The sequence below is a fragment of the Streptomyces tropicalis genome (assembly GCF_029269835.1).
Lineage (GTDB): Bacteria > Actinomycetota > Actinomycetes > Streptomycetales > Streptomycetaceae > Streptomyces > Streptomyces tropicalis.
In genome coordinates this window covers 459,142-515,945 of record NZ_JARJBB010000003.1, presented here as the reverse complement: position 1 = coordinate 515,945, position 56,804 = coordinate 459,142, and the positions used below count along the sequence as shown (strand labels likewise).

45 protein-coding genes and 3 pseudogenes (1 of these 48 running past the window's edge) are annotated in these 56,804 nt (G+C 75.3%); 20 read left to right on the top strand and 28 right to left on the bottom strand.

Annotation, left to right across the window (positions count from 1 at the left end; all coding sequences use genetic code 11):
- The 3 genes from P3H78_RS08840 to P3H78_RS08830 form a co-directional block, all read left to right on the top strand.
- On the top strand, positions 1-566 hold the end of the coding sequence (locus P3H78_RS08840; protein WP_276108277.1) for an AMP-dependent synthetase/ligase. It extends 1,261 nt beyond the left edge of the window; the window shows 566 of its 1,827 coding nt (coding positions 1,262-1,827); its start codon lies beyond the left edge, outside the window; its stop codon occupies positions 564-566.
- 174 nt (positions 567-740) lie between these two features.
- Positions 741-1,577, top strand: a complete 837-nt coding sequence (locus P3H78_RS08835; RefSeq protein WP_276108276.1) for an aldo/keto reductase — start codon at positions 741-743, stop codon at positions 1,575-1,577.
- A 317-nt stretch (positions 1,578-1,894) separates the two neighbouring features.
- Positions 1,895-2,584: a glycoside hydrolase family 75 protein gene (locus P3H78_RS08830; RefSeq protein ID WP_276108275.1), complete on the top strand. Its 690-nt coding sequence runs from the start codon at positions 1,895-1,897 to the stop codon at positions 2,582-2,584.
- A gap of 22 nt (positions 2,585-2,606) precedes the next feature.
- Here the strand turns inward: P3H78_RS08830 and P3H78_RS08825 are convergent, their stop codons facing one another.
- From P3H78_RS08825 to P3H78_RS08805, 4 genes are all read right to left on the bottom strand, one after another.
- Entirely contained in the window at positions 2,607-3,533 is a 927-nt protein-coding gene (locus tag P3H78_RS08825) for a class I SAM-dependent methyltransferase (protein WP_276108274.1), read from the bottom strand.
- 257 nt (positions 3,534-3,790) lie between these two features.
- Positions 3,791-4,537 carry a class I SAM-dependent methyltransferase gene (locus tag P3H78_RS08815; RefSeq protein WP_276108273.1) on the bottom strand — a complete coding sequence of 249 codons (747 nt, stop codon included), beginning with the start codon at positions 4,535-4,537 and terminating at the stop codon, positions 3,791-3,793.
- A gap of 47 nt (positions 4,538-4,584) precedes the next feature.
- A complete protein-coding gene (locus P3H78_RS08810) occupies positions 4,585-4,890 on the bottom strand; it encodes a 4a-hydroxytetrahydrobiopterin dehydratase (RefSeq protein ID WP_276108272.1) in 306 nt (101 codons plus the stop codon).
- 87 nt (positions 4,891-4,977) lie between these two features.
- Positions 4,978-6,081 carry an ADP-ribosylglycohydrolase family protein gene (locus tag P3H78_RS08805; RefSeq protein WP_276108271.1) on the bottom strand — a complete coding sequence of 368 codons (1,104 nt, stop codon included), beginning with the start codon at positions 6,079-6,081 and terminating at the stop codon, positions 4,978-4,980.
- Between the two features lie 50 nt (positions 6,082-6,131).
- Here P3H78_RS08805 and P3H78_RS08800 point away from each other — a divergent pair, with 50 nt between their 5' ends.
- The 3 genes from P3H78_RS08800 (at position 6,132) to P3H78_RS08790 (ending at position 8,632) form a co-directional block, all read left to right on the top strand.
- The gene (locus P3H78_RS08800; RefSeq protein ID WP_276108270.1) at positions 6,132-6,965 is read left to right on the top strand and encodes a helix-turn-helix domain-containing protein; all 834 of its coding nucleotides are present in this window, start codon (positions 6,132-6,134) and stop codon (positions 6,963-6,965) included.
- 131 nt (positions 6,966-7,096) lie between these two features.
- Positions 7,097-7,960 carry a Sco1979 family transcriptional regulator gene (locus P3H78_RS08795; RefSeq protein WP_276108269.1) on the top strand — a complete coding sequence of 288 codons (864 nt, stop codon included), beginning with the start codon at positions 7,097-7,099 and terminating at the stop codon, positions 7,958-7,960.
- Between the two features lie 183 nt (positions 7,961-8,143).
- Positions 8,144-8,632, top strand: a complete 489-nt coding sequence (locus P3H78_RS08790) for a nitrate reductase molybdenum cofactor assembly chaperone (RefSeq protein WP_276108268.1) — start codon at positions 8,144-8,146, stop codon at positions 8,630-8,632.
- A gap of 93 nt (positions 8,633-8,725) precedes the next feature.
- Here the strand turns inward: P3H78_RS08790 and P3H78_RS08785 are convergent.
- Positions 8,726-8,935 (bottom strand): annotated as a pseudogene (locus tag P3H78_RS08785) (hypothetical protein); the annotation flags it as partial.
- 397 nt (positions 8,936-9,332) lie between these two features.
- On the opposite strand from P3H78_RS08785, the gene P3H78_RS08780 reads away from it, so the two are divergent.
- A complete protein-coding gene (locus tag P3H78_RS08780) occupies positions 9,333-10,994 on the top strand; it encodes a sigma-70 family RNA polymerase sigma factor (protein WP_276108267.1) in 1,662 nt (553 codons plus the stop codon).
- A gap of 96 nt (positions 10,995-11,090) precedes the next feature.
- Here the strand turns inward: P3H78_RS08780 and dnaK are convergent, their stop codons facing one another.
- The 4 genes from dnaK to P3H78_RS08760 all read right to left on the bottom strand — a co-directional run bounded on the left by dnaK (position 11,091) and on the right by P3H78_RS08760 (position 16,639).
- On the bottom strand, positions 11,091-12,980 hold the full coding sequence (dnaK, locus tag P3H78_RS08775) for a molecular chaperone DnaK (RefSeq protein ID WP_276108266.1): 1,890 nt from the start codon (positions 12,978-12,980) through the stop codon (positions 11,091-11,093).
- A 152-nt stretch (positions 12,981-13,132) separates the two neighbouring features.
- Entirely contained in the window at positions 13,133-13,558 is a 426-nt protein-coding gene (locus P3H78_RS08770; RefSeq protein ID WP_276108265.1) for an OsmC family protein, read from the bottom strand.
- 204 nt (positions 13,559-13,762) lie between these two features.
- Positions 13,763-15,877 carry a phage holin family protein gene (locus P3H78_RS08765; RefSeq protein ID WP_276108264.1) on the bottom strand — a complete coding sequence of 705 codons (2,115 nt, stop codon included), beginning with the start codon at positions 15,875-15,877 and terminating at the stop codon, positions 13,763-13,765.
- A gap of 327 nt (positions 15,878-16,204) precedes the next feature.
- Positions 16,205-16,639, bottom strand: a complete 435-nt coding sequence (locus tag P3H78_RS08760; protein ID WP_276108263.1) for a hypothetical protein — start codon at positions 16,637-16,639, stop codon at positions 16,205-16,207.
- Positions 16,640-16,725: 86 nt separating this feature from the next.
- Here P3H78_RS08760 and P3H78_RS08755 point away from each other — a divergent pair, with 86 nt between their 5' ends.
- Both P3H78_RS08755 and P3H78_RS08750 read left to right on the top strand, forming a co-directional pair.
- The gene (locus tag P3H78_RS08755; RefSeq protein ID WP_276108262.1) at positions 16,726-17,502 is read left to right on the top strand and encodes an MBL fold metallo-hydrolase; all 777 of its coding nucleotides are present in this window, start codon (positions 16,726-16,728) and stop codon (positions 17,500-17,502) included.
- The gene (locus P3H78_RS08750; protein WP_276108261.1) at positions 17,502-18,158 is read left to right on the top strand and encodes a DedA family protein; all 657 of its coding nucleotides are present in this window, start codon (positions 17,502-17,504) and stop codon (positions 18,156-18,158) included. Before P3H78_RS08755 ends, P3H78_RS08750 begins: the two co-directional genes overlap by 1 nt.
- A gap of 19 nt (positions 18,159-18,177) precedes the next feature.
- Here P3H78_RS08750 and P3H78_RS08745 read toward each other — a convergent pair whose 3' ends face one another.
- From P3H78_RS08745 to P3H78_RS08735, 3 genes are all read right to left on the bottom strand, one after another.
- Positions 18,178-19,239 carry an MBL fold metallo-hydrolase gene (locus P3H78_RS08745; protein ID WP_276108260.1) on the bottom strand — a complete coding sequence of 354 codons (1,062 nt, stop codon included), beginning with the start codon at positions 19,237-19,239 and terminating at the stop codon, positions 18,178-18,180.
- A complete protein-coding gene (locus P3H78_RS08740) occupies positions 19,236-20,480 on the bottom strand; it encodes an aminotransferase class I/II-fold pyridoxal phosphate-dependent enzyme (RefSeq protein WP_276108259.1) in 1,245 nt (414 codons plus the stop codon). Before P3H78_RS08740 ends, P3H78_RS08745 begins: the two co-directional genes overlap by 4 nt.
- A gap of 471 nt (positions 20,481-20,951) precedes the next feature.
- Positions 20,952-21,608 (bottom strand): hypothetical protein, encoded by a 657-nt coding sequence (locus P3H78_RS08735; RefSeq protein WP_276108258.1) that lies wholly within the window; start codon positions 21,606-21,608, stop codon positions 20,952-20,954.
- A gap of 676 nt (positions 21,609-22,284) precedes the next feature.
- Here P3H78_RS08735 and P3H78_RS08730 point away from each other — a divergent pair.
- Both P3H78_RS08730 and P3H78_RS08725 read left to right on the top strand, forming a co-directional pair.
- Positions 22,285-22,698, top strand: a pseudogene (locus P3H78_RS08730) (CBS domain-containing protein); the annotation flags it as partial.
- A 190-nt stretch (positions 22,699-22,888) separates the two neighbouring features.
- Entirely contained in the window at positions 22,889-23,428 is a 540-nt protein-coding gene (locus P3H78_RS08725) for a type 1 glutamine amidotransferase domain-containing protein (protein ID WP_276108257.1), read from the top strand.
- A 75-nt stretch (positions 23,429-23,503) separates the two neighbouring features.
- On the opposite strand, the gene P3H78_RS08720 is transcribed toward P3H78_RS08725, so the two are convergent.
- Positions 23,504-23,752, bottom strand: a complete 249-nt coding sequence (locus tag P3H78_RS08720) for a DUF6158 family protein (protein WP_276108329.1) — start codon at positions 23,750-23,752, stop codon at positions 23,504-23,506.
- A 106-nt stretch (positions 23,753-23,858) separates the two neighbouring features.
- On the opposite strand from P3H78_RS08720, the gene P3H78_RS08715 reads away from it, so the two are divergent.
- A complete protein-coding gene (locus P3H78_RS08715) occupies positions 23,859-24,977 on the top strand; it encodes a baeRF2 domain-containing protein (protein WP_276108256.1) in 1,119 nt (372 codons plus the stop codon).
- Positions 24,978-25,029: 52 nt separating this feature from the next.
- Here the strand turns inward: P3H78_RS08715 and P3H78_RS08710 are convergent, their stop codons facing one another.
- Positions 25,030-26,649: an ATP-binding cassette domain-containing protein gene (locus P3H78_RS08710; RefSeq protein WP_276108255.1), complete on the bottom strand. Its 1,620-nt coding sequence runs from the start codon at positions 26,647-26,649 to the stop codon at positions 25,030-25,032.
- Positions 26,650-26,787: 138 nt separating this feature from the next.
- Here P3H78_RS08710 and P3H78_RS08705 point away from each other — a divergent pair, with 138 nt between their 5' ends.
- Positions 26,788-28,281 carry a bifunctional phosphatase PAP2/diacylglycerol kinase family protein gene (locus P3H78_RS08705; protein ID WP_276108254.1) on the top strand — a complete coding sequence of 498 codons (1,494 nt, stop codon included), beginning with the start codon at positions 26,788-26,790 and terminating at the stop codon, positions 28,279-28,281.
- Positions 28,282-28,395: 114 nt separating this feature from the next.
- Positions 28,396-29,313: a class I SAM-dependent methyltransferase gene (locus P3H78_RS08700; RefSeq protein ID WP_276108253.1), complete on the top strand. Its 918-nt coding sequence runs from the start codon at positions 28,396-28,398 to the stop codon at positions 29,311-29,313.
- Between the two features lie 40 nt (positions 29,314-29,353).
- Here P3H78_RS08700 and P3H78_RS08695 read toward each other — a convergent pair whose 3' ends face one another.
- Positions 29,354-30,046, bottom strand: a complete 693-nt coding sequence (locus tag P3H78_RS08695; protein WP_276108252.1) for a GvpL/GvpF family gas vesicle protein — start codon at positions 30,044-30,046, stop codon at positions 29,354-29,356.
- 232 nt (positions 30,047-30,278) lie between these two features.
- Positions 30,279-32,126 (bottom strand): transketolase, encoded by a 1,848-nt coding sequence (locus P3H78_RS08690; protein WP_276108251.1) that lies wholly within the window; start codon positions 32,124-32,126, stop codon positions 30,279-30,281.
- Positions 32,127-32,314: 188 nt separating this feature from the next.
- Between P3H78_RS08690 and P3H78_RS08685 the strand changes: the two genes are divergently transcribed.
- On the top strand, positions 32,315-32,662 hold the full coding sequence (locus P3H78_RS08685; RefSeq protein WP_276108250.1) for a VOC family protein: 348 nt from the start codon (positions 32,315-32,317) through the stop codon (positions 32,660-32,662).
- A gap of 241 nt (positions 32,663-32,903) precedes the next feature.
- On the opposite strand, the gene P3H78_RS08680 is transcribed toward P3H78_RS08685, so the two are convergent.
- Positions 32,904-34,874 (bottom strand): DUF5107 domain-containing protein, encoded by a 1,971-nt coding sequence (locus P3H78_RS08680; RefSeq protein WP_276108249.1) that lies wholly within the window; start codon positions 34,872-34,874, stop codon positions 32,904-32,906.
- A 233-nt stretch (positions 34,875-35,107) separates the two neighbouring features.
- Between P3H78_RS08680 and P3H78_RS08675 the strand changes: the two are divergent.
- Positions 35,108-35,444: pseudogene (locus P3H78_RS08675) on the top strand (DUF6204 family protein).
- On the opposite strand, the gene P3H78_RS08670 reads toward P3H78_RS08675, so the two are convergent.
- The 10 genes from P3H78_RS08670 to P3H78_RS08625 form a co-directional block, all read right to left on the bottom strand.
- A complete protein-coding gene (locus P3H78_RS08670; RefSeq protein ID WP_276108248.1) occupies positions 35,416-35,970 on the bottom strand; it encodes a GNAT family N-acetyltransferase in 555 nt (184 codons plus the stop codon). The pseudogene P3H78_RS08675 and the gene P3H78_RS08670 overlap by 29 nt on opposite strands.
- 42 nt (positions 35,971-36,012) lie before the next feature.
- Positions 36,013-36,936: a S66 peptidase family protein gene (locus tag P3H78_RS08665; RefSeq protein ID WP_276108247.1), complete on the bottom strand. Its 924-nt coding sequence runs from the start codon at positions 36,934-36,936 to the stop codon at positions 36,013-36,015.
- Positions 36,933-38,963 carry a prolyl oligopeptidase family serine peptidase gene (locus P3H78_RS08660; protein WP_276108246.1) on the bottom strand — a complete coding sequence of 677 codons (2,031 nt, stop codon included), beginning with the start codon at positions 38,961-38,963 and terminating at the stop codon, positions 36,933-36,935. Before P3H78_RS08660 ends, P3H78_RS08665 begins: the two co-directional genes overlap by 4 nt.
- An 80-nt stretch (positions 38,964-39,043) precedes the next feature.
- Positions 39,044-40,348 (bottom strand): M20/M25/M40 family metallo-hydrolase, encoded by a 1,305-nt coding sequence (locus P3H78_RS08655; protein WP_276108245.1) that lies wholly within the window; start codon positions 40,346-40,348, stop codon positions 39,044-39,046.
- A complete protein-coding gene (locus P3H78_RS08650) occupies positions 40,341-41,174 on the bottom strand; it encodes a M55 family metallopeptidase (protein WP_276108244.1) in 834 nt (277 codons plus the stop codon). Before P3H78_RS08650 ends, P3H78_RS08655 begins: the two co-directional genes overlap by 8 nt.
- Positions 41,175-41,369: 195 nt before the next feature.
- Entirely contained in the window at positions 41,370-42,503 is a 1,134-nt protein-coding gene (locus P3H78_RS08645; protein WP_276108243.1) for a glycosyltransferase, read from the bottom strand.
- Entirely contained in the window at positions 42,500-45,382 is a 2,883-nt protein-coding gene (locus P3H78_RS08640) for a bifunctional glycosyltransferase/CDP-glycerol:glycerophosphate glycerophosphotransferase (protein ID WP_276108242.1), read from the bottom strand. The genes P3H78_RS08645 and P3H78_RS08640 overlap by 4 nt, the downstream gene beginning before the upstream one ends.
- Positions 45,383-45,884: 502 nt before the next feature.
- A complete protein-coding gene (locus P3H78_RS08635; protein ID WP_313884391.1) occupies positions 45,885-46,766 on the bottom strand; it encodes a PAS domain-containing protein in 882 nt (293 codons plus the stop codon).
- Between the two features lie 234 nt (positions 46,767-47,000).
- Complete coding sequence (locus P3H78_RS08630) at positions 47,001-49,385, bottom strand: MFS transporter (RefSeq protein ID WP_276108241.1); 2,385 nt, start codon at positions 49,383-49,385, stop codon at positions 47,001-47,003.
- A gap of 198 nt (positions 49,386-49,583) precedes the next feature.
- Positions 49,584-50,027 carry an SRPBCC family protein gene (locus P3H78_RS08625; RefSeq protein ID WP_276108240.1) on the bottom strand — a complete coding sequence of 148 codons (444 nt, stop codon included), beginning with the start codon at positions 50,025-50,027 and terminating at the stop codon, positions 49,584-49,586.
- Positions 50,028-50,207: 180 nt separating this feature from the next.
- Here P3H78_RS08625 and P3H78_RS08620 point away from each other — a divergent pair, with 180 nt between their 5' ends.
- Positions 50,208-51,245, top strand: coding sequence for an Rv2578c family radical SAM protein (locus P3H78_RS08620; RefSeq protein WP_276108239.1), 1,038 nt, complete (start codon positions 50,208-50,210; stop codon positions 51,243-51,245).
- A gap of 135 nt (positions 51,246-51,380) precedes the next feature.
- Complete coding sequence (locus P3H78_RS08615; protein WP_276108238.1) at positions 51,381-52,982, top strand: alpha/beta hydrolase; 1,602 nt, start codon at positions 51,381-51,383, stop codon at positions 52,980-52,982.
- A 91-nt stretch (positions 52,983-53,073) separates the two neighbouring features.
- On the opposite strand, the gene P3H78_RS08610 is transcribed toward P3H78_RS08615, so the two are convergent.
- A complete protein-coding gene (locus P3H78_RS08610; RefSeq protein ID WP_276108237.1) occupies positions 53,074-53,649 on the bottom strand; it encodes an adenylosuccinate lyase in 576 nt (191 codons plus the stop codon).
- Between the two features lie 367 nt (positions 53,650-54,016).
- Here P3H78_RS08610 and P3H78_RS08605 point away from each other — a divergent pair, with 367 nt between their 5' ends.
- Both P3H78_RS08605 and P3H78_RS08600 read left to right on the top strand, forming a co-directional pair.
- Positions 54,017-55,822, top strand: coding sequence for a 3-hydroxyacyl-CoA dehydrogenase family protein (locus P3H78_RS08605; RefSeq protein ID WP_276108236.1), 1,806 nt, complete (start codon positions 54,017-54,019; stop codon positions 55,820-55,822).
- Between the two features lie 136 nt (positions 55,823-55,958).
- Positions 55,959-56,768, top strand: coding sequence for a TetR family transcriptional regulator (locus P3H78_RS08600; RefSeq protein WP_276108235.1), 810 nt, complete (start codon positions 55,959-55,961; stop codon positions 56,766-56,768).
- Positions 56,769-56,804 lie beyond the last annotated feature (36 nt).

Below are 56,804 nucleotides of genomic sequence, written 5' to 3'. Positions count from 1 at the left end.
ACGGCGAGGTCTGGCTGCACGGCGGCAACGTCTTCCAGGGCTACCTCAACAACCAGAAGGCCACCGACGGCACCCTGCACGACGGATGGCTGGCCACCGGCGACCTCGGCTCCCTCGACGAGGACGGCTACCTCACGATCACCGGCCGCAAGAAGGAGATCCTGGTGACCTCCGGCGGCAAGAGCGTGGCGCCTGGCGTGCTGGAGGAGCGGGTCCGCGACCATCCGCTGGTGTCGCAGTGCATCGTCGTCGGCAACGACCGGCCCTTCATCGCGGCGCTGGTCACCCTGGACCAGGAGGCGGTGGAGCACTGGCTGCAGATGCGCGGCAAGCCCCCGCTGTCGTCCGCCCAGCTGGTGCGCGACTCCGACCTGGAGACCGAGGTCAGACGGGCGGTCGTCGCCGCCAACACCCTGGTCTCGCAGGCCGAGTCGATCCGGACCTTCCGCATCCTGGGCCAGCCGTTCACCGAGGAGCACGGGCTGCTCACCCCGTCGCTGAAGCTGAAGCGCAAGGCCATCGAGAACGCGTACGCCAACGAGGTGGACGCGCTGTACCGGGCGTGACCCGGCCGGACGGCGCGCCGGATCCGGGGCGCCGGCCGGCCGGCCCCCCGAAGGGCGCGCCGTCCCGGTCGCCCCGCGCGGAGCGGCCGGAGCGGCCGGTCAGGAATGCACGGGGACCCGTGATCGTTGACGATGGTGAGTACCACCTGACGACAACCGAAGGATCAAGAGCTCGTGAGCAGCAAGGTCCCCCCGATCAACCTCAACAACGGCGTCGCGATGCCCCAGCTGGGCTTCGGTGTCTGGCAGGTGCCGGACGACGAGGCGGAGCGGGCCGTCGCCACCGCTCTGGAGGCCGGGTACCGCAGCATCGACACAGCGGCGATCTACGGCAACGAGGAGGGCACCGGCAGGGCCGTCGCCGCCTCCGGCCTTCCCCGTGAGGACCTCTTCGTCACCACCAAGCTGTGGAACAGCGACCAGGGGTACGACGCCACGCTGCGCGCCTTCGACACCTCGATGCGGAAGCTGGGCCTGGACTACCTGGACCTCTACCTGATCCACTGGCCGGTGCCGGCCAAGGGGACGTACCTGGACACCTACCGGGCGTTCGAGAAGCTCCACGCCGACGGCCGGGTCCGCGCGATCGGCGTGTCGAACTTCCTGCCCGAGCACCTGGAGCGGCTGATCGCGGAGACCGCGATCGTCCCGGCGGTCAACCAGATCGAGCTGCACCCGCACCTCCAGCAGCACGCGGCCCGCGCCTTCCACGCGCGGCACGCCATCGCCACCGAGGCCTGGTCCCCGCTGGGCCAGGGCAAGGGGCTGCTGGAGGTTCCGGCGATCGTGGCGATCGCCCAGAAGCACAACCGCACCCCGGCCCAGATCGTGCTGCGCTGGCACCTCCAGCTCGGCACCGTCGTGATCCCGAAGTCCGTGACGCCCTCCCGGATCAGGGAGAACATCGACGTGTTCGACTTCAGCCTGGACGACGAGGACCTCGCGGCCATCAGCGCGCTGAACGAGGACCGGCGTCTGGGCCCGGACCCGGCGACGTTCGACATGGGCTGACGGGTCCGTCCCGGGCCGCCGCCCGCCGCGGCGGCCCGCACCGGCCGTCCGCCGACGGCCTGCCGTGCCCCACGGGCGCCCCGGACCGCCGCTTTCCCGCGGTGGCCCGGGGCGTCTCCGTGTGCGGCTCCGGGCCTGCACCGGCGGGCCGGCCGGTGCAGGCCCGGGCGGGCGACTCCGCGGGCGCGGGGCCGGGTCACGCTTGACGAGGCCATACGGACGGGCCACGTTGGTGCGCGATCGGTAAGGGCTTGTCCCGTTTCCCGTCCTGTGCGGAACCCCCGGAAACCTTCCTGGCAGAAAGGCCCCGACGCACCGTGCGCATGCGCATCCTGATCCTCGCCGTGGCCTCCGGCGCCGCCCTGCTCGCCGCGGTCGCGCTGCCCGCGAGCGCCCTGCCCGTCCCCGCGCCCGCGTGGGAGGGCTCGGTCTCCGCGGCGGATCTGCTGGCCCGGACGGCGTCCTGCCGGCAGGTCTCGAACGGTGCGTACCGCACGGACGAAGGGGCGCCGGCCACCGTCCCCGTGTGCGGCGCCAACGGCGCGGTGTTCTTCAGGGCCGACCTGGACATCGACTGCGACGGGCAGAGCACCGTGCACTGCAACCGGAGCAGCGACCCCTGGTTCCTGGGCGACACCGCCTTCCACCAGTCCGACGGCAGGCCGCCGGCCGCGGAGTCCCTGCCGTACGTCGTGGTCCCGGGCCCGAGCGGCATCTGGGACCACGCCGGCGCGGGCATCCGGGGCGGCGGCGTGGCCGCCGTCGTCCACGGCGACCGGGTCGAGTACGCGGTGGTGGGCGACACCGGTCCCACCGGCATCATCGGCGAGGCCTCGTACGCCACCGCCGAGGCCCTCGGCATCGACCCCGACCCGGTGTCCGGCGGCATCGGGTCGGGCGTGACCTACCTGCTGTTCGAGGACGCGCAGGTGTCGCCGATCGAGAGCCACGAGGCGGCGGTGGCACTGGGCGAGCGGCTGGCCCGCCAGTTCCTCGCGGACAACTGACCCGCGAGGCGGTGCGGCGCGGTCAGGCCGGCCGGACCGCCGTGTACACGGTGTGCACCTTGAGGACGAACACGTCGCTCCTGCGGTGCACGCTCGCCTCGTCGTCCGGGTCGAGCAGGCGGTCCAGCGTGGCCCGGTCCCCGGCGTCGAGGGCGTCCCCGAGTCCCTCGCGGAACCAGTCCAGGGAGTTCACGACGTGGGCGCGGGCCTGCTCGCCGACCGGTGCGGGCAGGTCGAGGAGGAAGCTGCGGGTGCCGGTGTGCCGCAGGCCCGCGGCGGCCAGCAGCGCCGGCCAGTCCTCGGTCTCGGCGACGTGGCCGGGGAGTTCGGCCCGCATCCGGGCGAACCACTCCGCCTCCACCGCGTCGATCCGCGCCTGGAGGCCCGGGCGGCCGATCCCGATGTCCCGGGGCAGGAACCGTGCGGACAGGCCGCCCTCCAGCAGCGCGAGCGTCCCGCCGGGTGCCAGCCGGGCCGCGAAGGCGCGGAGGGCGGCCCGCTGGTCGCCCACGTGGTGCAGGCTGTTGCTGGCCCAGAGCAGATCGGCCGGATACTCCAACTCTTCCAGCACATCGGGGAGTTCACCGGCGAGGGTGGTGAGGCGGTCGGCGAGGCCGAGGCGCGCCGCACGCTCCGCGGCGCGCTCCAGCAGCGGAGCCGAGCCGTCCACGGCGACCACCCGGGCCTTGGGGAACGTCTCGGCGAACTGGCAGGACAGGACCCCCGGCCCGCTGCCCGAGTCCACGATCAGGCCGGGCTCGGGCGCGCGCTCGGCCAGCCACGCCATGACCCGCCCGTACAGCGGCGCCAACAGCTCCGCCTGCGCTTCGAGCCGGGGTGCCATCACCGCCCAGTCGAGGTCGGTGCCGTGGTGGTGCCCGTGGTGGGACGCGTGGTCGTGGGTCGCCTGCGGCCGGGGGCCGTGGTGGGCGTGGGGCTCGTGCGCCATGGTGGTCAGCCTCTCCTGTCGGTGCGCCCAGCCTGCGCCGACGCACCGCCCGGGGGCCAGCGGCCTTGCCGGGACGGCAAAAAACCGGGTGCGGCGCTCCCGGCGGCCGGCCCCGCTTCATGGCCCGGCCTCCGCTGCACCCGGCGGTGCCGCTGGAGCCGGAGCGGGCGGACGGCGACCACTCGGCGGTGGAGTCCGCGATCCTCCGGGGCCTGCCCGGCGCACCGGCGGCCGGGTGACGGAGCGGACGGGACGGCTCAGGCGCCGGGGGGCTTGCGGAAGGCCCGCAGGCTGAAGACGGGGTCGGGGCGGGGGCGGTCCTGGTCGGGCAGCCGGGCCAGCCGGGCGGCGAACTCCTCGGTCAGCGGGTCGCCGGGCGGCAGCGTGACGAACCAGCCGCGGCGCAGGTCGGCGATGGTGCGGCGGGGACTTCGCCCCTGACCGCGGCCCGGGAAGCGGGCGCGACCGGCCGGGACCAGCCGGTGCGCGGCGGCGTACCGCTCGATCAGGGCGGCGGAGTCGTGGACCGGGCCGGGCGGCCGGGCGGTCAGCACGGCGTCGATGTCGCTGCCGACGTTGTGCGCGGCGGCCTTGTCGACGGTGGTGACGTACACCCCGCCGGGCCGGAGGACGCGGGCACACTCGGCGACGACGCTGCGGGCGTCGTCGGGGCTCGCGGTCAGGTGCAGCAGCCACACGCTGGTGACGGCGTCGAACCGGCCGCGCGGGAAGGGCAGGCGGCGGCTGTCGCCGAGCACCACGGAGCCGGGCAGCCGGGCCGACGCCTGGCGGGCCATGGCCGTCGCCCGGTCGACGCCGGTCACCCGGGCGCCCGCGGCGGACGCGAGCCTGCGGGTGACGATGCCGGTGCCGCAGCCGACGTCGAGCAGGGTGCGGGTGCCGGCCGGCAGCAGGCCGGCCACCGCGCCGGCGGCGGCCTGCGCGCGGGGCTCGCCGCCGCGCGAGGCGTCGTAGCGCTCGGCTTCCTCGTCGTAGTCCAGCACGCCGCTCCCCCTCCAGTGCCCGTCGTGGCGCCGGTGTCCCGGACGGGTCAGCTCGCCCCGTGCCCGGGGGCGAGGTCCTGCACCCGGCGGGCGAGTTCGAAGTCCTTCCCGGTGACGGCGCCGCCCGCGCTGTGCGTGTGCACGCTCAGCGACACGGTGTTGTAGCCGAGGGTGAGGTCGGAGTGGTGGTCGAGCTCCTCCTGCACCTGGGCGACGTGCACCACCATCGCCGTCGCCGCGAAGTGCGAGCCGAGCCGGAAGGACCGGGTGAGGCGGCCCTCCTCGAAGGACCAGCCCGGCAGCTCGGTCAGCCGGTCCTCGATCTCCTTCGGCGTCAGCGGTTCGACGGCCATGGGGTCGCTCCTCACCTCGGTGTCGCGTCCCGCCTCAGCCTGCCACAGACGGGCCGCCGCGTCCCCGGCCGGCCGGGGGCGCGGGGGTCACCCGCGGACGCACTCGGCGGCCAGGTCGTCCGCCAGCGCGGCGATCCGCGCCCTCCCCTCGACGCGCTCCACCCAGGCGTGCGGCAGTCCGTGGTCGCCGTGCCGGGTGCCGAGGATGTTGCCGCAGACGGAACCGGTGGAGTCGCTGTCGCCCGAGTGGTTGACGGCCAGCAGGAGGGCGTCCTCGACGCGGTGGGCGGCGAGGGCGCAGTAGACGCCGATGGCCAGGGCCTCCTCGGCGACCCAGCCGGCTCCGAGCCGCTCCACCTTCCCGGCGTCCGGGCCGCCCTCGGCGGCGAGGTCGACGGCCCGGGCGAGGGCGGCGGTGGTCTCCTCGTGGCCGGGGTGCCGGGCGAGCAGGCGCAGGGTGCGCAGCACGGCGCCCTCGACGGAGTCCCCGGTCACCAGGTACGACACGATCGCGGCCAGCGCACCGGCCGGGTAGTAGCCGGTGGGGTGCCCGTGGGTGGTCTGGGCGCACAGCGCGGCCGTCCGGAAGGCCTCGGCGGCGCCGGCGCGGGTGAGGCCGAAGGGCGCCGCGCGCATCACGGCGCCGCAGCCCTTGGAGTCGGGGTTGACCGGTCCGGGCGGGCCGAGCTCGGCGGAGGGCGAGGGCACGAAGTCGCGGGCCAGTCCGGACAGGCACGCGTTGCCGGGTGCGCGGCGGGCGTAGAGCCAGGCCTCGTCGACCAGGCCGCCCCGCGGGCCCTGGTACGTGCCGGCGGCGGTCCGGTCCGGGCCGCCCGCGCCGGGGCCGGACGCCTGCTGGGTGTGCAGCCAGCGCTCGTACGCCCAGCGCACCATGCGGGACCAGCCGCCGCCGATGCCCTTGAGCCGCTCCCGCTCGTGGGCCTGGCGGAGGCCCTCGGCGCTGAACAGCGTCATCTGGGTGTCGTCGCTGACCAGGCCGGCGACGCCGTCGGCGCCGGGCACCAGGTCGCTCACGCCGCGCGGGCCGTGCACGGCGCGGATGCGGTCCAGGGAGTCGAACTCGACCGGGTAGCCGAGGGCGTCGCCGACGGCGCCGCCGAGGAGGCACCCGCGCACTCTGGCCCGGTACACCGCCGTCGTCTCCCAGGACAGTTGCCGCGGTTCGTTCATGCGCAGGAATCCTCCGGTCTCCTCGGCGGTGCTCGACTACCGTCGTCGGCATGTCCATTGTCGCGTCCCGTCCCGCTCCCCCGTCCGCCCCGTCCCCGGGTGCGGGGGTGGGTGCGCTGCTCCGCTCCTGGCGGGCGCGGCGGAAGGTGAGCCAGCTGGAGCTGGCGCTGCGCGCCGAATCCTCGTCCCGGCACATCAGTTTCATCGAGACGGGCCGGTCCCGGCCGAGCGAGGAGATGGTGCTGCGGCTGGCGGAGCACCTCGACGTACCCGTGCGGGAGCGCAACGCGCTGCTCCTGGCGGCCGGTTACGCCCCGTACTACCCGGAGACCCCGATGGACGCCCCGGCGCTGGGTGCGCTGCGCGACGGCCTGGAGCGGCTGATCCGGGGCTACGAGCCGTATCTGGCGCTGGTGGTGGACGCGGCGTACGACGTGGTGACGGCGAACCGCGGCATCGCGATGCTGCTGGAGGGCGTCCCCGCCCCCCTGCTCGAACCACCGCTGAACGCGATGCGGCTGACGCTGCATCCGCAGGGGCTGGCCCCGCGCATCCGCAACCTGCGGGAGTGGCGCGGGCATCTGCTGGCGCAGATGGAGCGGCAGCTCGCGCTGCACCGCTCGGCCGTGCTGCGCGCCCTGTACGAGGAGGTGGCGGCGTACCCGGTCGAGGAGGGCGGGACCGAGGAGGAGCAACCGGCCGGGGAGGTGCCCTGCTTCGCGCTGCCGCTGCGGATCGAGCACGCGGGCCGGGCGCTGTCGTTCGTGTCGTCGATCTCCACCTTCAACACGCCGATGGACGTGACGGTCGCGGAGTTGGCCATCGAGACGTTCCTGCCGGCGGACCCGGCGACCGTCGCGTACCTGCACGCCATGGCGTCCTGAGACGGGCGGGCCGCACGGGGGTTCGTTCACCTCCTGTGCGGCGCGGTGACGCGTGGCACACTGCTCCCAGACTTCGGCGTGCACGGCCGTCGGGGGTGTGCCGTGTGCAGGATGTGCAAGGGGAGGGCGGCGTGAGCGAGCGGCGGCCCGCGCCCACCGTGGGCCAGGTGGTGCTCGGCAGGCGTCTGCAGGAGCTGCGGGAGGCGTCCGGCCTGCGGCGCGAGGAGGCCGCGCGGGTGCTGCGGGTGGCCCCGGCGACCGTGCGGCGCATGGAGACGGCCGAGGTGGCCCTGAAGATCCCCTACGTGCAGCTGCTGTTGTCGGCGTACGGGGTGCCGGAGGCGGAGGCGGCCGCGTTCGTGGCGCTGGCCGAGGAGGCGAACCGGCCGGGCTGGTGGCAGCGGTTCCACGACGCGCTGCCGGAGTGGTTCAGCCTGTACGTCAGTCTGGAGGGCTCGGCCCGCCTGATCCGGTCCTACGAACCGCACTTCGTCCCGGGACTGCTCCAGACCGAGGCGTACGCGCGGGCCGTGCTGGAGTCGGGGACGGTCGGGCAGGCCGGGGCCCGGGCCGTCGAGCGGCACGTGACGCTGCGGCTGGAGCGGCAGCGGCTGCTGGAGCGCGAGGACCCGCCGCACCTGTGGGTGATCCTCGACGAGACGGTGCTGCGGCGGCCGGTGCGGGCGGACGGCGCGGTCATGCGCGAGCAGGTGGACAAGCTCCTGGAGTTCGGCGCCCGGGACCGGGTGACGGTGCAGATCGCCGAGTTCACGGACGGCCCGCACCCGGGGACGTCCGCGCCGTTCTCACTGTTCCGCTTCGCCGAGCCGGAGCTGCCCGACCTGGTGTACACCGAGTACCTGACCGGCGCCCTCTACCTGGACGCGCGGAGCGAGGTCTCCACGCATCTGGAGGTCCTGGACCACATGACGGCGCGGGCCGCGTCGGCGCAGCGCACCCGGAGGATCCTGCGCGCGTACCGGGCGTCCTACTGACCCGGTGGGCGGCGCGGACCGGGGGCGGCACGGCGGGCGGTCTGACCCGGACGGGTGCCGTGAACGGGTGCGCTCCCGCGCCCGCCCCTAGGTTCGAACCGCGGGCGGAGGGGAGCGCTCGCGGCCGGTGCACGGCCGCCGCGCGGCGCGCCCCGCACGGGCCCGACCCCCGAAGGAGACCCGATGCCCTCGGATGCCGTGCTGTACCAGGCGGCGGCGCTCTGTCTGACCCGTCCCGACGGTGACCTGTGCGCCCGGCTGCCGCTGCTGCGCGAGGCCGCCCCGCAACTGCGTGCGTTCACCGATCACGCGGCCGTCACCCCGCTGCCGGAGCTGACCGCGCACTACGCGCGGGTCTTCGGCCGGCGGCACCGGAACAGCCTGTACCTGAGCCGGTGGCCCGGCGGCGGTCGGCCGTCCGTGCGGCTGGCGCGGTTCCGGGAGCTGTACCGGGCGCACGGCCTGGAGTTCACCGGGGAGGAACTGCCGGACTTCCTGCCGTCGGTCCTGGAGTTCACCGCCCGGACCGGCGACACGGGCCTGCTCGTGGAGCACCGCGAGGGGCTGGAGCGGCTGCGGGCCCGGCTCGCCGGGGAGGGCACGCCGTACGCGTGCGTCCTGGCCGCGGTGTGCGCGGCCCTGCCGGCCGGGTCCGCCGGGGCGCGCCCGTGACGGGTGCGCCCCGGCGCTGCGGCCGGCAGCGGCACGTCCCGTCGGTGCGCCCGTGACGGACGCGCCCCCGCCGTGCCGCCGGCGGCGGGCCGGTCAGTCGGGCAGGCGGTCGAGGAGCCACACGGCGAGCTCCTCGGTGACGGCCGTGTGCGCCGTGGTGGCGAAGGAGCAGCAGTAGTCGTCCAGGTCGGACTCGTCCGGGCTCAGGTCGTCGACGGCGGCGTAGAGGTCCTTCTGCTGGTCGAGGTCGCGGACGGAGACCGCGCTGACCGAGGGGACGAAGCAGACGTCGCCGTGGCGCAGGGGGGGCGCCGAGCGTGAAGGCGCCGACCTCGCCCTCGGGGCGGTCGCTCCTGGATGTCGACATGATGGTGGTTCCTCCCTGCCGCGCGCCGGGGGCAGCAGCCCGACGGGTCCGGGCTGGACGGCTGCTCAGCGGGTGCGCGACGCCACCCATCCCGGTGTCCGGGGCCGTGACCCGTGCTGCCGATTCGCCCCGGTTCACCCCTTGAGAGCAGTGTGCCGACTCAGCGACTCTCTGCACGAATTGAGCCATTCGTGAAAACGGACTCATGTACGGTGCGGGACTGGTGTTCGTAACGTGCAGAACTGGTGTCGCAAGAACTGTTATCCGAGAAGCCCCCTGCGGTCTCCCAGGTGTCGGACGACGTCGACGCGCATCAAGGACAGGGACTTTGTGATGAGTGCACAGCACACGGTGGACCCGGCGGCGCTGGTGGAGGCCGCCCGGGACGGTGACCCGGAAGCTCAGGACGCCCTGGTCAGCGCGTACCTGCCACTGGTCTACAACATCGTGGGCCGGGCGCTGAACGGCTCGGTGGACGTGGACGACGTGGTGCAGGACACCATGCTGCGGGCCCTGGACGGGCTCGCCGGTCTGCGCGACCCGCAGAGCTTCCGCTCCTGGCTGGTGGCCATCGCGATGAACCGCGTCCGGGCGCACTGGCAGGACCGCCGGGGGGCGCCGGGCGCCGTGGAGGAGGCCGCCGAACTCGTCGACCCGGGCGCCGACTTCGTGGACCTGACGCTGGTGCGGCTGCAGCTGTCCGGGCAGCGGCAGGAGACCGCGCGCGCCACCCGCTGGCTCGAACCGGACGACCGGGGACTGCTGTCGCTGTGGTGGCTGGAGTGCGCGGGCGAGCTGACCCGGGCCGAGGTGGCTGCGGCGCTGAAGCTGTCGCCGCAGCACGCCGCGGTCCGGGTGCAGCGGATGAAGGCGCAGCTGGAGGCGGCCCGCGTCGTCGTACGGGCACTGGACGGGCAGCCGCCCTGCGAGGAGCTGCGGACCGGCGTGCTCGCGGGCTGGGACAGGCGGCCCTCCGCGCTGTGGCGCAAGCGAATAGCCCGGCACGCCCGCGACTGCCTGCACTGCGCGGGTCTGTGGAGCGGCCTCGTGCCCGCGGAGGGGCTGCTCGCGGGGCTGGCGCTCGTGCCGGTGTCCGCCGCCCTGGTGGCCGCGCTGCGCTCGCCCTCGGCGGGACTCGCGTCGACGGCCGCGATGACCCCCCTCGGGGCGGCGGGACTCGACGACGGCCCCGGTGGAGCGGCCCGGCACCGCTCGCCGGGCGGGCGGGCCGGAGCACCCGGGAGCCGTGCCGCCGCGTCGGCCCGGCGGCGGAGGCGGACGCGGCGGCGCGCGGTGGGCGGCGCGGTCGTGGCGGCCTGCCTGGCCGGCGGCGGACTGTGGTACGCCGGGTTCGGCCCCGGCTCCCCGCAGGAGACGGACACCGCGGCGCGCACCCCGGTGGCGCCCCTCACCGGCCGCGCGACGCCGGACGGGTCGGCGTCCGCGTCCGCCTCGCCCTCCCCCTCGGCGTCCCCGTCGCGGTCCGCGTCGAAGAGCCCGAGCCCCTCCCGCAGTCCCCGCGCCACCCGGACGAAGGCGTCGTCGGCGCCGAAGCCGAAGCCCCGGCCGACGCACCGGGCATCCAGCGCGCCGCCCGCCCAGCCCGCCCCGTCGGGCACGGTGGCGCAGGTCATCGCCCTGGTGAACAAGGAGCGCGCGTCCGCCGGCTGCAGCCCGGTCACGGAGGACCGGCAGCTGGACGCGGCCGCGCAGGGCCACTCCGACGACATGGCCGCCCGCGGCTTCTTCGACCACACCAACCCCGACGGCGCCGGTCCCGGCGAGCGCATCACCGCCGCCGGCTACCGCTGGTCGACCTACGGGGAGAACATCGCCCAGGGGCAGCAGACCCCGGAGTCGGTGATGACCTCGTGGATGAACAGCCCGGGCCACCGGGCCAACATCCTCAACTGCTCGTTCAAGAACCTCGGAGTAGGTGTCCACAAGGGCTCCGGCGGCCCCTGGTGGACGCAGGACTTCGGCGCCCGGATGTGACACCGCACCGATGCCGGCTCGGGTGGCTGCGCGCCGGTCCCGGCTCGGGTGACCGCACGCCGGTCCCGGCTCGGGTGACCGCACGCCGGTCCCGGCTCAGGCGGCGCCGCCCCGCGCGTCCCGCTCGTCGTCGACGATCTCCGCGTCCACCACGCCCTCCTCGTCGCGGGGCGGCGGGGTGCCGCCGTGCCCGGAATCCGGTCCGGTGTCCTGTCCGGCCGCCGCGTCCCCGGTCTGCGCCTGCGCGTACATCGCCTGCCCCATCCGCTGGCTGACGGAGGCGAGCCGCTCCACGCCGGTGCGCAGGGCGGGGGTGTCGGCGTGCCGCTCCAGCAGGTCCTTGAGCTCGGCGGCCGCCTCCTCGACCTCGGACCGGGTGTCCTCGGGGATCCGGTCCCGGTTGTCCTGGACGAACCGCTCGGTCTGGTAGACGAGCTGCTCGGCCTGGTTGCGGGTCTCGGCGGCCTCCCGGCGGGTGCGGTCCTCCTCCGCGTACCGCTCGGCGTCGCGGACCATGCGGTCGATGTCGTCCTTGGGCAGCGCCGAGCCGCCGGTCACCGTCATCTTCTGCTCGCGTCCGGTCGCGAGGTCCTTCGCGGACACGTGCATGATCCCGTCGGCGTCGATGTCGAAGGCGACCTCGATCTGCGGCACTCCGCGCGGGGCGGGCGGCAGGCCGGTCAGGTCGAAGACACCGAGCTTCTTGTTGGCGGCGGCCATCTCCCGTTCGCCCTGGTAGACCTGGATGCCGACGGAGGGCTGGTTGTCCTCCGCGGTGGTGAAGATCTCCGAACGGCGGGTGGGGATCGTCGTGTTGCGGTCGATGAGGCGGGTCATGATGCCGCCCTTGGTCTCGATGCCGAGGGACAGCGGGGTGACGTCGAGCAGCAGGACGTCCTTCACGTCGCCGCGCAGGACACCGGCCTGGAGCGCGGCCCCGACGGCCACCACCTCGTCGGGGTTGACGCCCTTGTGCGGGTCCTTTCCGGTCAGTTCCCGCACCAGGTCGGTGACGGCGGGCATGCGCGTCGAGCCGCCGACGAGGATGACGTGGTCGATCGCGGACAGCTCCACCCCGGCGTCGCGGACCGCCTGGTGGAAGGGCGTGCGGCAGCGGTCCAGGAGGTCGGCGGTGAGCTCCTGGAACTGGGCGCGGGTGAGCTTCTCGTCGAGGTGCAGCGGGCCCTCGGCGGAAGCGGTGACGTAGGGCAGGTTGACCGTCGTCTCGGAGGACGAGGACAGTTCGATCTTGGCCTTCTCGGCAGCCTCGCGCAGCCGCTGGAGCGCCATCCTGTCCTGGGCGAGGTCGACCCCGTACTGCCCCTTGAAGCGGTGGGTCAGGTGGTCCACGATCCGCTGGTCCCAGTCGTCGCCGCCGAGGCGGGTGTCGCCGTTGGTGGCCTTCACCTCGATCACGCCGTCGCCGATCTCCAGCAGGGAGACGTCGAAGGTGCCGCCGCCGAGGTCGAAGACGAGCACGGTCTGCTCCTCGCCCCGGTCCAGGCCGTAGGCGAGGGCGGCGGCCGTCGGCTCGTTGATGATCCTGAGGACCTTCAGACCGGCGATCTCCCCCGCCTCCTTGGTCGCCTGCCGCTGGGCGTCGTCGAAGTAGGCGGGGACGGTGATCACCGCGTCCGCGACGTCCTCGCCGAGGTACGACTCGGCGTCCCGCTTCAGCTTCTGCAGGACGCGCGCCGACAGCTCCTGCGCCCGGTAGCGGGTGCCGTCCACGGAGCCCTGCGCGGGGAAGCGCCAGGCGGTGTCGCCCATGTGGCGCTTGACGGAGCGGGCGGTGCGGTCGACGTTCGTCACGGCCTGCCGCTTGGCGACCTCGCCGACGAGCACCTCGCCGTTCTTGGCGAACGCCACCACCGACGGTGTGGTCCGCGCGCCCTCGGCGTTGGCGACGACGGTGGGCTCACCGCCCTCCAGGACGGCCACCACCGAGTTCGTGGTCCCGAGATCGATCCCCACCGCACGCGCCATGGCCGTCCCCTTCCGCCCGGAGCCCTCTTCCGCTTTCCAGCACAAAACTTGAGCGGCTCGTTGTCAATGCCGGCGGGGCGGGACGACGGGGAAACGACGGTGCCGCGCCCCGGGGAGGGGCGCGGCACCATGGGGCCGGTGGGCGGCCGTGGTCAGGCGAGCTTCGCCGTCAGGGTGATCGTCGTGCCCGTCAGGGCCTGGCTGACGGGGCAGTTCTTCTTGGCGTCCTCGGCGGCGGCGAGGAAGGCGGCCTCGTCGATGCCGGGCACGGTGCCCTCGACGGTGAGGTGGATGCCCGTGATGCCCTCACCCGGCTGGAAGGTCACGTCGGCCCTGGTCTCCAGCGTGGTGGGCGGCGTGCCGGCGCCGGCGAGGCCGTGCGAGAGCGCCATGGAGTAGCAGCTGGAGTGGGCGGCGGCGATCAGCTCCTCGGGGCTGGTCTTCCCGTTCGCCTGCTCGGCGCGCGACGGCCACGACACCGGCTGCTGGCCGATGCCGGAGGAGTCGAAGGAGACGACGCCGCTGCCCTGGAGCAGGTTGCCCTCCCACACGGTGTGTGCGGTACGCGTGGTTGCCACGGTGGTCCATGCCTTTCGCCTAGGGTCCCGGTGCCCGGGTTGCGTACCCGCCATCCGACCACACAAGCACCGCCTCCACCCGCAGAACCGGCCGCGACCTGCCGGAGCGGGCGTGGGTACGGGCCGGAGCGGGCGGCGGAGCGGCCGGGCGCGGGACCGGGGATGCACGGGGCGGCCGCGGGCACGCCCCGGGACCGGTCGGGCTCAGGCAGCGCGCCGGTCCGGCTGCTCGCCGACCGGGATCCGGGGGCCGTCCGCCTCGCGCAGCCAGCGGCGCAGTACGCGGTGCACCTGCTCGGCGCCGACGACCTCGCCGTCGGTGCCGTCCGCGCCGCAGGGCGGGGACAGGGCGAGCGGCGAGAGCAGGAAAGGGTGGGACTGGGCGCCGCCGAGGCCGCCGTGGGAGCCGATCTGCTCCTCGAAGGCGAGGACGTCGCCGCCGGCCGGGTCGTGGCTGGAGTTGACCATGATGTCGGCGGTGTGCGGGAAGGAGTGCGTACGGCGGACCGCGTCGGCGGCGCCGGGGCCGAAGGCCGCGAGAGGGCCGGGACGGGCGTCGAGGTCGGCCAGCGGGATCCGTGCCCCGTGCGCGCCGAGGACCAGGCCGCCGTGCTCCTCGCTGGCGACGAGCAGGAAGCCGACGCCGGGGTGGTCGGCGAGAGTGCGCAGCAGACCCGGGTGGCGGGCGTCGATCTCCTCCTCGGTCATCCGGTGCGGGACGTCGGGGAAGGACACCAGGCCGAGGTTGCCGGAGGCCAGCACCACGGGCTCGGCGCGGCGGCCGGCGGGCCGGTCGCGCGGCGAGGGCTCCTCGGCCGGGCGGCGCAGCGCCGCCCGCACCGCGGCCCGGGCCTCGGCGCCGCTGCGGGCGCTGTCCCGCTGGCCGGCGTCCACGCGGACGTCCGCGGCCCGGCGCGGCACGGGCAGTCCGCAGCCGGCCCGCACCAGGTCGCCCAGGGTCAGGCCGTGGCGGGCGCGGAAGGTCTCCCCGGGGCTCTGGCCGTGGTCGGAGAGCACCACGATCCGGTACGGGCGCGGGGCGTGCTCGGCGGCCTTCTCGATCAGGGCGAGGCAGCGGTCGAGCCGGTGCAGCACGCTGCGGGTGTCCCGGCCGAGCGGGCCGGAGTGGTGGGCGACCTCGTCATAGGCGACCAGGTCGGCGTAGACGGCGGTACGGCCGGCGAGCAGGTCGCCCATCACCGCGGCGGTGACGACGTCGCGTTCGACGACGGTGGCGAAGGCGCGGACCAGGGGGTACAGCCCGCCGCGGCCCACGCGGGGGCGCTGCCCGCGGAACCGGGCGCGGAGCGACTGGCCGATCTCGCGGGCGACCTCGGCGGTGAAGGACAGGGCGGTGCGGACGGCGTTGGCGGGGTCGGAGAAGTAGGCGAAGTAGCCGGAGCGGGACCGGGTGCGGCGGCCGCGCCGGGCCGACACCGACAGGACGAGGGCGAGTTCCTCGGCGCCGCCGCTGAACAGGTTGCCGCGGCCGGCGCCGTCCACGGCCAGCAGACCGGCGTCGCCGGTGCGTTCGACGGCCCGGCGCTGGAGTTCGGCCGCGCTCGCCGGGCGGTTGCTGACCATCACCTCGCCGGTCTCCTTCTCGTACCAGCGGAAGGCGGGGACGTCGTGGTTGGAGCCGTGCAGGATGGCGAGCTGGCTGGCCCCGGTCTGACTGGACCAGTCGGTGCGCCACGGGGTGAGGCGGTGGCTGGGCCGCTGTCCCGGCGCGGCGCCGAGCCAGCGGGCGACGGTCGGCATGAGACCGGCGCCGACGGCGTCCCGCAGGACGTCGTGGCCGACGCCGTCGAGCTGGACGACGACGGTGCCGGGGGCGGACGGGCCGGGTGGCAGCCGTCTGCGGCGGCGGTCGGAGAGCCGGTACAGCCGGCGCCGGTAGGCGTCGTCGTCGCGGACGGCGAGCGCGCCGCCGGTCGCCGAGGCCACCGCGGACATCACCGCGGCCACGACGACGGCGGTCTCGGGGGCGGCCTGCGGCTCGCCGGAGGGGTTCAGCCGCAGTGCGAGCAGCAGCAGCGATCCGTTGAGGAAGAACACCAGCAGCCCCAGCACGAGCGCCGGCACGAGCAGCAGCAGCCGGATCAGCAGCGGCCAGACGACGGCGGACAGCATGCCGAAGGCGCCGGCGCCGAAGGCCGCGGTCACCGCGATGCGGGTGGCGCTGTCGCCGCTCGGGGACTGGAGCCGGAAGTCGGGCAGGATCCCGGCGAGTACGAGCAGGGTGAGCGTGGAGACCGCCCACACCGTGATGCTCCGGCCGGCCTGACCGCCGATCCGCCGCCACCGCCCGCCCTGCACCCCGCACACCTCACGTCCCGGCCCGGTCCTGCGCACGGGCCCCCGCCAGCTTGCCACACCGCCCGCGACGGCCCGGGGCGCCGGGCACGGCGCCGCTCGGCGGCCGGCACGTCACCGCCCGGCCGTCTCGGTCCGGGCCGAACCCCGGCTCCGTGCGCGGGACCTGAGGTCTTTCGTTTGGATCATGCCGGATCAGAGAGCGGGGTCCGGTGCCGTGCATCGCGGGGCGGAGGAGAGGGCGCCGTGGCGGAGCCATGGCAACCGACGGCAACGCGGCGAGGCGCGGTGCCAGGGCCCGCGAGCCCGGCATGATCCGGACGAGAAACCCTAGCGGCCGTCGTACCCGGCCGTCGGCATGGACAGGCGGCGGTGGACGTGGGCCTTCATCCGGGCGTCGTAGGACGGCTCCGCCCGGCCCACCGTCTCCACCCGGACGCCGCGGCGCGCGCACTCCGCGGTGAACTCCTCGACGGAGGACAGCGCGCGCTCCAGGACCCGGCGGCTGGGGGCGACGAACAGGTCGACGCCGGGGCGCACCCCGTCCCACAGGGCGCTGTGGTCGGTGCGCAGTCCGCGGACGAGCAGCTCGCGCGCGACGACGTAGCCGTGCTCGGCGGCCCACCGTGCGCACATCGCGTGCTGGCTGCGGGAGTCGACGAGGAACGGGTCGTCGTTCAGCTCCTCCAGGGGCGTCAGGCTCGCGATCGCCGTGACGCGGACCGGCGCCGCGACGGCGCCGGAGGCATCCCGCTCCTCTCCCATGGCGTCCCCCTCACCTCCGGGATGTCGCCGCCGACCTTACCCCCGCACGTAGGCTCGGGGGGAGTCGCGCGAAGGAGGCAAAGAAGGTGCCGCTGGAGATCACCTGGTGGGGTCACGCGACGTGCACCGTCGAGGACTCGAACGTCCGCGTGCTCACCGATCCGCTGTTCACGCGCCGGCTCGGGCACCTGCGCCGGCGCCGGGGAGCGCTGCCGCCGCCGGACGCCCGCCGTGCGGACGTCGTGCTCGTCTCCCATCTGCACGCCGACCATCTGCACGTGCCCTCGCTGGCGCTGCTCGCGCCGGGCACCCGGCTGGTCGTCCCGCGGGGCGCGTCCCGCGCGGTGCCGGGGCTGCGGCGTCTGGGCGGCCGACTGAGGATCACCGAGGTGGAGCGCGGCGACCGCGTCGGCGTCGGCCCGCTCGCGGTCCGGGCGGTCGCCGCGCACCACGACGGGCGGCGGCTGCCGGTCGGGCCGCACCGCTCCCCCGCGCTCGGCTACGTCGTCGAGGGCGCCGCGCGGACGTACTTCGCCGGGGACACCGGCCTGTTCGACACGATGGCCGAGGAGGTCGGGCCGGTCGACACGGCGCTGCTGCCGGTCGGCGGCTGGGGGCCCTTCCTGGGCCCGGGGCATCTGGACGCGGGGCGGGCGGCCGAGGCGCTGGCCCGGCTGGCGCCGCGCAGCGCGGTGCCGGTGCACTACGGCACGTACTGGCCGATCGGCCTGGACGCGGTGCGCCCGCACGAATTCCACGCGCCGGGCGACGAGTTCGCGCGTCTGGCGGCCGGAGCGGCACCCGGGGTGGCGGTGCACCGGCCGGGGCACGGCGAGAGCCTGCGCCCGGAAGTCGCGCGGTGATGCGGCTGGCCGCCGCGGTGACGACGGTCGCGCCGCCGGAGTCCACGCAGCAGGCCGTCGGATACCCCTCGTTGTTCCTGCTGGTGCTGATCGGGGCGCTGGTGCCGGTGGTGCCGACCGGCGCGCTGGTGAGTTCGGCGGCGGTGGTCGCCTTCCACCAGTCGGCGCCCTTCTCCCCGGTGCTGGTGTTCGTCACGGCGTCGGTGGCCGCGTTCTGCGGGGACGCGGCGCTGTACTGGCTGGGACGGCGCGGCCTGGGGTCGCGGAACGGCTCGCGGTGGCTGGAGGCGATCCGGGCCAGGGCCACGCGGGACCGGCTCGCACAGGCGCAGGACAGGCTGGCCGCGCACGGGGTGGCGGTGCTGGTGCTGTCGCGGCTGGTGCCGGCCGGGCGGATACCGGTGATGCTGGCCTGCCTGCTGGCGCGGTGGCCCCTCGGCCGCTTCTCCCGCGGCAACCTTCCGGCGTGCCTGGCGTGGGCGTTCACGTACCAGCTGATCGGTGTGCTCGGCGGTTCCCTCTTCCCCGAGCCGTGGGAGGGGGTGCTGGCCGCGGTCCTGCTGACGGTGGCGCTCGGCGCGGCGCCGGGGATGTGGCGCCGGCTGCGCCGTACGCCCCCGGCGCCCCGGCACGAGCCGGGGTCCGGGCCGGGCTGAGCATCGGGCCGGGGCGCGCTCAGGTCAGGACGCGGGAGGCGCCGACCGGGAGGTCCCACAGGTCGTCCCGGGACAGCCCCGCCTTGTCCCAGGCGGCGCGCACCCGGGTCAGCGGCTCCAGGACGGGCTCGGCGGAGAGCACGAACGTGCCCCAGTGCATGGGGGCCATGCGGCGCGCACCGAGGTCCTGCGCGGCCTGCACCGCCTCCTCCGGGTCGCAGTGGACGTCGCTGAGCCACCAGCGCGGGTCGTAGGCGCCGACGGGGAGCAGGGCGAGGTCGATGCCCGGGTAGCGGCGGCCGATGCGGGTGAACCAGTGGCCGTACCCCGTGTCGCCGGCGAAGTGGACGCGCAGGCCGTCGGGGGCGGTGAGCACCCAGCCGCCCCACAGGCTGCGGCAGGTGTCGGTGAGGGTGCGCTTGGACCAGTGGTGGGCCGGGACGAAGTCGAGGCGGACACCGCGCAGTTCGGCCGCCTCCCACCAGTCCAGCTCGGTGACGCGGGTGAATCTGCGGCGCTGGAACCAGCGGCCGAGCCCGGCCGGCACGAACACCGGTGTGTCGCGCGGCAGCCGGCGCAGGGTGGGGGCGTCGAGGTGGTCGTAGTGGTTGTGGCTGATGACGACCGCGTCGACGGGGGGCAGGTCCTCCCACTCGACGCCGACCGGTGTGATGCGGGCGGGCGTGCCGATGATGCGGCGGGACCACACCGGGTCGGTGAGCACGGTCAGCCCGCCGATCCGGATCACCCAGCTGGCGTGTCCCGCCCAGGTGACGGCGACGGTGCGTGCGTCCACGCGGGGCAGCGGGGCGGGTTCGTACGGCAGCAGCGGGATGCCCGCGAGGCCCTCCCGGGCCGGGCGGACGGCACCCTCGCGGGCGAACCGGGCCAGGCCCTTGAGCCCGGGCAGCGGGGCGGTCAGCCGGTCGTGGAAGGTGCGCGGCCACACCCGGAGCTCGCCCAGCGGTCTGGGCGCGGCCAGCGGCGGCACCGGGGGCGGGGCCGGGTGCGGGGAGCGGGCCGTGGGGCCCCCGCCGGCGGACGGGGAGGCGGGCGTGGTCGACTCGGACTGCTGCGTCATCGGGGCGGCTCCCGTCGCTGAGCGTCGTCGCGGAGATCGTCGAGTACCGATGTCAGGGAGATCAACGCGCGTTGCACCCGGGGAAGTTCCCACGGCCGGGCCGACGCGAGCAGGTCCGCACCCTCCTCGTCGCCGCCGAGCAGGTGCCCGGTGGAGAGCCGGACGCGCAGCGCGCCGAGATCGTCCCCGAAGCGGTGGCCGCCCGGAGCGGCCGTGCCGAGGCGGGAGGTGAGGAAGTCCTCCAGTTCCTGTGCGTCACCGACGCCGCGGGCGGCGAGCGCGGAGCGCAGGGGGCCGAGGTCGGCGTAGAGGTGGCGGCCGGCCTGCGGCGGCCGGGCCAGTCCGCCCGCACCGACCACGGCGCTGTGCGCGGCGCGGGCCACGCGCGCGTGCAGCGCGACGGAGGCGGCCCGCCGCGCGGTGACCGGCCCGGGTTCGCCCAGTGCGTACGCGGCCGCGGCGGCGACCGGTTCGGCCACGCGGGCGTCGAGTGCGGTGAGCACGTCGAGCACGCGCGCGTGCAGGGCTTCCCCGCCGTCGCCGGCGGGGAAGCGGGCGACGGCCGCGGGCCAGCCGGTGGGCAGCAGCGCACCGGCGAGGTCGCTGACGACGGTGACCCGGCCGGGCAGCATCTCGGCGGGGCTGAGGAGCATCGTGGCCTGCGGGGTGTGCACGGTGTCGCGCCAGGTCTCGTCGCTGACCAGGTGCAGCCCCTCGGCGGCCGCGGCCTCCACGGTCTCGTGGAGCACCTCGGGCGGGGCGACGGTGGCGGTGGGGTCGTCGGCGACGGACAGCACCAGCAGCCGCGGGTCGCCGCCCTCGGCCCGGACCCGGCGCACGGTCTCCAGCAGGGCGTACGGGTCGGGCACGCCGCCGCACTCGGCGGGCGTCGCCACGTGGAAGGCCGGCCGGCCCAGCAGGCGGGCGTACGGCGCCCACCAGGCGGCGCACGGGCGGGGCACCAGCACGTCGCCGCCGAGCGCGGCAGTCAGCGCGACCAGCAGGGCGGGCGCGCCGGGGGCCGCCGCGACCCGGTCGGGCGCGGTCGGCAGGCCGCGCCGCGTCCAGTAGCCGCAGGCCGCGTCCCGCAGGTCGGTGCCGCCGCCGACCGGGCCCTGGACGGTCCGGTCCGCGGCGGCGGAGAGCACCGCGGTCAGTTCCGGCAGTACGGGCAGGCCGTCGCCGGGGAGGACGGGCCCGTACCGGACGGGGCCGTGTCCTTCCGGGTCCGTCCGCCGCATGGCTGCCTCCGCGCAGTCCCTGGTGCCTGCCGTGCCGTGTCCTGGTGCCGAGTTCGGTGGTGCCGTCTCCTGTGGTCGTGTGCCGGGTCGTGGGGCCGGTGGGGTGCCGTGGCGTCCTGCGGCGCCGGTGGTCCGTGCGGGGCCGCACGCGCCGTCCGTGCGGTCCGGGACGGGCGGCCTCCCCGGTAGGGGGACCCTTCGTCCGGTCCGTCTCGGGCGGGCCTCCGCTCCGCGGGAGGGCGGCGCGCGTGCCGTCCGGGGCGCGGGGGCCGTGGCCACGGCCTCTGCGTACCCATCAGGACGCACCCCCATGGGCGGCGGTCCGGGTCGTGAACATCACACGCCCGGGGCGGTTGACCCGCCCGCGGCCGGGCTCCGGGCCGTCCGGGGCCGGCCGGGTGCCCGTCCCACCGGGTACCCGGCCTCGGCCGCGTTCCTCGTACCGGGGGTCCGCACGCATCGTGACCGGGCTCAGCCGTGGAGGCCCCGGTGCCGCCACAACCGGTGGGCCGCGGCGGCGCACCCCGCCGCGATCATCAGGGCGCCGGCGACCAGCGCGGGCACGGACTCCGTGAACACCCCGCCCTCACCGGCCTCGACACCGTGCTGGACCGCGGCTCCGTCCCCGGCGCCCGGGACCCGGGAGGCGTCGCGCGACGCCCGGCCGTGCCCCGGTTCGCCGGTGGCGTCGCCGCGGGACGCGCCCTGCGCGCTCTGCTCCCCGGACGGCGCGCGTCCGGGGCTGCGGGACGCGCCGGGGGACTCCGCCGGACGGGTGGGCTCACGCGATCCGGGGGCCTGCGCCGCCGGAGTGCGTGCCCCGGGGTCCTCGGGCACGGCGTCCAGCAGCGCGGCGTCCGGTACGGCCGGGGCCGCGCCGGGATCGGCGGCACCCGGGTCGGTCGCGCCGAGGCCCGCGCCGTCGGGCTCCGCGGCGCCCGGCTCGGCGGCCTCGGGGGCGACCGCACCGGGGTCCGCCGGGGCGAGCCCGGCCAGGCCCGGCGCTCCCGGGTCCCGCGGCACCGCGTCCTGGCCCGCCGGATCCGCCGGGTCGGCCGGATCCGGCGCGGCCGGGTCCTGCGCCGGCCGGTCCCGCACTCCGGGGCCGGGCGCGGGGGGACCGGGCATCGGCGGAACGGGGAGACCGTGGGCAGCGATGCCGGCGGCCCGGTCGCGCGCCCCCGTGTCGCGGGCCGGCTGGGCCGGAGCCATCCCGGCGGGAGCCGTCCGGCCGCGACCCGTCACGTGCGGGGATGGCGAGCCGACCGCCGTCGACCGCCCGGGCTCCCCGGGCGCCCCCGGGTGCAGTGGGGCGCGCGGGAACGCCGGGGACTTCCCGGACCCGGACTTCCCCGACTTCCCGGACGCGGACTTCCCGGCGGCACCGCCCGGGTCGGCGCCGGCGGACCGGGCCGGGGCGGAGGGGCCGTCCGTCCGTGCGGTGCCGGCACCGCCCGTCCCGGCCGGGTCCGCCCACACGGCCGGGGCGGAGGCGCCCGCTATCACTCCCGCCAGGACGACGGCGGACAGGGCACTGGACGTACGGCGCATGAGGTCGACTCCTCGACGGGGCGGACGGGCGGAGCGTGCATCGGACGGGCAGGGCCTTCGTGCCCTCCGCAGCCATCACAGCCCGAGGCGCGGCGGGCCGCGCGCGGCCGAGCCCCATTCGCGGGACACGGACGGCCTGTCGGGTGACACCCGGGCCCGGGCCGTGTCGGCGCCCCGTCCCCGGGTACGCGGTGGACGGCCGTGCCTGCGCGCGGCTCCCGGCGACGCGGCAGGGCAGGGAGGGCCTCGGACGATGGCTGGATCCGTGAGGGACGTCATGACGCCCGGGGTGGTCGCCGTGCGGCCCGGAGCCTCGCTCGCCGAGGCGGCGCAGCTGATGCGCGCACAGGGCGTCGGAGGCGTGGTCGTCGCCGACGGGCAGGGGATCGTGGGCGTGCTGACCGACCGGGACATCGTGGGGCGGGCGGTGGCCGAGGGCCTCGACCCGCAGACCGCGACCGCACGGTCGGCGTGCACACCGCACCCGCTGGTCGTGGGCCCGCACGACCCGGTGTCGCGGGCCGTGGCGCTCATGCGCGCGCACGCCGTACGCCGCCTTCCGGTGGTGGAGGACGGGATGCCGGTCGGCCTGGTCGGCCTGGGGGACCTCGCGGAGGCCCGGGCACCGGAGTCGGCACTCGCGGACATCGGCCGGGCCGAGCCCGACACCGCACCGTACGACGAACCGGACGAAGGATCGGACGCGGCACCCGGCGACGGGTCGGGCGCCGGACCGACCGCACCCGCGGGACCGCCTGGGCCGACCGGGTGAACGGGCCCGCGGAGGGCGGCACGTCCCCCCGCGGCCCCTCGCCCGTCCCACCCCGCCCGACGGTCCCGACGAAAGGAGCCGAACCATGCGCATCGCATTTCTCACCGCCCCCGAGGGCGTCGAGCAGGTCGAGCTGACCGAGCCCTGGAAGGCGGTCCTGGGCGCGGGCCACGAGGCCGTGCTCGTGTCGACGCGGCCCGGCGAGGTCCAGGGCTTCCATCACCTGGACAGGGCGGACACCTTCCCCGTCGACGAGGTCGTCGGGGAGGCGTCCGCCGCGTCCTTCGACGGACTGGTGCTGCCCGGCGGCGTGGCCAACCCGGACGTGCTGCGGACGGTCCCGGAGGCCGTGGCGTTCGTCGGGGACTTCTTCTCCCGGGGCCTACCGGTCGCCGCGATCTGCCATGCGCCGTGGACGCTGGTCGAGGCCGACGTCGTGCGCGGCCGGGTCCTCACCTCGTGGCCGAGCCTGCGCACGGACATCCGCAACGCGGGCGGCACCTGGGTGGACGAGCGCGTGCAGGTCTGCGACCAGGGCCCGAACCGGCTCGTGACCAGCCGCAACCCGGGCGACCTGAAGGCGTTCTGCGCCGCCGTCCTGGACGCGCTCGCGGACCGCGCCTGAGCCCGCGGCCCCGCGTCACGCGCGGGGCGCGCAGCCGACGTCGCGCACCAGGACCGTCACGCGCGGGCGTCGCCGTCACGCGCTCGGTGTCGCCGACTCCCCGCACCCGCGCTCCCGCGCGCCCTCGCGGGTGCGGCCCGAGGCGACGGACCGGCGCGGGTTGCGCCGCAGCCACTCGCCCTCCAGCTGCGCCATCCGCTCGTTGTGGGCGCGCAGCGCGTCGTTCGAGCCGTACAGCAGCGTGTCGTGACGGGTGCGGTGGATGGTCTCCAGCTCCTTCATGAGCTGCAGGTCGTCCAGTCGCCCCGGGTCCACTCCGGTCATGGTGTCGCCCCGCTCGTCGTGTTCGTTGCCGCGGTACGGGTACCCGCCCCGGAAGAATGCCCGAACGGGATCGAGCCGGCATCCGGACGGCATCCGGGAGGGAGACATGGATCTCGCCTTTCTGCATCCACTGTACGAACACCCCGGCCCCTGGGCCTCCGTGTACGTGGACACGTCCGGGCGGCCGCAGGACACCCCCCGCCGGCTCCACCTCGCCGCCCTGGCGGCCGTGCGGGAGCTGTCCGCGCAGGGTGCGGACCGGGCGACCTGCTGGGCCGTGGAGGACGCGATCGAGGAGATGCGGCTGGGCCCCGAGCCGCCGGGGTGCGCCCTGTTCGCGCGGGACGGCGGGATCGCCCTCGACGCCCGCCTGACCCGGCCCCCGCGCGACGGCGGCACGGCCGCGTGGGCCGCGCTGCCGCGGGTGGCGCCCCTGCTCGACCTCACGGGCGAGGACCCGGTCGTGATCGTGGCGTACGTCGACCGGCGGGGCGCGGACTTCGAGCTGCGCGGCGGCCCGGCGCCGTGGCGGCCCGGCCCGGCCGCGGCCCGCTGCCCCGCGCTGTTCCGCGGGAGCGGTGCGGGCTGGTCGGAGCGGCAGTTCCAGCTGAAGGTGGAGAACACCTGGGAGCACAACGCGGCGGAGATCGCCGACGCGCTGAGCGTGAGCCAGGAGGAGGCCGGGGCCGACCTGCTCGTGCTGGTGGGCGACGCGCGCACGCGGCGCGAGGTCGGCGAGCGGCTGCCGCGGCGGCTGGCCGGGCGCGTGGTGGAGTCGTCCCACGGCGTCGGCGGCCGGCTCTCGGACGACGAGGTGGAGCAGATGCGTGCCGCACACGTCCGCCGCCGGGTCGCGGCCGAGCTGGACCGGTTCCGGGCGGCCCGCACCCCGGACGCCGACGGGCGGACGGGAGCGGTGGAGGGGGTGCCGGCGCTGGTCCGGGCGGCCAGGGACCACCGTCTGGAGGAGTTGCTGATCCGGCCGGACGGTCCCGATCCGCACCGCGAGGTGTGGATCGGCGAGGCCCCGGACGAGCTGGCGGTGCGCCCGGCGGAGCTGCCGGCCCGGGACGGGCGGCGCTCGTGGCCGGCGCACGCCGACGACGCCCTGATCCGCTCGGCGGCCACCACGGACGCCACGGCGCTGTCCCCTGCTCCGGTGAGCGCCGCGGCGGACGAGGACGTCCCGCTGGGCGGACTGGGCGCGCTGCTCCGGGACACGTAGCGTCCCGTTCCGCGCGGTGGCGCCGCGCGGGACGCCGCGCCCGGCGGGCGGGTCAGCGGGCCCGTTCCACCCGGCGTTCGTCCCACACCGGCTCCGGTGTCTCGCGGACCCGGCCGTCGCTGCCGAAGACCAGGTAGCGGTCGAAGGAGCGGGAGAACCATCGGTCGTGGGTGACCGCGAGGACCGTGCCGTCGAAGGCCTCCAGCCCCTCCTGGAGGGCCTCCGCGGACTCCAGGTCGAGGTTGTCGGTGGGCTCGTCCAGCAGGAGGGCGGTGGCGCCGGCCAGTTCCAGCAGCAGGATCTGGAAACGGGCCTGCTGCCCGCCGGAGAGACGGTCGAAGGACTGCTCGGCCTGGCCCGTCAGCTCGTAGCGGCGCAGCCGGGACATCGCGGCGCCGCGGTCCTGGGCGTACTCCGTCCACAGGATGTCGAGCAGGGTGCGGCCCCGGAGCTCGGGGTGCGCGTGGGTCTGCGCGAAGTGCCCCGGCACGACCCGCGCGCCGAGCTTCCAGGCGCCGGTGTGCGCGACCTCGTCGCCGGCGAGCAACCGGAGGAAGTGCGACTTGCCGGACCCGTTGGAGCCGAGGACGGCGACCCGCTCGCCGTAGAAGACCTCCAGGTCGAAGGGTTTCATCAGGCCGGTGAGCTCCAGCTGCGCGCAGGTGACGGCGCGCACCCCGGTGCGGCCGCCGCGCAGCCGCATGGTGATCTCCTGCTCGCGCGGCGGCTCGGGCGGCGGGCCCGCCTCCTCGAACTTGCGCAGCCGGGTCTGGGCGGCCTGGTACCGGGAGGCCATCTCGTGGCTGACGCTGGCGGCCTGGCGCAGGTTCAGCACCAGCTTCTTCAGCTGCGCGTGCTTCTCGTCCCAGCGGCGGCGCAGTTCCTCGAAGCGGGCGAAGCGCTCCCGGCGGGCCTCGTGGTAGGTGGCGAAGCCGCCGCCGTGCACCCAGGCGTCGGCGCCGGCCGGCCCGGGTTCCACGGAGACGATCTTCTCGGCGGCACGGGAGAGCAGTTCGCGGTCGTGGGAGACGAAGAGGACCGTCTTGCGGGTCTCCTTCAGGCGCTCCTCCAGCCAGCGCTTGCCGGGCACGTCGAGGTAGTTGTCCGGCTCGTCGAGCAGCAGCACCTCGTCCGTGCCGCGCAGCAGCGCCTCCAGGACGAGCCGCTTCTGCTCGCCGCCCGACAGGGTCCGTACCTGCCGCCACTGGGCCTTGTCGTAGGGCATGCCGAGCGCGGCCGTGGTGCACACGTCCCACAGCGTCTCGGCCTCGTAGCCGCGGGCCTCGGCCCAGTCCGAGAGCGCCTGCGCGTACCGCATCTGGGCGGCCTCGTCGTCGACGGTCAGGAGGGCGTGCTCGGCCTCGTCGACGGCCCGTGCGGCGTCGCGGACACGGGGCGGCGACACGGACACGAGCAGGTCGCGCACGGTGCTCTCGTCGCGTACGGACCCCACGAACTGCCGCATGACGCCGAGGCCGCCGCCGACGGTGACGGTGCCGCCGTGCGGCTTCAGCTCACCGGAGACCAGCCGGAGCAGGGTGGTCTTCCCGGCGCCGTTGGGGCCGACGAGGGCGACGACGGCCCCTTCCCCGACCCGGAACGAGACATCGCCGAGCAGCGTCCTCCCGTCGGGCAGGTGGTACTCCAGGTGCGCGGCTTCCAGATGTCCCATGGGGAGGCATTCTGCGCGGCCCGTCCGACCTGCGGCAAACCCATATCCGCGGCGGCCCGTCCGACCTGCGGCAAACCCATATCCGCGGCGCGGGGCGGCCGCGGCAAGGTACGGCCGGTTCAGGGTAACGGTCCCTGTATGAGTCCTGACGTCGACCTGACCGCCCCGGTGCACGGCGCCCGCACCGTCTTCCGCCGGCTGCTGGACCTGGACAGCCGCCTCTTCGAGTTCGCCGCCGAACGCGACTGGCCCGCCGCCGGGCCCGTGCTGCCGCGGCTGAGCCGGAGCGCCAACCACGGGCTGCTGTGGGGCGCGGCGGCGGCCGCCATAGCGGTGAGCCGCACGCCGCGGGCCCGCCGGGCCGCCGCACGCGGTCTCGCCTCGCTGAGCCTGGCCTCCCTGACCATCAACACGCTCGGCAAGCGCTCGGTGCGCCGGGCCCGGCCGCAGATCGACCCGGTGCCGCTGATGCGGCGGCTGAAGCACCAGCCGATCACCACGTCGTTCCCGTCGGGGCACGCGGCCTCCGCGGCCGCCTTCGCCACGGGGGTGGCCCTGGAGTCCCCGGGCTGGGGCGCGGTGGTCGCCCCGCTCGCCGTCTCGGTCGCGGTGTCGCGGGTGTACACCGGCGTCCACTTCCCCAGCGACGTGCTGGCGGGTGCGGCGCTCGGCGCGGGGGCCGCGTTCGCGGTGCGGGCGATGGTGCCGACCCGCGCGCAGGCCGTCCCGCCGGCCCGGGAGCGGGCGGCGCTGCCGGCGCTGCCCGAGGGCGAGGGGCTGGTCCTGGTGGCCAACACCGCCTCGGGCACCGCGGAGCGGGCGGGTGCGCTGCGGGACGCGCTGCCGCGGGCCGAGGTCCTGGAGTGCGCTCCCGACGACGTGGCCGCCGAACTGGAGAAGGCGGCGGCGCGGGCCCGGGTGCTCGGGGTGTGCGGGGGCGACGGCACGGTGAACACGGCCGCCGAGATCGCCGTGCGCCACCGCATCCCGCTGGCGGTGCTGCCGGGCGGCACACTGAACCACTTCGCGTACGACCTCGGTGTGGAGGACGCGCGGGACCTGGCCCGGGCCATCGAGCAGGGCGACGGCGTCCGGGTGGACGTGGGCCGCTTCGTCTCGGGACACCGGCGGGGCGTCTTCGTGAACACCTTCAGCCTGGGCGTGTACCCGGAGCTGGTGCGGGAGCGGGAGCGCTGGTCCGGCCGGATCGGCGGATGGGCGGCCGGGCTGGTCGCGGCCGCGCGGGTGCTGCGCGCCGACCGGCACCCGCTGGAGGCGGAGTTCGAGGGACGGCGCCGCCCGCTGTGGCTGCTGTTCGCGGGCAACGGCACGTACCACCGCATCGGGCTCACGCCCGGCCGGCGGCAGGACCTGGCGGACGGCAAGCTCGACGTGCGCGTGGTGCACGGCGGGCGCAGGCCGGCCCTGCGGCTGCTCGCGGCCGCGTTCGCCGGCCCGCTGACCCGCTCCCCCGCCCACGCGGCCGTGCGGGTCTCCCGGCTGCACCTGGCCGGCGTCGCCCCCGGGACCCTGCTCGCCTACGACGGCGAGGTCATCGAGGTGGACCACGAGGTGTGGCTGGAGAAGCTGCCCCAGGCACTGGAGGTGTACCGCCCGATGTCCGGCGGATGACGGTCCGTCAGTCGGCACCGCGGGACGCAGGTCTCACCATTCGGCTGGCGCGCGTACGGTGGCCCTCACCGGACCCGGGCTCCCGGGGAGCCCGGGCGACACGAGGAGCACGCCATGCCGAAGCCGAGGGAAACGGCCGTCTACACGCACGGGCACCACGAGTCCGTGCTGCGTTCGCACACCTGGCGCACCGCCGCCAACTCGGCGGCGTACCTCCTCGGTTCCCTGAAGCCGCACATGCGGATCCTGGACATCGGCTGCGGCCCGGGCACCATCACCGCCGACCTGGCGGAGCGGGTCCCCGACGGGCGGGTGACGGGGGTCGACCGGGCCCCGGGCGTCCTGGAGCAGGCCCGGGCGACCGCCGCCGCCCGGGGGCTCACCAACGTCGACTTCGCGGTCGCCGACGTGCACGCCCTGGACTACCCGGACGACACCTTCTGCGTGGTCCACGCCCACCAGGTGCTGCAGCACGTGGGCGATCCGGTGGGGGCGCTGCGCGAGATGGTGCGGGTGACCCGGCCGGGCGGCCTCGTGGCGGTGCGCGACGCGGACTTCGCGGCGATGGCCTGGTACCCCGAGGTGCCCGGCATGGACGCCTGGCTCGATCTGTACCGGCGGGTGGCCCGCGCCAACGGGGGCGAGCCGGACGCCGGACGGCGGCTCAGGTCCTGGGCGCTGCGCGCGGGCCTGACCGACGTCACGGCGACCTCCGGTACCTGGACCTACGCCACCGGGGCCGAGCGGCAGTGGTGGAGCGGGCTGTGGGCCGACCGCACGCTCGCGTCGGCGTACGCGGAGCGCGCCACCGGGGGCGGCCACGCCACCGAGCGGGAGCTGAGGGCCGTGTCGGAGGCCTGGCGGGAGTGGGGCCGCCGCGAGGACGGCTGGTTCGCCGTGCTGCACGGGGAGATCCTGTGCCGCAAGGAGGACCCGCGCGACACGGACGCCTCCGCGGGGACCGGCGGCGCGACGGGCGGGGCCGGAACCGGCGGGCCCGGGGCGGACGGCGACGGCGGCCGCGGGGCCTGACGCGGCCCCGCACCGGCCCCGGCCTGCCGCGCTCCCGGGCTCAGGCCCAGACCTCCTGGGTGGCGGGCCGGGCGAAGGAGTAGGCGGCCCAGGGGCCGGCCAGCTCGACACGGAGCGCCGGGGCGTCTGCCCGGACGCGCTCCAGCGTCTCCACGAACTCCTCGGAGTGGCCGCGCGGCACCAGGTAGGAGGCGTCCAGCACGGTCCGCGCGGCACGGCCGGACGGATCGCCGCCGTGCGGTTCGTGCAGCCGGCTGTCCTCGGCGAAGGAGGACAGCGTCTCGTGCAGACGCGTGGCGGACCGCTCCGCCTCGAGCCAGGGGTCGCCCGGCGCGTCCTCCGCGACGGAGGCGGTGACGCTCCACTCCACCCGCCCCTGGATCCGGTCCAGGGTGCTCAGGAACGTCCGCTCCCCGGACTCGATCATGGAACGGACGCCGCTGTCGTCGGGGAGGACGGTCGCCAGGCGCAGCGGCAGCGGGGTGGTGACCGCGGTGAGCGCGTCGACCACGCCCCGGTGCGCCCGCGCGGTCTCGGCGAGCCATGCGTCGTCCATCAGGTGCGCCCGCAGCGGCTCCTCGGCGAAGTCCCGCTCGGGGACCTCGCTGAGGACGGCGACCAGGCCGTGGTGGTGCAGCAGTTTCGCCGGAGCGCCGGCCACACCGGTGAGCTGGGCCTGCAGGGGTGCGTCGAGGGGGCGGCAGACGGCGTAGACGTACCGCGGTCCGGTCATGGTGCCTCCTGTGCCTTCGGCATGATCTTCCGCACCTACCGGGTGGCCTGCGCGCAGGCGGGCCAAACCTGCCGGGGCACGCATGTCCCCCGCACGGGGCGTCCCCCCTGCGCACAGCGGTACGTGCATGCCCCACGCACCGCTCCCCGGCGCCCGTCGCCACGGGTGGCCCCGGCTCGCGGGAGCCGCATGCGGCAGCCGGCCGCCGCTCAGGGCACCGTCACGGCGCCGTTCACGGCACCGCCGCCTGCACCGCCAGCAGCCGGGCGGACGCGGCGATCGACTCGGCGTCGATGCCCGCGGCACGCAGCTGCTCGGCGGGCGTGGCCGAGCCCGGCATGGTGCGGACGGCGAGCCGCACCAGGCGCGGCACCGGCCGCCCGTCGAGGAAGGCGTCGAGGACCGCGTCGCCGAGACCGCCCTCCTCCCGGTGGTCCTCGACGGTGAGCAGGGCCCCGGTCTCCTCCGCGGCCTGCCGCAGCGTGCCGCGGTCGACGGGCTTGACCGAGTACAGGTCGATCACCCGCACCCCGGTGCCCTCCTCGGCCAGGGCGTCGGCGGCCCGCAGCGCCTCCGGGACGGTGACGCCCGCCGCGACGACCGTCACCCGGTCCCGCCCGGAGGAGCGCAGCACCTTGCTCCCGCCGACCGGGAACTCCTCGTCGGGCCCGTAGAGCACCGGGCCCGACCCGCGGGAGGTGCGCAGGTAGCGGATGCCGTCGAGGTCCGCCGCCGCCGCGACGAGGCGGGCGGTCTGGTTGGCGTCGCACGGGTACAGCACGGTCGAGCCGTGGACGGCCCGCATCATCGCCAGGTCCTCCAGCCCCATCTGGCTCGGCCCGTCCTGCCCGATCGAGACGCCCGCGTGCGAGCCGTTGAGGGTGATGCCGCAGCCGCTGACGGCGGCCATCCGCACGAAGTCGTGGGCGCGGGTCAGGAAGGCCGCGAAGGTCGAGGCGTACGGCACCCAGCCGCGCACCGCGAACCCGGCGGCCTCGGCCACCATCTGCTGCTCGGCGATGTAGCACTCGAAGTAGCGGCCGGGGTGCTCCTTGGCGAAGAGCTCCGTGCGGGTGGAGTCGCCGACCTCGCCGTCCAGGGCGACGACGTCGCCCCGCGCGGTGCCGAGGGCGGCGAGCGCCCGTCCGTAGGCGTCGCGGGTGGCGGCCTCGTCGCCCCGCTCCCAGCGGGGAAGCTCCAGGACCCCGTCGCCGACCGCGTGCAGCGACCGGGCGGCGGGCGGCTCCTGCACCCGGACCCGCAGGTCGCGGACGCCGCCCAGCTCCGCGACGGCCGCGTCGGGGTGCGGCAGCGGCTTGCCGTGCAGCCCCTCCCGGTCCTCGGCCTCGGCGACCCCGCTGCCCTTCAGGGTGCGGGCGACGACCGCGGTGGGCCGGCCGTCCGTCGCGGCCGCCTCGGCGAAGGCGCGGTCGACGGCGTCGACGTCGTGGCCGTCGACCTCGACGGTGTGCCAGCCGAAGGCGGCGAAACGCCGGGCGTAGGCGCCCAGGTCGTGGCCGTGGCGGGTGGGGCCGCGCTGGCCGAGCCGGTTGACGTCGACGATCGCGACCAGGTTGTCGAGCCGCTCGTGGCCGGCGTGCTCGGCGGCCTCCCAGACGGAGCCCTCGGCCATCTCGCCGTCTCCGCACAGCACCCACACCCGGTAGTCGGCGTGGTCCAGCCGCTTGCCGGCCAGGGCGATCCCGACGCCGATCGGCAGCCCCTGGCCGAGCGAGCCGGTGGCGGTCTCCACCCAGGGCAACTGCTGCGGTGTGGGGTGCCCCTCCAGACGGCTGCCCAGGGTGCGGAAGGTGAGCAGTTCCTCGTCGCCGAGGGCGTCGGCGGCCTTGTAGGCGGAGTAGAGCAGGGGCGAGGCGTGCCCCTTGGAGAGCACGAAGCGGTCGTTTCCCGGGTGGTCGGGGCGGTCGAAGTCGTAGCGGAGGTGGCGGGCCAGCAGGACGGCCATCAGGTCGGCGGCGGACATGGAGGACGTCGGGTGGCCGGAGCCCGCCGCCGCGGCGGCACGGATGCTGTCGACACGCAGCTGCCGTCCGAGTTCGACGAGTTCGGCGGTGTCCATGCGTCTCCCTCCGGGGGATGCCGGCCCGCCCGCGGGATCGCGGGACGGGGCTCGCGCCGTCCGGTGCGGAGCCTTCCGCGTCCCCCGGCCCGGGCGGGGCAAACCTGCGCGGGCCGGACCCGGCCGGGCGGCCGCGCGATCACAGGAAGCGATCTCGCCTCCGCGCCGTGGCAACTAGGCTCGGCCGCATGGAGATTCTCGGAGCCACCCTGCGGGTCTGCGTCGACGACCTGGAGCCCGCGGTCGCCTTCTACGAACGTCTCGCGGGCGGCAGAGCTCTCCGTTTCGAACGGGCCGGGGTGCAGGTGGCCGCGGTCGGCTGCTTCCTGCTCATGAGCGGCCCCCCGCAGGAGCTGGACCTGCTGCGCAAGGTCACCGCCACCATCGCCGTCGAGGACGTGGACGAGGCGCACCGGATGCTGACGGAACTGGGCGCCCGGGTGATCGCCGGCCCGGTGCCGACGCCCGTGGGCCGCAACCTCATCGCGATGCACCCGGACGGAACGGTCTACGAGTACGCGGACCGCACGGGCTGACGACACGCGCCGGAGCCCGGGCGGACGCCCGCGCCCGTCCGCGCACCCCTCGACCCGGCGCATGCCCCTCGACCCGGCGCGCCCCTCTCGACCCGGGCGGACGCCCGTCCGCCCGGGCGCGGCGCGCCCCGGCGAGTGGCGCAGCCCCGGCCGACACCGCTCGCCCCCTGGATGCGTCGTCGGCGTCCCCAGCCGGTGCCACCGGGCCGAGGGGGCGCCGCCGGACCCGGGCGGGCGCCGCTCAGACCGGCGGGCGCATGCGGAAGTCGAGGCGTGCGGGGAGTTCCCCGCCGCCGGCCCGCTCCCAGACCTGTCCGATCCGTTCCTCGCCCTCCCGCAGGTCGGCGACCTCCAGGTCCGTCTCCAGCACCGCCCGCGCCCGGTCGGGCAGGCCCTCGGCGAGCAGCAGTTCGGCCTCGAGCAGCCGGAAGCGCCCACGGGCCCGGGTCGCGGGGTGCAGCCGCCGCCACACGGCCCGCGCGGCAGCCGCGCGCCCCACCCGCAGCAGCGCCTCGATCGCCTCCCGGCCGAGCGCGGCGGTGGCGGCGGTCCACACCTCACCGCCGTCGCGGCGCTCCTGGCACAGGTCGTCGAAGGCGTCCGCGTACCGGTCCGCGGCCCGCTCGTGGTGCCGGTCCTGCTGGTCGGCGACCGCCAGGCAGCGCAGCAACGGCCAGACGGACGGGGCGAGTTCCAGGCCCCGCTCCCAGCTGCGCACGGCCTGCGCGCGGTCGCCGGCGTGCCACTGGGCGACACCGAGGTGGTACTCGGTGAGCGGGGTGGCGGGCGCCGTCTCCAGCATGTCCCGCCAGTGCGGGGCGACCAGGGTCGGGCCGGGCGGGCGGACCCGGCGCGGCTCCGGGAGCGCGCCGGAGCGCAGCAGCGCACGCCAGGGCTCCTGCTCCGGGCCGATCATGCTCTCGGGGAACGGCGTGCCGGGCAGCTTCCAGTCGGCGCGCAGCGCCTCCAGGGCGCCCCAGCCGGAGCCTGCGGCGAGGCGTTCGCCGGGCTCGGTGTCGGCGTGCGCCCGCCAGGCGGCGTGCGCCTCCTCGACGGCGGCGGGCGGCAGGGCGGACGCGAGTGCGGCCTCGGTCCGTCGCACCGCGGCGTCGAAGTCCCCGTCGGGCTCCGGCACCGACAGCGGCCCGTACGCCTCCAGCCAGGTCACCTCGCTCTCGCCCGCGAGGGGCACGTGCTCCAGCTGGGTCCGGGCGAGTCCGGCCTGGATCTCGCAGTACCCGCCACCGCCCGGTTCGGTGAGCCAGCGCTGCCAGCGCCGCCCGCCGCGCCCGGCACCCCACACGAAGAGCTTGCGGCCGCGCAGGCCGCCGGTCGAGGTCTGCACCAGCCCGTCGCCGCGCGCGTCCAGGGCGGCGATCCAGCGCCTGCGGCCGTCGGGCACGGAGTAGAAGTAGTCCGCCGCGTAGGGGCTGTTGAGCGGGCGGGTGCGGTCGGCGCCGTCGTGCACCGGCACGGGGACCCGGGTGAGCCGGCGCTCGGGGCCGAAGTGCCAGGCGCCGTCGGCGGGGGCGAGGACCCGGCGTTCCTCGGGGACGGCGGTGTTGGACCACCAGTAGGTGGGGACCGGCGTCTCGTGGGGGTTGCGGATGCGGACGCCGACGAGGAGGAAGTCCGAGCCGTCGGGCAGCCACAGGTCGATCTGGAAAGGCAGGTCGCGCAGGCGCTCCCACTCCCACAGGCGCAGCATCTCCCCGCCGCCGGGCGCGGGGACCCGGGCGGCGTGCAGGGGTGCGCAGGACAGGGCGGTGTGGCCGGTGGCCCCGATGTTCCACTCGATGCCGCCGGAGAACCAGGCGCCGTTGAGTGCGAAGTTGGCGGGCTGGAGGACGGGGTTGCGGTACAGGAGTTCGCGTTCGGTGGGCTTGTGGACGAGGGAGGCGACGCGGCCGCCGAGGCCGGCCAGCACGGTGGCCCGCAGCCGGTCGTTCTCCAGCACGAGGGCGTCGACCGCGCGGGGCGCTCGGGTTCTGCCGTAGCCGTCGCGGACGCGCACCGGGAGGAGGCTGCGCAGCGGCGCGTACCCGAGCTGCCGGGCCATGTCGCGCGGCAGGGCGGACGCCTCCGGGACGTCCTGGACTTCGATGCGGTGGACTTCGTCGAGCGGCGTGAGCGGGGGCAGCGGGTTGTCCGGCCCCCACTCCGCCGCGGGCAGGGTCAGTACCTCGCGTCGGATCGTCGTCACGATGACCATGGAACCCGTTCCCCGGTGAGCTGACCAGGGGCGCTGCCGGTCAGGATTGCGCAAAGGCGCCGGACGGCGCGGCGTTCGGGCGGGTGTGCCGGGCCGGTCCCGGGCGCGGGGAGATTCCGTCGTGGGGCGCCTGTCCGCCGACGTGGGGTCGACCGGCGGCGTCCGACGGGACGGCCGCCGGGCCCGAGCGGAGCGGGCCGACGGACCACGGGCACGAGGGAGCGGCCGGGCGGATGAGCGAGCAGCACACCTACCGGGTGATCGTGCGGGGCGCCTGGGACGCGCTGACGTAAGGAGGCCCGCGCGCGGCTGCTCGCGGAGGCGGACGCGCACGGCCTGACGAGCACGTGTTTCACCCCGGAGGGGTCGCTGTCCTACGAGCGCGCGCCGCTGAAGCACTTCTCGATGCGCTTCGTCGTGGTGTGCGACGCGGCGGACGGCGGGGAGATGGCGGCGGCGATCGCCGAGGACCGCGCCGCGACGGCGCTGCGCGGCCTCGGCGCCCTGCGCTCGACGGTCACCGACCTCGACACGGTGAGAATCAACCGGAAGTCCGCATCCCGGCGGTGAGCGCCCACCGCTCGTGGTCGCGCCAGACCCCGTCGATGCGGAGCATCTGCGGGGAGAAGCCCTCCAGGCGGAAGCCGCAGCCGCGGGCGAGCGCGATGGAGGCGGTGTTGAGGGGCTGCACGTTGATCTCCAGCCGGTGCAGTCCCATCGGGCCGAAGGCGTGGCCGGCGACGAGGCCCAGTGCCTCGCGCATCAGGCCGCGCCCGGCGGCGTGCGCGAAGGCGCCGTAGCCGAGGGCGCCGTTCTGGAAGGCGCCGCGGACGATGTTGTTGATGTTGACGAATCCGGCGATGCGCCCGTCCTCCCGGTCGCAGACCAGGAAGCCGGCCCTCGCCGGGTCCTCGATCAGAGCGGTGGCGTACGGGGCGAACGCCTCCTCGGTGGTCGGCGGGAACAGCCACGGGTGGTGCAGGTCCGCGCTCTCCCGGGCCCGGGCGGTGAACTCGGGCCCGTCCTGCAGGGTGAAGGGGCGCAGGAAGACGCGGGGGCCCGCGGCGAGGCGGACGGCGGGGGTGGTCTGCGGCATCCGGGCAGCCTATGCCCCGGCCGCGCGGCGAGGCGCGGCCCGTCAGCGCAGGGCGGGTTCGTCCAGCGTCAACGTGCCCGCACCCGCGTCGAGTTCGGCGCTGACGCCGAACGGTACCGTGAGCGCGCCCGCGCAGTGCCCGAAGCCGAAGTCCTCGGCGACCGGGACGCCGAGCCCGCCGAGCCGGTCGGCGAACAGGTCCCGCAGCCGGTCGGCGCTCCCGCACTCCTCCCAGGAACCGAGGAGCACCCCGCGCACCCCGTCGAGCCGGCCCGCGCGCAGCAGCTGGGTGAGGCAGCGGTCCAGACGGTACGGCTCCTCACCCACGTCCTCCAGGCAGAGCAGGGCGCCGTCGGCCGTGGGCCGCGCGTGCGGGGTGCCGAGTTCGGCGGCGAGCAGGCTCAGGCAGCCGCCCTGGGTGACGCCCCGGGCCCGCCCGGGCACCAGGGCCGACCCGCCGGAGGCGAGGACGCGGACCGTCTCCGGCGCGAACAGCGTCGCCCGCAGGTGCTCCTGGGACCGCGTGTTCTTGACGAAGTCGACGCCGGCCGCCATCGGCCCGTGCAGCGTCACCAGTCCGAGCCGCACGGCGAAGGCCTCGTGCAGCGCGGTGATGTCGCTGAAACCGACGAACACCTTGGGGCCCGCCGCCCGCATCGCCGTCCAGTCCAGGAGGTCGGCGAACCGCTGCGCCCCGTATCCGCCACGGGCGCACAGCACGGCGTCCACGGAGGGGTCGCACCACGCGTCCTGGAAGTCGGCTGCGCGGTCGGCGTCCGTGCCGGCGAGGTAGCCGAAGGTGCCGTGCCGGTCCAGGACGTGCGGGGCCACCACGGGTTCGAGGTCCCAGCCGCGCAGCACGTCCAGACCGGCCTGGAGCCGCTCCTCGGGGACCGGCCCGCTGGGTGCGACGACGGCCACGCGGGCGCCGGGGGCGAGTCGGTGCGGGCGGACGAGCGGTGTCACGTGACGGCTCCGGTGTCGTGCGGGTCGGTCGTGGGGGTGAGCGGTCCCGGCGCCAGGGCGAGCACCGGGACGTCCGGCCGGTCGAGGCGGAAGACCTGGGCGTACAGGGACAGTTCGGCCTCCAGGGCGCGCACCATGGTGTCGGCCCGGCGGAATCCGTGGCCCTCGCCCTCGAAGGCGAGGTAGGCGTGCGGCACCGGGCGGCCCCGCAGCCGGGACAGGAACAGCTCGCACTGGGCGGGCGGGCAGATGACGTCGTCGAGTCCCTGGAGCAGCAGGAAGGGCGCCGTGATCCGGTCGGCGTGCTCGACGGGCGAGCGCTCGGCGTACCGGCCCGGCACCTCGGCGCGGGGCCCGACCAGGGTCTCCAGGTACCGGGACTCGAAATCGTGGGTGGCTCCCTCGCCCCAGGACGCGAGGTCGAGCACCGGGTAGAGGACGGTGCCGCAGGCGTAGACGCCGGTGGTGGTGAGGGACGCGGCCGTGGTCCAGCCGCCCGCGCTGCCGCCGCGGATCGCCAGCCGGGCCCGGTCGGCGGTGCCCTCCTCGGCGAGCGCCAGGGCGACGGCCGCGCAGTCCTCGACGTCGACGACGCCCCACTGCTCGCGCAGCCGGTTGCGGTACTCCCGGCCGTACCCGGTCGAGCCGCCGTAGTCGACCTCGGCGACCCCGATGCCGCGGGAGGTGAAGTAGGCGATCTCCAGGTCGAGCACCAGCGGCGCCCGGCCGGTGGGCCCGCCGTGCGCCCAGACGACGTACGGGGGCGCCTCGCCGCCCGGCGCCACGCAATCGGGGTGGTGCGGCGGGTAGATGTGGGCGTGGATGTCGCGCCCGTCCGGCCCGGTGAAGGTGCGGATCTGCGGCTCCGGGTAGTACGCCGGGTCGACGGGGTCGGCGTGCGCGGCGCCGATGACGCGGGCCCGGCCGACGGAACCGCCGCCGGGTGCGCCCGGCCGGGCGGAGGCGTCCAGTTCGACGACCTCCGCGGCGCTGCGGGGGCTGGAGCCGACCGCGACCACCCGGTCGCCGCGCACGGCCAGCGTGGCGCCGAACTCGGTCCAGGGGCCGGCCGCGTCGACGATCTCGCCGGTCTCCGGGTCGAGCAGGCCGAGCGCGGTGGAGCCGCGCCCGTGCACGACGGCGATCAGGCCGTTGTCCAGCGGGGCGAACCACTGCTGCCCGATCGTCCACAGCGGCCCGCCGAACTCCTCCTCGCGGGGGCACAGGGGCTCCCCGTCGCGATAAAGGTTCCACCAGCCGCTCCGGTCGCTGGCGTGCAGCAGGGCGCCGTCCGGCGCCCATTCGGCCTGGCAGACGGATTCCTCGGGGCCGCCGGCGACGGTGCGGGGCGTGCCGAGGGTGCCGTCGGCGGCCACCTCGGCCAGCAGCAGCTCGGTGCCGTCCCACGGCATCCGCGGATGGTCCCAGCCGAGCCACACCGCCCGCCGCCCGTCCGGCGACAGACGGGCTCCCGTCACGAAGCGGTGCCGGTCCTCGGTGAGTTCGCGTACCGCGGACCGGTCCTCGGCGGCGGAGCCGTCGAGCGGGACGGCGGCCGGCACCCGCCGTACGTCGGTGGGGCTCTCGCCGGTGAACTCCTCCAGGACGCACCAGACTTCGCCGCGTTCGGGGCGCGGCTGCGGGTCGGCCCACCGCAGCCCGCCGCCGACCGGGGAGACGGGGGTGAGCGGTCGGGGCTCCTCGCCGGGGCGCCAGAGGTGGAGGCGCTGGTCGGCGAAGTTCACGAACACCACCAGCGGCGTTCCGTCGTGGAGGAGGCCGGTCCAGGGCCGCCCGCCGTACTCGACGACGCGGCTGCGCACGTTCCACGGTGCGGGCAGCACGGACTCCTCGCGGCCGTCGGCGTGCCGGCGGACCAGGGTGCGGCGGCCGCCCTCGGCGGGCCGCGGCGCGGTCCACCACACCTCGGCCCCGACGAGGCCCACGTACTCCGGCCGGCCGTCGTGCGCGGCGGCGAGCGCCGCGTCGACGGGGGACGGCCAGGAACCGTACGGCAGGGTCTGCACGTTCTCCTCCACTCGCCCGGGGCAGGGCGCCCCCGTCCCCGGCCCGCCCCGCGGACGGCCGACGCGCGCTCGACGAGAGCCTAGGCGGTCCGCAGGAACCGGTCGAGGACCCGGACGCCGAAGTGCAGCGCCTCCACGGGGACCCGCTCGTCGACGCCGTGGAACAGGGCGTGGTAGTCGAAGCCCTGGGGCAGTTTCAGCGGCGCGAACCCGTAGCCGGTGATGCCGAGGCGGGCGAACTGCTTGGCGTCCGTGCCGCCGGGCATGCAGAAGGGCACCACGTGCCCCTCGGGTGCGAAGGCCTCCACGGCGGCGCGCATCCCGGCGAACGCCCGGGAGTCCACCGGCGCCTCGAGCGCCACCTCGCGGTGCTCGAACTCCCAGTCCACGTCGGGGCCGGTGAGCCGGTCGAGGGTGGTGGTGAACTCCTCCTCGCCGCCGGGCAGATACCGTCCGTCGACGTGGGCGACGGCCTCGCCCGGGATCACGTTGACCTTGTAACCCGCACTGAACATGGTGGGGTTGGCGCTGTTGCGCAGGGTCGCCTCGACCAGGGCGGCGGCCGGGCCCAGCTTCTTCAGGAGGGTGTCGACGTCCTGAAGGTCGGCCTCGACGCCGTGGAGGGCGGCGAGTTCGGTGAGCGCGGCCCGTACGGTGGGGGTGATCCGGAGCGGCCAGGTGTGGGCGCCGATCCGGGCGACGGCGGCGGCGAGGCGGGTCACCGCGTTCTCCCGGTTGACGCGGGAGCCGTGCCCGGCGCGGCCGCGGGCGCTCAGCCGCAGCCAGGCCGTGCCGCGCTCGCCGGCGGCGATCGGGTAGATCTCCCGTCCGGCGCCGTCGTGGAAGGTGAACGCGCCGGACTCGCTGATGCCCTCGGTGCAGCCCTCGAACAGTCCGGCGTGCCGGTCGGCGAGGAAGCCGGAGCCGTCCTCGGCGCTGGCCTCCTCGTCGGCGGTGAAGGCGACGACCAGGTCGCGCCGGGGCCGCACGCCCTGCCGGGCCCAGGAGCGGACCACGGCGAGGATCATCGCGTCCATGTTCTTCATGTCGACCGCGCCCCGGCCCCAGACGACGCCGTCGCGGACCTCCCCGGAGAGCGGGTGGACGCTCCACTCCCCGGCCTGTGCGGGTACGACGTCGAGGTGGCCGTGGACGAGCAGGGCGTCCGCCGACGGGTCGGTGCCCTCCAGGCGGGCGACGACGTTGGTGCGGCCCGGGGTGCGCTCCAGCAGCACAGGCTCCAGGCCGGCCTCGGCGAGCCGCTCGGCGGCGTACTCGGCGGCCGGGCGCTCGCGGCAGTCGCCGCCGCCCCGGTTGGTGGTGTCGATGCGGATCAGGTCGGACGTGAAGCGGACGACCTCGTCCAGCGCCTGAGCGTCAGCCATACTGCTCCTCCACCGCGGCCGAGACGATCGTGGTGACCGCCTTGAAGGTACGGATGCCCTCGTACATGGTGCCGCTGGTGTAGGCCACCCGCCGCTCCCCCACCCGTTCCACGCCCGGTACGACGCAGGCGGACAGCGCCAGGTGCTCGGCGTCGAACTCCAGCGCCACGGTGAACGGCCCTGCAAAGACCGGGTCCTGACGGACCGCCAGGGCCGCGGCCTCCTTCGCCGCGGCCCGGATGTCGGCGGCGGTGCGTGCCGGGGTGCGGCACACCGCCGCGTACCGGGAGACGTGGTCCTTGACAGCCACCTTCAGCGCCCCGGGGGCGTACCCGAGCGCGTCCTCGCAGGCCACGTCGTCGCCGGTGACGAGGACGACGGGGACCCCGTACTCGGCGACCACGTGGGCGTTGAGGAGTCCCTCGCTGGCGCGCACGTCGTCGAGCCACACCCCGGTGATGGAGTTGGCCAGGTAGGTGTGGGCGAGGACTCCCTCCATGCCGGCGCCCGCGTGGTAGCCGACGAAGGCGACTCCGTCGACGTCGCCGTGCTGCACGCCCTCGACCATGGACAGCGACTTGTGCCGTCCGGTGAGCAGCTGCGCCCGGTCGTCGAGGCGCTCCAGGAGCAGGTTGCGCATGCTCCAGTGGGCCTCGTTGACCACGACCTCGTCCGCGCCGCCGTCGAAGAAGCCCTGCACGGCGGCGTCGACGTCGGAGGTGAACAGGGTGCGGCAGCGTTCCCACTGGGGCGTCCCCGGCAGCACGTCGCCGGGCCAGGTGACCCCGGTGGCGCCCTCCATGTCGGCGCTGATGAGGATCTTCATACCGCGCACGGTACGCGTCGCGGCGGAAACGGGCCATGGCGGCACCGGTCGCGGGCCGAAGGTCCGCCGACCGGCCCACCGCGGCCGGATCCGCCGACGACCCGGTCCCGCAGGGGCGCCGGAACACCGACGGGCGCCCCCGGCCGCGGTGGTCCGGGGGCGCCCGTGCCGGTGCGCCGGAAGGGGGTCGGCCGGTCAGCGCTCCAGGAAGTCGAAGAGGTCTTCCCACCGCTGGGTGATGGCCTCCGGGTCGAAGCGCCGTGCGTTGTGCAGGGCCTGCTCGCCCATGCGGTCGCGCAGCCCGTCGTCCGACATCAGCCGCACGAGGTGGCGGGCGAGTTCGGTGGTGTTGCCGGGGCGGGCGAGCAGCCCGTCCTCCTCGTGCCCGACGATCTCGCGGACGCCGGGCGCGCAGTCGAACGCGACGCACGGCAGGCCGCAGGCCATCGCCTCCAGCAGGACCAGCGGGAAGCCCTCACCGCGCGAGGACTGCACGAAGAGCGACGAGGAGCGCAGCGCTCCCGGCACGTCCCCGGTCTGCCCGGCGAAGTCCACCGAGTCGTCGAGGCCGAGGTCGGTGCACTGGCGGCGCAGCTCCGCCTCCGCGTCTCCCCTGCCGTAAAGGCGCAGGGTCCAGCCGGGCTGCTGAGGGGCCGCCTCGGCCCAGGCGTCCAGGAGGAGGTCGACGCCCTTCTCGTGGGAGAGCCGGCCGATGCTCGCGACCACCTTCTCGGTGCGCGGCGACGGGGTGTCGGGGACGATCGGCAGCGGGTTCGGCATGAAGCCGACGTTGTTCATGCCCTCGCCCACCCAGCGGTCGGCGTCCTCCTGGGTGAGGGCGAGCAGCCGGTCGACGTCCTTGTAGTACTTCTTCACCCGCTCGAAGCGGGACGACTTGCGGGCGGTCTCGAAGGACTCGTGGGTCATGCCGATGACGGCGTGTCCCGCGGTGTCCGAGAGCGCCACCCACTCCATCGCCCACACCTGGCCGACGATGATCATCGCGCCGGGACGGGCCGCGCGGAACAGCTCCGTGAGCCGCTCGGCGGCGGTCCGCATGTGCGTGTCGTGGCGGCGGACGGCCGGGTCGGCGGAGCCGAGCAGGCGGCGCGGCCGGGGGCGGCCCGGGGGCCGCTGGGCGTGGAGGGTCACCGTGCGGAACGGCGGGTTCTCGCCGAGGTCCATCGGGTGGTTGGCCGGGGCGATGCCGACGATGGTGACCCGGTGGCCGCGCTCGGCCAGCAGTCCGGCCATCTGGGCCTGCCAGCGGCCGACGCCGCCGAGCTCGTCGACCTCGTTGGCCACGAAGAAGATGTCGCGCTGGGTCATCGGGCCTCTCCCGCAGGTCCGAAGAAACGGTCCACGATCTGTGCCGCCGCGTCGCCGCGGTCGTACTCGCCGTACTTGTCCACGAACTCCTTCAGCCGTGCCTCGTACTTGGTGCGGACCGCGCCCAGGTCGCCGAGGGCGGCGAAGAGGTCGTCCTCCGTGCGCGGAACCGGGCCGGGCGCCTCGGCGAGCAGGTCGAAGTAGGTGCCGCGGGTGTCCTCGGCGTACTCCTCCCAGTCGTAGGCGTAGAACACGATGGGGCGCTGGAGCAGCGCGTAGTCGAACATCACCGAGGAGTAGTCGGTGATCAGCCCGTCGGCGAGGAGCATCAGCGGAGTGATGTCCGGCTCCCCGCTGACGTCGATGACGCGCCCGGCGACCGACGGCGGCAGGGTGAGTCGGTTGAGGTAGTGCGCCCGGACGAGCAGCGTGTACCGGTCGCCGAACTCGGCGGCGAAGCGCTCGACGTCGAAGGGGAACTCGAAGCCGCGGACCCGGCCGTCGGAGTTCGCGCGGAACGTCGGCGCGTAGAGCAGCACGCGCCGGTCGGGGTCGAGGCCCAGGCGCTCGGCGAGTTTCTGCGCCTCGGCGTCGGGGGCGGCGCCCTCCCGGGCCCGCACCAGCGCGTCGTTGCGCGGGTAGCCGGTGCGCAGCAGCTTCTCCTCGGGGATGCGGTAGGCACGGGCGAGGGTGCGCACGTCGTGCTCGCCGCGGACCACGAAGTGGTCGAAGCGGTCCAGGGCGCGCTGGTAGGCGCGCTGTTCCGGCTCGGACATCATCCGGTGGGTGGGCTCGTGGAAGCCCATCCGCTTCAGCGCCGAGCCGTGCCAGGTCTGGATGTACGTGGTCTCGGGGCGCTTGGTGAGCCGCAGCGGGTAGCCCTGGTTGTCGATCCAGTACTCGGCCTGGGCGAGCGCGCGGAGGTAGCGCCAGGACCAGCGGCGGACCAGTTCGACGCCCTCGGGGAAGCCCTCGGGGCGGTCGCCCGCGTACGACCAGATCGCGGTGATCGGCGTGCCGCGGCGGCGCAGCTCCTCGTAGACGGCCCGGGGGCTGTCGCTGTACTGCTTGCCGAGGTGGCTCTCGAAGACCACGGTGCCCGTGCGGACCGGCAGCTTGCGCAGCATGCGGTCGTAGACCTGGAGCTTGCGGTCGCCGGAGCTCAGGTCCTTGCGCACGGCCCGCAGCGAGCGGTAGGCGCCCTTCGCGGCGCGCGCGGGGCCGCCGTGCAGGTTGCGCTCCACGGCGGCGCGGCCGGTGCGGGCGAGCTGGCCGTGCTGGGTGAGCCGGAAGGCGAGGTGGCCCTTGGCGGACACCTGGGCCTCCAGGCGGTCGGCCATGAGGCGGGTGAGCCGGGGGCGCACCGGCACGGCCTCGGCGTGCTCGAGGTCGACGGTGCCGACGGTGAGCCGGCTGGTGGTCCGCCTGCCGTCCGCGGTCAGGTGCAGCCGGATGTCCCAGACGTCGTCGACGATGCCGAGCGGCCGGAGCCTGCGGGCCAGCGGGACGGACGCCTGCCAGGCGATGGAGTCGCCCTCGTGGCGCAGCGTCGGCACGGGGAAGCGGAAGGTCTGCAGGCTGCGCCGGCGGGCCTTGAACTCCAGCTCGGCGGTCAGCTTCGCGTCGGGGGCGATGGTGTGCAGCGGGTTGACGATCTCACCGGCCAGCTCGACGTCGCCGCCGTGGGCGACGTAGTCGGTGAGCCGGTTGCGCAGGGACATCTGGTTCAGCTGCTTGGCGTGGTAGCCGAGCGGGGTGACGTCCAGGACGGCGCGCATCTCGGGGTCGTCGAGGTAGCGGTCGGTCCAGAAGATCCGGCCGTCCCGCTCGACCAGCGGCGCGGAGATCTTGTGCCGGTTGATCAGGGTGTCGATGGCCGGCATGAGGTCGGTCCAGTCCTCGCGCAGCAGCAGCTGGGCGCAGATGGCGTGGACCCGGTCGAGCTCGTCGTAGGCGGCCTGGGGGAAGTCCTGGACGTAGCTGCGGGCGAGTTCGGCGAAGTGGTGCCGGTACTCGTTGTCCAGGAAGGGCAGTTCCCGCAGGTAGAGCACGAGGTCGTGCTTGAGGAACTTGATGTCCTTGCGCAGCTTCAGCTCGTCCTGGCCCTGGCGGTCCAGGATCGCGTCGATGCGGCGGTGGATCTCGACCCGGTCGGCGAAGTTGTTGATCTCGCGGCGCCGGTTGCTGATCGACTTGACGTCGGTCTTCTCGACGACGTTCCAGAAGTAGACCGTGTTGGGGATCAGGGTGATCCGCCGGGCGGCGAGGTAGGCCTGCGCGGAGAAGAGCAGGTCCTCGTAGTGGATGCGGCGCGGGAAGGTCAGCTCGTTCTCGAGGAGGTACGAGCGCCGGTAGCACTTGTTGGTCGACAGGGTGTCGAAGACGAGCAGGTCGGGCAGCTCGCCGACGTCCTCGAGGGTGCGCGTGGTCCGGTAGATCCACGGGTACCAGGGCACGCGCTTGTCGTGCCGGCTGTCGGTGTGGACCCGGACGCACAGACCCGAGATCAGGTCGGCCTCGGTGCGGTCGCCGGCCTCGACCATGTTGCGGCAGGCGTTGGGTTCCAGGGTGTCGTCACTGTCCAGGAACATGACGTAGCGGCCCCGGGCCACCTTGATGCCCTGGTTGCGGGGCTCTCCGCAGCCCCCGCTGTTCTCCGGGAGCCGGATCGCGCGGACCCGGTCGGGATGGGCCGCGGCGAGTGCCTTCGCGACCTCGTGGGAGCCGTCCGTCGAGCAGTCGTCGGCGATGATCACCTCGACATTGCGCAGTGTTTGCTCAAGGACGGAACCAACGGCCGTCGGAAGTCGGTCTTCGTCGTTGTAGACGATGACGACAACACTGACGTCCGGCTCGGGCGCGACGCTCGACACGGCCACCTCTCGTCTCTGATCCGTTCGGTGTGCGGCAGGTGAACGCAACCCTACAGGTTGTAGGGATCACGGAATTCCCCGCCCTCTCCAAACTACGTCAATGCGACAATACGCCGCTCTCGTGACACGCTTGCGCCGCTCCGGCCTGCGCCTGCCCACGGCAGGGCCTGCCGAAAACGGGGCGAAGGAGCTCCCGATCCGGACGTCGGCGTGTGTGAACTCCGTCACGGGCAGGGGAGTTTCACCGGGCCGAGCCCCGGCGGGGCCGGCGGCGCTCGGCCCCCGGGCGCACCCGTCCGCCCGGTAGCAGCGGACCGCACGGAGGGAGCGGACCGCCGCAGGGTCCGGGCGCAGGAGTCCGACCGTACCGCGCACCGGCTTGCGTCAGCACACGTCGACACGGCTCACGGCCGCACCCCTATGACTGGAATCACAGCACCCACCCCGCCCGGTATGCGGAGTTCGCCACGACTTCGGGGGAAGCGGGTGGCGTGTGTCCGGCCCGCCCTCAGGAACCGGCTCGGGGGCAGGGCATCAGCAGGAGGAACTCCGGGCGCCCGTGGGGAGCGGTGTGCTCCGGCTCCCCGGCGTCGCCTCCGGGCTCCCGGGCCACGGGTCCGCCCTCGGTGAGGGCCCGGCCCTCCCTCACGCGGCGGGGCCGGTGCCCTGCGCGCCGCGGGACGCCCCCGTCCGGCACCCTTTCGTGCCGGCCGAAGTCCAGGTCCGGGTAGCCCAGTTCCAGCGCCTGCGCGGCGATCCGGGCGCTCCCGGCCGCGCTCATGCCCGGCAGGATGCCCGGCAGCCGGCGGGCGAGGTCCTCGGCGCCGGGGAAGCCCGCGTGCCGGGCGGAGGCCGGCGCGAGCCGCTCGGCGGCGCGCGCCGCACCGGGGTCCGACGGGTCCGTGCCGCGCAGCCCGCCCGCGTCGGCGGCGAACACCAGCAGCCGCGCACCGCCGGGCCCCACGAGCGGGTAGGCCCACCACAGGACGTCGATCCGGCCGGGCTCCCCCGACCGGCGGGACCCCTCCCCGGCGAGCCGGGGAACCGCGTGCCCGGGCACGCTGAGGCGGGCCCGTCCGGCGGCCGCGCGGGACGGGCTCCGTCCGCGCACCGGCCACGGGCCGCAGCCCTCGGCACCGGCGCGGTACGGGGCCTCGTCCTCCTCCGGCAGCGCGCCGGAGACGGGCAGCAGGTCGACCGCGGGGCGGCCCACCGCGTGCTCCCGCGGGACGCCGAACAGCCTCCGGGCACCGCTGCTCCAGTGCGACACCAGGCCCGCGCGGTCGACGACCGCGACGGCCGGCGGCACCCGGCCGGCCGTGGTGTCCGCGTCCGGCGCTCCCGGTCCGGCCGCGCGGCGGCCGGCGTCTCCCTCCGTGCCACGGTCCATGTCCGGACCCTCCCTCCCCACGGCTCGGCACGCTCCGTCCCCCGCCGACCACGGTACGGCGGCGGCCACTCGGGATGTGCGGCAACGGAGGAATACGGGGGAAATCCAGACGAACACGCGCGTGTCCGTGCCCGCGCGCGGACCATCGGGCGCGCGCCGCACGACAGTCCGGCGCGCGCCCCGTGACGGTCCGGCACGCGCCCAAGACGGTCCGGTGCGGGCGGAGGGCGCGGCTCAGTGACCCAGTTGCAGGTCCCGTTCCGTGCGGCCGCCGCCCGCGACCTGGAGGACGGTGGCCACGGGCGGATAGCCGGCGGCGATCACCGTGTACTCGCCGGAGGCGAGGTCGACGAACCGGAACGTGCCGTCGGGACCGGTGGTCAGGGTGTCGACGACATTGCCCGCGGCGTCCAGCAGGGTCACCCGGGCCTCCTCGACGGGCCGTCCGCCGGGGGCCCGGACGGTGCCGCGGAGCACGGCGCCGCCCGCGAGCTCGACGTCCTGCCGGGTCTCCCGCGCCGCCTGCACGCTGACCGGGAGGGCGGCCGGGCGGAAGGCGGGCGCGCTGGCGGCCAGCGTGTACTCCCCGGCGACCAGTTCACCGATCACGTACCCGCCCTCGTGGCCGCTGCGGGTGGCGGCCACGACCTCGCCGTGCACGTTGGTCAGGGTGACCGTGGCGTCCTGCACGGGGGTGCCGTCGGCGGTGCGCACGGCGCCCGCGAGGCGTCCGGCACCGCCGAGGACGACGTCGAGGTCGACGGGCCGCTCGCCGACGGTCACCGACACCGCCTGCGGCTGGTGGCCGCCGGCCGCGGCGATCAGGACGTAGGCGCCCGCGCCCGGGGTGGACAGCGCGTACCGGCCGTCCTCGCCGCTCGCGCCCCGGCCGATCTGCCGGCCGGTGGCGTCGATGAGGGTGAGGGCCGCGCGGGGCACCACGGTGCCGTCGGCGTGCTGCACGGTGCCGCACACCGGGACGCCGGCCGGCTGGGCCGAACGGGCCTGCGGGACGGCGGTGTTCGCCGCCGGGGTCCGGGTCTCCGGGGCGGGGGCGTTGTGGGACACCAGGGGTCTCTCCTTGAGGAAGCAGGCGATGAGCAGGCCGAGCACGAGCACCGGCACCAGATAGAGGAAGATCCGCGGCATGGCGTCGGCGTACGCCCGGACGTAGGCGTCGCGCAGGGCGGGCGGCAGTGCGCGCACCAGTTGCGGGGTGATCGACTCGGGGTCGAGGAGCCGGGCGCCCGCGCCGGCGGGGACGCGGGCGGCCAGCGCGTCCCCGAGCCGCCCGGCGAAGAGGGTTCCGAAGACGGCCGCGCCGACGCTCCCGCCGATCTGCCGGAAGTAGTTGTTGGCGCTGGTGGCGGTGCCGAGGTCGGCGGGGCGCACGGAGTTCTGCACGGCGAGGACGAGGACCGGCATCACCAGGCCGATGCCGGCGCCGAGGACGGCCATCCACACGCTGTACTGCAGGCGGGGCGTGTCGACTTCGAGGCGGGAGAGCAGCCACATGCCGACGGCCGCCAGGGCGGCGCCGAGGACCGGGTACGCCTTGTAGCGGCCAGTGTGGCTGATGAGCTGCCCGGAGACGACGGAGGCGACCACGACGCCGCCCATCATGGGCAGCATCAGCAGGCCCGACTCGGTGGCCGAGGCTCCGTCGACCATCTGCAGGAAGGTGGGCAGGTAGCTGGCGGCGCCGAACAGCGCGACGCCGATGACGAGTCCGACCAGGGCGCTGACGTCGAAGACGGAGTCCCGGAACAGCCGCAGCGGGATGAGGGGTTCGGCGGCGCGGCGCTCCGCGGCGACGAACAGCACGGCGGCGGCCACGGCGCCCGCGCCGAGGCCGAGGATCGTGCCGGAGTCCCACGCGTACTCGGTGCCGCCCCAACTCGTCAGCAGGACCAGGCAGGTCGAGGCGGCGGCGAGGAGCAGGGTGCCGAGGACGTCGAGCCGGCCCCGGACCGCGGGCCTGGGCAGCTGGAGCACCACGGTGACCACGGCGAGCGTGACCAGCCCGAAGGGCACGTTGACGTAGAAGCACCAGCGCCAGGAGAGGTGGTCGGTGAAGTACCCGCCGAGCAGCGGCCCGGCGACGGAGGCGAGGCCGAAGGCGGCGCCGATCAGTCCCATGAAGCGGCCGCGCCGCCGCGGCGGCACGATGTCGGCGATGATGGCCTGCACGCCGATCATGAGCCCGCCCGCGCCCACGCCCTGGACGGCGCGGAAGGCGATCAGCTGGTCCATGGACTGCGCCCGGCCGGCCAGCGCGGAGCCGATCACGAAGACGGCGATGGCGAACTGGAAGACGCCCTTGCGGCCCAGCAGGTCGCCCAGCTTGCCGTAGACGGGCAGGCCGACGGTGGAGGTGAGCAGGTAGGCGGTGATCGCCCACGACATCCGGTCCAGGCCGTGCAGTTCGCCGACGACCTTCGGGAGGGCGGTGGCGACGATCATCTGATCCAGGGCGGCGAGGAGCAGGGCCAGCATGAGCCCGGCGAAGACCAGCCGGGTGCGGCGGTGGCCGAGCGGGACGGCCGGGGGCGGTGGCGGCGCGGGGACCTCCGGCGGCGCCGCGGCCGCTTCGTCCTTCACCAGAGTGGTCCCGGCCACGTCCCCGCTCCCCTCGTCGTGCGCGCCGCACGGTTGCCGCGTACAGCGACAACCGCGGGCGGGCACGGCGGGTTACGGCGCCCCGGTGGGGCCGCCGGGAGATCCACTCGATCCGGTGAGACGTCAACGCCCGCCGGGGCCGGACCTGTTGGGCGGCCGTGCGGGGGCGGCTCGGCGGGGCGGCCCTTCGGGCGGGGACTACTTCTCGGTCTCGGCCGCGAGCCGGTCGAGCATGGCGTCGTAGATCCGGGCGAGGCCCTTGGGCGCGAAGGTCCGCTCGAAGAAGCCGCCGATGCCGCCGGCGCCCTTCCAGGTGGTGGTGACCACGACCCGGGAGCCGCCCTCGCCCGCCGGGGTGACGCGCCAGGTGGTGACCATGGAGGAGTTGCGGTCCTTCTCGACCAGCTCGCCGTCGGTGGGCTCGGTGACCTCCATCAGGCAGTCGCGGATCCGCTTGCTGGTGGCCTGGAGCTTCCAGTGGACGAGGGTGCCCTCGCCGTCGCCGCCCTCGCGCACCTCGTACTCGCTGAAGTGCTCGGGCAACAGCCGTTCGCGGGTGCCGCTGTAGTCGGCGAGGGCGTCGAACACCTTCTCCGCGTTCGCCGCGACGACCCGCTCCGTAGTGGCCTCGACCTGCGCCATTGCGTTCCTCCAGGACATCCGATCTCGGGTTTGGGGCAAGCCAACCACCCCGCCGCCCGGCCGCCCAAATCGGGGTGCGGCAACCGGTCGCGCCCGGCACCGACCCGGTCGGGAGCGACTCCCGCACGATCATGCGAACGAATGTTCTATTCTGTGCGCCAGTGCTACCGAGGAGGGCTCATGCGCTGGGAGAACCTCACCGCGGACCAGGACCGCAGCCGTGTCGACGCCGCACTGTTCGGCGCCGACACGGTGGTCACCCGCACCGTCGACACGCCCGAGTTCCGCGGGGTCACCTTCCACGAGGTCCGGGCCCGCTCGATCGTCAACCGGGTGCCGGGCGCCTCGCGGATGCCCTTCGAGTGGACGGTCAACCCCTACCGGGGCTGCACGCACGCCTGCGTGTACTGCTTCGCCCGCAGCACGCACGGCTACCTCGACCTGGACACCGGCATCGGCTTCGACACCCAGATCGTCGTCAAGGTGAACGCACCCGAGCTGCTGCGGCAGCGGCTCGCCTCGCGCTCCTGGCGGGGCGAGCACATCGCCATGGGCACCAACGTCGACTGCTACCAGCGCGCCGAGGGCCGCTACCGGCTGATGCCGGGCGTCCTGGCGGCCCTGCGCGACCACGCCAACCCGTTCTCGATCCTGACCAAGGGCACGCTGATCCTGCGTGACCTCGATCTGCTCCGGCAGGCCGCCGAGGTCACCGACGTCGGCGTGTCGGTCTCGGTCGGCTTCACCGACCCGGACCTGTGGCGCACCGTCGAGCCGGGGACGCCCGCGCCCGAGCGCCGGCTGGACGTGGTGCGGGCCCTGGCCGCGCAGGGCATCGGCTGCGGGGTCCTGATGGCGCCGGTGATCCCCTTCCTGAGCGACGGCCCGGACCAACTGCGGGCGACCGTACGCGCGGTCGCGGAGGCCGGGGCCACCTCGGTCACGCCGCTGGCGCTGCACCTGCGGCCCGGGGCCCGCGAGTGGTTCACGGCGTGGCTGGCGCGGCACCATCCGCACCTGGTGCGCCGCTACGAGCGGCTGTACGCCGACGGCGCCTACGCGCCGAAGTGGTATCAGCGGCGGATCACCCGTCAGGTGCACGAGCTGGCACGGGAGTACGGCATCGGCCCGGCCCGTGCGGAGCTGCCGCGCCGGATCCGCCCGGCCGCGCCCACGCCACCCCGCATGACCGAACCGACCCAACTCACGCTCATCTGAGATCGTTCGAGGGCATCAAGCGATCCAATTGGGTCAACAGTTGTCGGAACGTGCCATGACGGCCGTGCTTTCCGGGACGATGCCGCGAGGATCGTGAGACGCGCGGTCCGCAGCATCCTCCTCCTGGGAGCCCGTATGAGAAAACGCGCTGCCGTTCTGTGCGGCACCGCGGTCGTCGTGGCCGGATCGTTCACCGCCGTCCCCGCCGACGCGAGCACGTCCCCCGCCGCGGTCACCGCACCGGTCGCGCAGGTGACCTGGAAGAAGTGCGCCACCACCAGCCACCCGACCCTCCAGTGCGGATCCCTGAACGTCCCCCTCGACTACCGGCACCCGTCCGGGCAGCGGATCACCCTCGCCCTGTCCCGCGTGCCGCACACCGCGACGACGTACCAGGGCCCCCTGCTGGTCAACCCGGGCGGCCCCGGCGGCAGCGGCCTGTCGCTGGCGGGATTCGTCGCCTCCTCGCTGCCCAAGGCGGTCGCCGCCCAGTACGACGTCATCGGCTTCGACCCGCGCGGGGTGGGCCTGAGCCGTCCCGCGCTCGACTGCCGGCCGGGCCACTTCAAGCCGGTGCGCCCGGACTCGCTCCCGGCGACGCCCGCCCTGGAGAGGACCAACCTGGACCGCGCCCGGTCCTTCGCCGCCGCCTGCGGCCGCAGGTACGCGAACCTGCTCCCCTACATCGACACGGTCAGCGCCGCCACCGACATGGACTCCGTCCGGCAGGCCCTGGGCGCGCAGCGGATCAACTACTTCGGCTACTCCTACGGCACCTACCTCGGCGCGGTGTACGCCAAGCTGTTCCCGCAACGGGTCCGCCGTCTGGTGCTCGACTCGATCGTCGACCCGAGCGGCGTCTGGTACGACGACAACCTCCGGCAGGACTACGCCTTCAACGACCGCCACCGCGCCTTCATGGCCTGGGTCGCCAAGTACGACGCGACCTACCACCTCGGCACCGACCCGGCCCGGGTCGAGGCCTCGTGGTACGCGATGCGGGCGGCGCTCGCCCGGAAGCCGGCCGGCGGCACGGTCGGCGCCTCGGAGCTGGAGGACACCTTCATCCCCGGCGGCTACTACAACGGCTACTGGCCCGGCCTCGCCAAGGCGTTCGCCGCCTTCGTGAACCACCAGGACACCGCCCCGCTGGTCGCCGCGTACAAGACCTTGGGCGCCGTCGACGCCTCGGGCGACAACGGCTACAGCGTCTACACCGCCGTCCAGTGCCGGGACGCCGCCTGGCCGCGCGACTGGAACCGGTGGCGCCGGGACACCTGGTCGGTCTACGCCAAGGCACCCTTCATGGCCTGGAACAACACCTGGTACAACGCGCCGTGCGCCTCCTGGCCGACGAGGACGCTGAAACAGCCGGACATCGCCAACGGCAAGCTGCCGCCGGTCCTGCTGTTCCAAGCGACCGACGACGCGGCCACCCCCTACGAGGGCGGGGTGACGGTGCACCACCTGCTGGCGCGCTCCAGCCTGGTCGTCGAGCAGGGCGGCGGGAACCACGGCATCACCCTGAGCGGCAACTCCTGCCTGGACCAGCGCCTCGCGGCCTACCTGACCGACGGCACCGTGCCGCGCGGGCACCACGGCGACGCCGACGCGGTGTGCCCGAAGCTGCCCGACCCGACGCCGGGGAGCACGACGAAGGCGGCCCCGTCCTCCGGCGCGTCCGCCGCCCCGGCCCGCGGCGCGACGCTGCACCGGCTGGTCGGCTTCCGCAACTGACCGCGCGGGGGCGGGCGACGGCCCGCCGCGTCCGTCCGGAGCATGCGGACGGCGCGGGGGCGTCCCCGCCCCCTGCGGGGAAGCACCCGGGTCAGCGCGGACCCGGGATCCGGGCCAGCGCGTGCACGGCCGCCTCGGCCAGGGCCGGGTGGGCCAGGGCCTCGTTGAGGACCGGACGGGCCCGCCTGTCGCCCAGGGCGCCGAGGCCCGCCACGCACTCCAGCGCCACCCGCCGGTAGGGATCGTGCGGGCGCAGCCGCCTCTCCAGCGTGGTGATGAGCGCGGGGACGGCCTCCGGCGCGCGCAGGGCCACCAGCAGCCGGACGGGGTGCAGCGCATAGGCCACCCGCAGCTCGTTGGTGGCCAGCGCGGCCGCCGCGCGGGCGGTCCGGGGATCGCCGAGGCGGGCCAGCGCGTACGCGGCGGAGGCGCAGCGCTCGGCGTCGCGATGGTTCAGCAGCAGCACCAGGGACTCGAAGGCCCGCCGGTCCCCCGCCACCCCCAGCCGGAACGCGACCAGTTCCCTGGCCCACAGCGGCTGCCCGGGCGCGGTGAGGACCTCCGCCAGCTCGCCGGTGTCGCCGGTGGCCACCAGATGCCCGTACGCCGTCGAGCCGCCGGACTCCCGCCGTAGACGCTCCGTGAGCGATCGCAACTCTTCGTCCACGAGGCCCACCTTAGGGCCCGCCGCGGGTGCCGCGGGACCCACGTCACAAACCCGGGGGCTGGCGCGCTCGTTACCCACGAGTTAAGCTCAGACGAGCGAGTACCCCTCGCACTGCTTGCAGTGGCCTGGTGACGCAGCCGCTGCGAGTGTTGTCGGTTCGGTACCTCATGTACCGCAGTACGACCCGGCCCCGGGACAGGGCCGGTCGGTTCCCCCGTTCCCCGGGCGTGTGCACGCCCGCGGCGAGCGGCCCCGGGCGTGTGCGCTCGCAGCCCGGCAACACCCGCACTCCTCACCGCCCCCGGCGCGCCCCTTCGGGCGCACCGGGCGCGTTCCCAGCCGTCACCCTCATTTCTGGAGTCCCGCGATGGCCACTCCCCTCTCCGACACCCCTCTGTCCCCGCTGAAGACGATCGCCGTCGTCGGTCTGGGCACCATGGGCACCGGCATCACCGAAGTGCTGGCCCGCGCCGGCCGCGACGTCGTCGGCATCGACATCAGCGAGGCCGCCGCCGCCCACTGCGTCGCCGCCCTGGAGGCGTCGACGGCCCGCGCCGTCGAGCGCGGCCGCCTCACCGAGCAGGAACGCGCCGACGTCCTCGGCCGCGTGCGCACCGCCACCGAGCTGACGGCGGCCGCCGACGCCGACCTGGTGATCGAGGTGGCGCCCGAGTCGTACGCGATCAAGCACCAGATCCTGCGCGAACTCGACGGCGTGGTGCGGCCGGAGACCATCCTGGCCACCGGCACCAACGCGCTGTCCGTGACCCGCCTGGCCGCCGACTCCGCACGCCCCGAGCGGGTGCTCGGCCTGCATTTCTTCAACCCGGCGCAGGCGATGAAGCTGGTGGAGGTGGTCTCCTCCGTGCTGACCGCCCCGCAGGCCGTCGCGGCCGTCACCGACCTCGCCCTGGAGCTGGGCAAGGAGCCCGTCGCGGTCGGCGACCGGCCCGGTTTCGTGGCCGACGGGCTGCTGTTCGGCTACCTCAACCAGGCCGCCGCCATGTACGAGGCGAAGTACGCCTCCCGCGAGGACATCGACGCGGCGATGCGGCTCGGCTGCGGCCTGCCGATGGGCCCGCTGGCGCTGCTGGACCTGATCGGCGTGGACACCGCGCGCACGGTCCTGGAGGCCATGTACGCCGAGTCCCACGACCGTCTGCACGCCCCGGCACCGATCCTGAAGCAGCTCAGCGAGGCGGGCCTGACCGGCCGCAAGTCGGGCCGCGGCTTCTACACCTACGAGGCGCCCGGCAGCGGCACCGTCGTGCGGGACGTGCTGACGCCGCTGGACGGCGACTCGCTCGTCGCCGGCCGCACCGTCCGCTCGGTGGGCGTGGCCGGCTCGGGCACCATGGCCTCCGGCATCGCCGAGGTCTTCGCCAAGGCCGGCTACCGGGTGGTCCTGGCCGCCCGCAGCGAGGAGAAGGCGCAGGCCGCGAAGGCCCGGATCGGCAAGTCGCTGGCGCGCTCGGTGGACAAGGGCCGGATGCCGGCGGAGGCCGCCGCCCAGACCCTGGACCTGATCACCACCTCCGGCTCCTACGACGACTTCGCCGACGTGGACCTCGCGGTGGAGGCGGTCGCCGAGGACCTGGAGATCAAGCAGCAGCTGTTCGCCGCGCTGGACAAGGTCTGCAAGCCGGGCGCGGTGCTGGCCACCACCACCTCCTCGCTGCCGGTGGTCGCCTGCGCCCGTGCCACCTCGCGTCCGCAGGACGTGATCGGCATGCACTTCTTCAACCCGGCGCCCGCGATGAAGCTGGTGGAGGTGGTGCGCACGGTGCTGACCGCGGACGACGTCCACGCCACCGTCCGGGAGGTCTGCGCCCGCATCCGCAAGCACGCCGTGGACTGCGGCGACCGGGCCGGCTTCATCGTGAACGCGCTGCTGTTCCCGTACCTGAACAACGCGATCAAGATGGTCGAGGAGCACTACGCGACGCTCGACGACATCGACGCCGCGATGAAGCTGGGCGGCGGCTACCCGATGGGGCCCTTCGAGCTGCTGGACGTCGTCGGCCTGGACGTCTCGCTCGCCATCGAGAAGGTCCTCCACCGCGAGTTCCGCGACCCGGGCCTCGCTCCGGCACCTCTCCTGGAGCACCTGGTGGCCGCGGGCTGCCTCGGCCGCAAGACGGGCCGCGGCTTCCGCGAATATGCCCGGCGCTGACGGGCAGCGCGACGGGCGCCGGGCGGGGCGGGAGTGGGGCGGACTGCTCGACCCCGCCTCCCCGGCCCCGCCCGCCGGGGCCGGGGATCGCCGGGGACATGCGCACCAAGCTGCACGGATGCAGTACGTTCGGGTCATGCCCCAGCCCGCCAAGTCCTCACGTACACCCGCGGCGCACGACGCGCCGGAGAGCGCCGCAGGCTCCCGTGCCGCCGCCCAACGGCTCAAGATGCGCCGGGAGCTGGCGGCCGCCGCGATGGAGCTCTTCGCGACGAAGGGGTACGAGGCGACCACCGTCGACGAGATCGCCGCGGCGGCCGGCGTGGCCCGCCGGACCTTCTTCCGCCACTTCCGCTCCAAGGAAGAGGCGATCTTCCCCGACCACGACGACACCCTGATCCGCGCCGAGGCGGTGCTGAACGCCGCGCCCGCGCACGAGCACCCGCTGGACACCGTGTGCCGGGGCATCAAGGAAGTCATGAGGATGTACGCGGCGCGGCCGGAGATCTCCGTCGCCCGCTACAAGCTGACCCGCGAGGTGCCCACGCTGCGCGAGGCGGAGATCGCCTCCGTGGCGCGCTACGAGCGCCTCTTCACGCGCTATCTGCTGGGCCACTTCGACGAGCGGGCGCACGCCGACGACGCCAACGACGACCCGCTGCTCGCGGAGGTCGCCGCCTCGGCCGTGGTCACCGCGCACAACCACGTGCTGCGGCGCTGGCTGCGCGCGGGCGCCCAGGGGGACGTGGAGGCGCAGCTCGACCACGCCTTCGCGATCGTCCGCCGCACCTTCGGCACGGGGATCGGCGCCGGCCGCGGCGCGGCCCCGGCGGCGCCTCCGGCCGCGGTCTCCCGGCAGGGGGAGGTCCTGGTGGCACTCGCCCGCACCGACGCGCCCCTGGACGAGGTCATGCGGACCATCGAGGAGGCACTGAAGGGCCAGTGAGGCCCGCGCCGGGGCCCGGCGGGCCGCTGGGCACCC

Excerpts from the sequence above, each read along its gene's own strand:
- P3H78_RS08705 (WP_276108254.1), top strand. The coding sequence starts at position 26,788 with ATGAGTCCTGACGTCGACCTGACCGCCCCGGTGCACGGCGCCCGCACC.
- P3H78_RS08780 (WP_276108267.1), top strand. The coding sequence starts at position 9,333 with ATGAGTGCACAGCACACGGTGGACCCGGCGGCGCTGGTGGAGGCCGCC.
- P3H78_RS08805 (WP_276108271.1), bottom strand. The coding sequence starts at position 6,081 with ATGAACGAACCGCGGCAACTGTCCTGGGAGACGACGGCGGTGTACCGG.
- P3H78_RS08620 (WP_276108239.1), top strand. The coding sequence starts at position 50,208 with ATGCGCTGGGAGAACCTCACCGCGGACCAGGACCGCAGCCGTGTCGAC.
- dnaK (WP_276108266.1), bottom strand. The coding sequence starts at position 12,980 with ATGGCGCGTGCGGTGGGGATCGATCTCGGGACCACGAACTCGGTGGTG.
- P3H78_RS08700 (WP_276108253.1), top strand. The coding sequence starts at position 28,396 with ATGCCGAAGCCGAGGGAAACGGCCGTCTACACGCACGGGCACCACGAG.
- P3H78_RS08670 (WP_276108248.1), bottom strand. The coding sequence starts at position 35,970 with ATGCCGCAGACCACCCCCGCCGTCCGCCTCGCCGCGGGCCCCCGCGTC.
- P3H78_RS08685 (WP_276108250.1), top strand. The coding sequence starts at position 32,315 with ATGGAGATTCTCGGAGCCACCCTGCGGGTCTGCGTCGACGACCTGGAG.
- P3H78_RS08625 (WP_276108240.1), bottom strand. The coding sequence starts at position 50,027 with ATGGCGCAGGTCGAGGCCACTACGGAGCGGGTCGTCGCGGCGAACGCG.
- P3H78_RS08810 (WP_276108272.1), bottom strand. The coding sequence starts at position 4,890 with ATGGCCGTCGAACCGCTGACGCCGAAGGAGATCGAGGACCGGCTGACC.
- P3H78_RS08720 (WP_276108329.1), bottom strand. The coding sequence starts at position 23,752 with ATGACCGGAGTGGACCCGGGGCGACTGGACGACCTGCAGCTCATGAAG.
- P3H78_RS08745 (WP_276108260.1), bottom strand. The coding sequence starts at position 19,239 with ATGACGCAGCAGTCCGAGTCGACCACGCCCGCCTCCCCGTCCGCCGGC.
- P3H78_RS08655 (WP_276108245.1), bottom strand. The coding sequence starts at position 40,348 with ATGGCTGACGCTCAGGCGCTGGACGAGGTCGTCCGCTTCACGTCCGAC.
- P3H78_RS08690 (WP_276108251.1), bottom strand. The coding sequence starts at position 32,126 with ATGGACACCGCCGAACTCGTCGAACTCGGACGGCAGCTGCGTGTCGAC.
- P3H78_RS08790 (WP_276108268.1), top strand. The coding sequence starts at position 8,144 with ATGCCCTCGGATGCCGTGCTGTACCAGGCGGCGGCGCTCTGTCTGACC.
- P3H78_RS08800 (WP_276108270.1), top strand. The coding sequence starts at position 6,132 with ATGTCCATTGTCGCGTCCCGTCCCGCTCCCCCGTCCGCCCCGTCCCCG.
- P3H78_RS08695 (WP_276108252.1), bottom strand. The coding sequence starts at position 30,046 with ATGACCGGACCGCGGTACGTCTACGCCGTCTGCCGCCCCCTCGACGCA.
- P3H78_RS08740 (WP_276108259.1), bottom strand. The coding sequence starts at position 20,480 with ATGCGGCGGACGGACCCGGAAGGACACGGCCCCGTCCGGTACGGGCCC.
- P3H78_RS08615 (WP_276108238.1), top strand. The coding sequence starts at position 51,381 with ATGAGAAAACGCGCTGCCGTTCTGTGCGGCACCGCGGTCGTCGTGGCC.
- P3H78_RS08605 (WP_276108236.1), top strand. The coding sequence starts at position 54,017 with ATGGCCACTCCCCTCTCCGACACCCCTCTGTCCCCGCTGAAGACGATC.
- P3H78_RS08680 (WP_276108249.1), bottom strand. The coding sequence starts at position 34,874 with ATGGTCATCGTGACGACGATCCGACGCGAGGTACTGACCCTGCCCGCG.
- P3H78_RS08825 (WP_276108274.1), bottom strand. The coding sequence starts at position 3,533 with ATGGCGCACGAGCCCCACGCCCACCACGGCCCCCGGCCGCAGGCGACC.
- P3H78_RS08645 (WP_276108243.1), bottom strand. The coding sequence starts at position 42,503 with ATGACCCAGCGCGACATCTTCTTCGTGGCCAACGAGGTCGACGAGCTC.
- P3H78_RS08650 (WP_276108244.1), bottom strand. The coding sequence starts at position 41,174 with ATGAAGATCCTCATCAGCGCCGACATGGAGGGCGCCACCGGGGTCACC.
- P3H78_RS08750 (WP_276108261.1), top strand. The coding sequence starts at position 17,502 with ATGCGGCTGGCCGCCGCGGTGACGACGGTCGCGCCGCCGGAGTCCACG.
- P3H78_RS08715 (WP_276108256.1), top strand. The coding sequence starts at position 23,859 with ATGGATCTCGCCTTTCTGCATCCACTGTACGAACACCCCGGCCCCTGG.
- P3H78_RS08735 (WP_276108258.1), bottom strand. The coding sequence starts at position 21,608 with ATGCCCGGTCCCCCCGCGCCCGGCCCCGGAGTGCGGGACCGGCCGGCG.
- P3H78_RS08760 (WP_276108263.1), bottom strand. The coding sequence starts at position 16,639 with ATGGGAGAGGAGCGGGATGCCTCCGGCGCCGTCGCGGCGCCGGTCCGC.
- P3H78_RS08635 (WP_313884391.1), bottom strand. The coding sequence starts at position 46,766 with ATGGACCGTGGCACGGAGGGAGACGCCGGCCGCCGCGCGGCCGGACCG.
- P3H78_RS08600 (WP_276108235.1), top strand. The coding sequence starts at position 55,959 with ATGCCCCAGCCCGCCAAGTCCTCACGTACACCCGCGGCGCACGACGCG.
- P3H78_RS08710 (WP_276108255.1), bottom strand. The coding sequence starts at position 26,649 with ATGGGACATCTGGAAGCCGCGCACCTGGAGTACCACCTGCCCGACGGG.
- P3H78_RS08725 (WP_276108257.1), top strand. The coding sequence starts at position 22,889 with ATGCGCATCGCATTTCTCACCGCCCCCGAGGGCGTCGAGCAGGTCGAG.